The organism is Methylocella sp. (assembly GCF_044226135.1).
Lineage (GTDB): Bacteria > Pseudomonadota > Alphaproteobacteria > Rhizobiales > Beijerinckiaceae > Methylocapsa.
In genome coordinates, this window is the sequence record NZ_JBGAHM010000014.1 from 1 (window position 1) to 55,512 (window position 55,512).

Here is a 55,512-nt window from a genome sequence, read left to right on the forward strand (position 1 = left end):
GACGGCGACGGAGGCGGCGCGCGTTTCGATCGCGCGGAGCGCGGCTTTGGCGACGGCGCGGCCCGACGGGTCGAGGCCGCTCCAGGCCGCCTGGCGCGTGCGCGCGTCCACTTCGGCGACGATGTCGCCTTCGGCGACCTCCGCGCCGTCGCGCGCCACGCCCACCAGAACCCCGTCGATTTCGGCGGCGAGCGGCTCGCGGTCGCGCCCGTCGACCACATGGCCGACGACGAAGCCGCGGAAGGCGCGCGCGCCAAGGTCGACCGCCGTGCGCCAGCGTCCGCGCCGCTGCGCCCGGAGAAAGCGGCCGCCCGAGGCGCCCGCGTCCTCGCCGCCAAGGCGCGCGAGGGCGGCCGGCGGCAAAGCGAGGGCGACGTCGCAGTTCTCCGCGGTCACGAAGCCCGGGCCGACGCCGATCGCGAAGCGGGCGAGGTTGCGGATGTCGGGCCGCTCCCGCGCCGGCTGGAGCCGCGCGTCGACGAGCAGGTCGAGCGGCCGCAGCACGATGAGGTCGAGCAGCCCGAGCGGGGTCGCCACCACGCGGTTCGGCCCGCCGAGCGCCGCGAGCACCTCGAAGCCGGTATCCGCCCGCTCGGCCGAGACTTCGAACAGCGCGGCGCGGTCGCCGAACAGCGCGTCGTCGAAGGCCATGCCGCGGCGCACCACCGGAGGGCTCGGATCGCGCGACAGAACGACGCTCCAGCCGTCGCGGACGAGCGCGACCGCCACCGCCGACGCAATCTCGTTGGCGCCGAGAATAACGGCGAAAGGATCAGTTTTGCGGCGTATGGCCCGAAAGCGCGAAAAATCATTCATGACGAACCCTCCGCCGCGACCAAAAGCAAGAGCGGGGCCATCTCGGCAACCATATGATTTAATTGGAATAGATCAAAAGACATGGTGATTTATGCTATTCTTGTATAGGAACAGCACGAAGGGAGGTCAGAGAATGTTCGTTTCCCGTCAGTGAAGGTCGCGATTGCGACACGGCGTCCGCGCCGCCGAATTGGACTCCTGCGCGGCCGGCGGGCGCCTGGAATCCTTCCAAAATGGCGCATGTAAGCTTTGCAACAAACGGCACATGGCTTGCTAGTCCATGTCAGTTAACTGCCCTCGTTTCATGAGGCCGCGATGATCCACACTTCAACGCTCGTCCCGCGCGATCCGGCGGCGCGTCCCGTCGATCACAGCGAAACGACGCTCGTCGGCGTCTATGAGATTTCAAAGCTGCTCGCGTCCGTGAACCGGCTTGAGGTCTCGCTCGCCGGAGTCCTCGCCCTGCTGTCAAGCTTTCTCGACATGAGGCACGGGCTCATCGCGCTCCTCGACAAGAGCGGCAAGCCGGAGATCGTCGTCGGGTCGGGCTGGTCGGAAGAGAACGCGAAGCTTTATTTCGACCGCCTGCCCGAGCGCGCCATCGGCCAGATCGTCACCACCAAGATGCCGCTCGTGGTCGAGAACGTGAGCGCGTCGCCGCTGTTCCAGGGCTCCAATCTCGCCGGCTGGGGCCCTGGCGACACCGAGGCCTTCTCGCTCATCGGCGTGCCGATCAAGGACGGCGACGAAGTGGTCGGGACGCTGACCGTCGACCGCAATCACATCAATCGCGCCAACGTGCGGTTCGACCACGACGTCCGCTTCCTGACGATGATCGCCAATCTCGTCGGGCAGACGGTGCGGCTGCAGAAGCTCGTCGCCAGGGACCGCGAGCGTCTCATGGAAGAGAACGCGCGGCTTGAGAAGAGCGCCCGTCCGCGTTCGCCGGAGCCGCGCTTCACGGGCATCGAGGGCATCGTCGGCGACAGCCCGGCGGTGCGCGCCGTGGTCAAGAAGATCAAGATCGTCGCCAAGAGCCGCTCGACCGTTCTGCTGCGCGGCGAGTCCGGCACCGGCAAGGAGCTGTTCGCCTCGGCGATCCACAATCTCTCGCCGCGGCACGGCAAGCCGTTCATCAAGCTCAATTGCGCCGCCTTGCCGGAAAGCGTGCTCGAATCCGAGCTGTTCGGCCATGAGCGCGGCGCCTTCACCGGCGCGATGCAGACCCGCAAGGGCCGTTTCGAGCTCGCCGACGGCGGCACGCTGTTCCTCGACGAGATCGGCGACATTTCGCCGGCGTTCCAGGTCAAGCTTCTGCGGGTGCTGCAGGAGGGCGAGTTCGAGCGCGTCGGCGGCGTGCGCCCGCTCAAGGTCGACGTGCGCCTCGTCTGCGCCACCAACAAGAATCTCGAGGAGGCCGTCAAGCGCGGCGAGTTCCGCGCCGACCTCTACTACCGCATCAACGTCGTGCCGATCTTCCTGCCGCCGCTGCGTGAACGCGAGGGCGACTTCCTGCCGCTCGCCAACGAGTTTCTGCGCCGCTTCAACGCCGAGCAGAAATCGGAGCTGATCCTCACGGCCTCGGCCATCGCCGTGCTCGCCCAGTGCAAGTTCCCGGGCAATATCCGCGAGCTTGAAAACTGCGTGCGCCGCACCGCGACCCTGTCGCAGGGCGAGGCGATCGAGGAGGGCGATTTCGCCTGCCGCAACGACGGTTGCCTGTCGTCGATCCTGTGGAAGGGATCGGACATGCCGATCGTCCCGGCCCATGCGCCGCTCGCCAGGGCGCCGCATCCGGCCCCGCCCGTCGAGGCGCCCCGCGTCGACGTCCCGCGATCGCCCGCCGGGCATGACGACGAGGGCGGGCCCGACCTCGCCGAAGGCGCCATCCGGCCGGCCGGCGAGGGGGATTTGCGCACCGACCGCGAGCGGATCATCGACGCCATGGAGCGCGCCGGCTGGGTCAAGGCCAAGGCCGCGCGAATCCTCGGCGTCACGCCGCGCCAGATTGGCTATGCGCTGCGCAAGCACGACATCCGCGTCAAGAAATTCTGAGCCCTTCACGAAATAACGCGAAACGAAAACGAAAAAGGCTCCCGCCGCGGCGGGAGCCTTTCCTGTTCAGGGGCGCGCCGGGCGCGGAGCAGGATCCCGCGCCGCGGCGTCCGGCCCGATCAGACGGGACGATGCTCGTAGCGGTTCTTCACCGGGCCCATCACCTCAAGGCCCTTGGAAAAGGTGATCTCGTCCCATTTCTCGTCGAAATTCATGGCCGCCTCGGCCACCGCGTCGGTCTTGCCGCCGATCGAGAGCTTCTTGAGGTCGTTCTTCTCGATGCGCAGCAGCTCGAGCAGTTCGTTGTAAACGGTCGATTCCTCGAGCGGCAGGATGTAGAAGGGCACGCCGTCGAGCTCCATGCTGTATTTGGCGAGGAGGTCGATGTTGTTGCAGAACATGAAATATTTGCCGGACGGCGAGAGCTTGCCCTTGAGCGTCTCGGCGAGGTCCTTCACATGTTCGAAGGACTGGAAATAGGCGGTCATGAAGGGGATCTCGGCGGAGCCTGCGTCGCCGACGGCGATCACCTGCTCGCAGGCGAGCTCCGGCGGGCGCGCCTCGTCGGCCATCGACTGCTGGAACTTCAGCGCGAGGCCGCCGCGGTATCCGAAGCGGCCGGGCCTGTCGGTGGCGCCCTTGAACACGGCGTTGATGAGACGCTTTTCGGTTTCGAGCGATGCGAACGGCGTTTCAGCGATGTTTGTCATGTGCGTTTTCCGGGTCGTTGCGGAGCCAGTCGGCCAGTTTGGAGAAGGCGCCCTTGAGCCGGTCGCGGAGCTGCGGCTCCGCGGCGACTTCGTCGAGCGCCGCATTCATGCAGGCGAGCCAAGCGTCCCGCTCCCGCGGGCCGATCGAGAACTTCATGTGCCGCATGCGCAGGCGCGGATGCCCGCGCCTCTGGGAATAGGCGGCGGGGCCGCCAAGCCATTCGCCGAGGTAGAGCTTCAGGATCGCCCTGGTCGGGCCAAGGTCCTCCTCATGCATGGCGCGGATCTCCCGCGCCGCCTCGAAAGCGTCCATGTTGCGATAGAAAGCCTCGACCAGCCGGTCGACGGCTTCGGCCCCGCCGAGGCGGTCGTAGTCGGAAACGGTGGTCTGCAACATATCGTCAACCATGGCGGCGCAAGCCCGGGCCGGCCGGGCGAGGAGAAGAAATCAGACTGCGGGGCGATGAGGCGGGAGCCAGGGGCGGCGGAGATCCGCCTGCGCCCTGCATCTTGAGCTTCACGGCGCCAGAGGCCATGAGCTGCGTCAAGTCCGCCGGAAATTCCGTGGCCGGAACTCCGCCCGTCGCGAGCGACCGCGGCGGCCAGGGACTTGCGCCCGCGCTGGCCGCCGCGGGAGCGGAGCGCGACTTCCGCTCCGCTCGAAACATGCGCGCCCAAAGGCGCCGGACGGCCGCAGGCCGCCCGCCGCGGCTAGCGCGCCGCAGTGGAGCGGCGCACCCGCACGATCAGGTCGGCGCTGATGATTTCCATGCCGTCGGGCGCCGGCGGGAGGCCGAGCGCGCCGATCATCTCGGCTGGAATGTCGAGAAGGTCGTCTTCGTTCTCGATATGGAAATGATAATGCGGGCCGGTGTTGGTGTCGTACCAGCTGCGCGAGCCCTGCAGGGCGATCTCGCGCAACAGGCCGGCGTCGGTGAACTGGTTCAGCGCGTTGTAGATCGTCGCGAGCGAGATCGGCGGGCGCGCGGTCTTGGATTCGGCGTAAAGCTTTTCCGCCGTGACATGGCGGTCGCCGTCGGCGAACAGTAGCGCCGCGAGCGCCATGCGCTGGCGGGTCGGACGCAATCCGGCGGCGCGCAGCTTGGCGCGAAGGGCCGCCTGGACGTCGCGTCCGCGGCTGCTTGGCGCGACGGGGCGCGCGGAGCCTGCATGAGTGGATTGCGTGATCATTTCTGCTTTGCTCTGGTTGGGCGCGCAAGGCGGCGCGTCGTGTCGCTCTGTCCTGTGCTTGAGGCGGTCGGCGCGTCGTCGCGGACACGCCCTTGGTCCTGAGCATGGGCCGTGCCAGCCGTCGCGGCGCGCGTCAGGGCGACGGCCGGCTTCAGAAAAGCTCCTTTGTCGTCAGATAATTGTCATGAGCGGCGGCGCGGCGCGGCGAGCCGCAGGCGACCCGCTTGTGGGTCCGGGCCCGCGCAGCGTCGCCTTGGCGACATGGGGTTTGTCGCAAAGACGACACTGGCCATGCGGCGCTATCGGCGGGCGAGCAGGTCGCGGATCTCTTCGAGCAGGATTTCCTGGCGCGGCTTCTCGGCCGGAGCGGCGCCGGCCTTCGGCATGACCCGGTTCACCGCCTTGACGACGAGGAACAGCACGAAGGCGACGATCATGAAATTGATTAGCAGGGTGATGAAATTGCCATAGGCGATGGTCGCGCCGGCCGCGCGCGCCGCCGCGAGCGTCGGCTGCGGCTCGCCGGCGAGCTGGATATAGAGATTGGAGAAATCGACGCCGCCGGTGATTCGGCCGATGATCGGCATGATCAGGTCATTGACGATCGACTGGACGAGCCCCGTGAAGGCCGCGCCGATGATGAAGCCGATGGCGAGGTCGATGAGATTGCCCCTCAGGGCGAATTCCTTGAATTCTTTCAGCATTCGTTTTCCTTCTGTTCTTTTCGCGCGGGCGCTGCCGGGGTTCGCGCCTGCGCGAAGCCGCGGCCGCGCCGAGGCGGCGGGCGGCGTCCGTCAGGATTTGCGCGCGGCCGGGCGGCGCGGCCCCCGCGGCGGCCATGATAGAAAGCGCCTATAAAGCGATGAAACTCGCCCATTGATCTTTCAACGCCCAGAGGCCAGTTTTTAAACTGAGAACAACTAAAATATGTGCAAGGGTGGGATTAATGTCTGAGGCGTCCTCCTGGAACGCTGTCCGGGCTCTGGAAATCATCGACGAGCGCCTTGGCCTTGAGGGGCCGATGCTTCCGATCCTGCATGCGCTCCAGCATGAGTTCGGCTATGTCGACGACGAGGCGGCGCCGATGATCGCCAAGGCGCTGAACGTCAGCCGCGCCGAAGTCCACGGCGTCATCACCTTCTATCATGATTTCCGCCATCATCCCGCCGGCCGCAGCGTGCTGAAGCTGTGCCGGGGCGAATCCTGCCAGAGCATGGGGAGCGAGGCGCTCGCGCGGCGTTTCCTGTCCGATCTCGCGATCGAATGGGGCGGCACGACCGCCGACGGCGCGCTCACCGTCGAACCGATCTACTGCCTCGGCCTTTGCGCCTGCTCGCCCGCCGCCATGCTCGACGGCGAGCTGATGGGCCGCGTCGACGGCGAGGCGCTCGCCGGGGCGGCGGCGCAGGCGCGGGAGGGCTGATCGAGATGACGCGGATTTTCGTTTCGAAGGACGCCGCCGCCCTCGCGCTCGGAGCCGATCGCGTCGCCGCCCGCATCGCCGCCGAGGCCGCCGCGCGGGGCCTGAAGGTCGAGATCGTGCGCACCGGCTCGCGCGGCATGGTCTTTCTCGAACCCCTGGTCGAGGTCGAGACGCCCGCGGGCCGCATCGGCTACGGCCCGGCGCGGCCGGCCGACGTCGCCGGCCTGTTCGACGCCGGCCTGACCTCGGGCGGGGCGCATGCGCTGCGGATCGGCCGCACGGAGGACCACCCGTTCTTCGCGCGCCAGACGCGCCTGACGTTCGCCCGCTGCGGCCTGATCGATCCGCTCTCGCTCGCCGACTATCAGGCGACGGGCGGCTGGCGCGGCCTCGCCCGCGCGCTCGAGATCGGCCCCGCGGCGACGCTCGACGAGGTGCTGAAGTCCGGCCTGCGCGGACGCGGCGGCGCGGGCTTCCCGACCGGAATCAAGTGGAAGACCGTCGCCGACGCCCCGGCCGACCGGCGCTACATCGTCTGCAACGCCGACGAGGGCGACAGCGGCACCTTCGCCGACCGCATGATCATGGAGGGCGATCCCTTCGCCCTGATCGAGGGCATGGCCATCGCCGGCGTCGCCGTCGGCGCCTCCAAGGGCTATGTCTATCTGCGCTCCGAATATCCGCATGCGGCGGTCGCCTTCGACGCGGCGATCGGGCTCGCCCGGGACGCGGGCTATCTCGGGCGCAACGTGATGGGCGCGGACTTCGCCTTCGAGCTCGAGCTGCGCGTCGGCGCCGGCGCCTATGTGTGCGGCGAGGAGACGGCGCTGCTCGACAGCCTCGAGGGCAAGCGCGGCATCGTGCGCGCCAAGCCGCCGCTGCCGGCGCACAAGGGCCTGTTCGGACGCCCCACCGTCATCAACAATGTGCTTTCGCTCGTCGCGGTCCCGACCATTCTGGACAGGGGCGGCGAATTCTACGCGAGCTTCGGCATGGGCCGTTCGCGCGGCACCATGCCGCTGCAGATCGCCGGCAACGTCCGCTTCGGCGGCCTGTTCGAGACCGCCTTCGGCCTCTCCCTCGGCGAAATCGTCGAGGAGATCGGCGGCGGGACGCTGTCGGGGCGCCCGGTGCGCGCCGTGCAGTGCGGCGGCCCGCTCGGCGCCTATGTGCCGGTCGCCGATTTCGACCTTCCCTTCGACTATGAGGCCTTCGCCGCGCGCGACGCGCTGATCGGCCATGGCGGGCTCGTGGTGTTCGACGACACGGTCGACATGGCCCAGATGGCCCGCTTCGCCATGGAGTTCTGCGCCGTCGAGAGCTGCGGCAAATGCACGCCCTGCCGCATCGGCTCGACGCGCGGCGTCGAGATCGTCGACCGCATTCTTTCGGGCGTTCAGGCGAACGAGAACCTCGAACTGCTCGAAGATCTCTGCCAGACGATGAAATTCGGCTCCCTCTGCGCGCTGGGGGGGTTCGCGCCCTATCCGGTGATGAGCGCGCTTCGCCATTTCCCCGAAGATTTCGTTCCGCGCCACGCCGCCGCGGCCGAGTGAGGATAAGCACGATGTCCCTGATCCGAGAGATCGACTACGGCACGCCGGCCCCGAAGTCCGAAAAGCTCGTCACGCTGACCATCGACGGCGTCGAGGTGAGCGTTCCCGAGGGAACGTCGATCATGCGCGCCGCCATGGAGATGGGGACCGAGATCCCCAAGCTCTGCGCGACCGACTCGCTCGACGCCTTCGGCTCCTGCCGCCTCTGCCTCGTCGAGATCGAGGGGCGCAACGGCACGCCCGCCTCCTGCACCACGCCGGTCGCGCCCGGCATCGCGGTCAAGACCCAGACGCCGCGCCTGAAGGCGCTGCGCAAGGGCGTGATGGAGCTCTATATCTCCGACCATCCGCTCGACTGCCTGACCTGCGCCTCGAACGGCGACTGCGAGCTGCAGACCCAGGCCGGCGCCGTCGGCCTGCGCGAAGTGCGCTACGGCTATGAGGGCAAGAACCATTTCGAGTCGAAGAAAGACGTCTCGAACCCCTATTTCGCCTATGATCCCGCAAAGTGCATCGTCTGCAACCGCTGCGTGCGCGCCTGCGAGGAAGTGCAGGGGACCTTCGCCCTGACCATCGACGGGCGCGGCTTCGAGAGCCGCGTCGCCGCCGGCCAGAATGAATCCTTCCTGAACTCCGAATGCGTCTCCTGCGGCGCCTGCGTGCAGGCCTGCCCGACCGCGACGCTGGTCGAGAAATCCGTGCTCGAGATCGGCCAGCCGGAGCATTCGGCGGTCACCACCTGCGCCTATTGCGGCGTCGGCTGCACCTTCAAGGCGGAGATGCGCGGCGAGGAGCTGGTGCGCATGGTCCCCTACAAGGACGGCAAGGCGAACCATGGCCATTCCTGCGTCAAGGGCCGCTTCGCCTATGGCTACGCGACCCACCGCGACCGCATTCTGAAGCCGATGATCCGCGCCACGATCGACGACCCGTGGCGCGAAGTCTCCTGGGAGGAGGCGATCGGCTACGCCGCCGCGCAGTTCAGGCGCATCCAGGCCGAGCACGGCCAGCGCTCGGTCGGCGGCATCACCTCGTCACGCTGCACCAACGAAGAGACCTATCTCGTCCAGAAGCTGATCCGCGCGGGCTTTGGCAACAACAATGTCGACACCTGCGCCAGGGTCTGCCATTCGCCGACGGGCTACGGGCTTTCGACCGCCTATGGCACCTCGGCCGGCACGCAGGACTTCGACTCGATCGAACAGACCGACGTCATGCTGGTCATCGGCGCCAATCCGACCGACGGCCATCCGGTGTTCGGCTCGCGCATGAAGAAGCGGCTGCGCGAGGGCGCGAAGCTGATCGTGATCGACCCGCGCCGCATCGACCTCGTCGAGACGCCGCATGTGAAGGCCGATTATCATCTGCCGCTGCAGCCCGGCTGCAACGTCGCCGTCGTCACCTCGCTCGCCCATGTCATCGTGACCGAGGGGCTCGTCAACGAGGCCTTCGTGCGCGAGCGCTGCGACTGGCAGGAGTTCCAGGACTGGGCCGCCTTCGTCGCCGAGCCGCGCCACAGCCCGGAGGAGGTCGAGAAGATCTCGGGGGTTCCGGCCGAGCTCGTGCGCGGCGCGGCCCGGCTCTACGCCACCGGCGGCGCCGCCTCGATCTTCTACGGCCTCGGCGTCACCGAGCACAGCCAGGGCTCGACCACCGTGCTCGCCATCGCCAATCTCGCCATGGCGACCGGCAATATCGGCCGTCCGGGCGTCGGCGTGAACCCGCTGCGCGGCCAGAACAACGTCCAGGGCGCCTGCGACATGGGCTCCTTCCCGCATGAGTTCTCGGGCTATCGCCATGTCTCGGACGTCGGCGCGCGCGAGATTTTCGAGCGGATCTGGGGCGTCGGCCTCGACCATGAGCCCGGCCTGCGCATCCCGAACATGCTCGACGCGGCGGTCGAAGGAACGTTCCGCGGCATTTATATCCAGGGCGAGGACATCCTCCAGTCCGACCCCGACACCAAGCATGTCGCCGCCGGCCTCGCCGCCATGGAGTGCGTCGTGGTGCAGGACCTGTTCCTGAACGAGACGGCGAATTACGCCCATGTGTTTCTGCCGGGCTCGACCTTCCTCGAGAAGGACGGCACCTTCACCAACGCCGAGCGCCGCATTCAGCGCGTGCGCAAGGTGATGAGCCCCAAGAACGGCTATGGCGACTGGGAGATCACCATGATGCTCTCCAATGCGCTCGGCTATAAGATGTCCTACGCGCACCCTGCCGAGATCATGGACGAGATCGCCCGCACCACGCCGAGCTTCGCCGGCGTGTCCTACGCCAAGCTCGACGCCGACGGCTCGGTGCAGTGGCCCTGCAACGACGACGCCCCGCACGGCACGCCGGTCATGCACATCGACGGCTTCGTGCGCGGCAGGGGCAAGTTCGTCGTGACGGAATATGTCGCGACCGACGAGCGGTCGGGGCCGCGCTTCCCGCTGCTGCTCACGACCGGACGCATCCTGTCGCATTACAACGTGGGCGCGCAGACGCGGCGCACCGCCAACGTCGCCTGGCATCCGGAGGACGTGCTGGAGATCCATCCGCATGACGCGGAGCAGCGCGGAATCCTCGCCGGCGACTGGGTGCGGCTGCACAGCCGCGCCGGCGAGACCACGCTGCGGGCCGTCGTCACCGACCGCGTCGCGGCGGGCGTCGTCTATACGACCTTCCACCATCCGCTGACCCAGGCCAATGTGGTGACGACCGACTTCTCCGATTGGGCGACCAATTGTCCGGAGTTCAAGGTCACCGCCGTGCAGGTCTCGCGCTCGAACGGCCCGACCAGCGAATGGCAGGAGCAGTATCGCGAGCAGGCCGAGCGCAGCCGCCGCATCGCGCGGGACGTGGAGGCCGCCGAATGAACGGACTCGACTGCGACGCCGTTTTCACGGCCGCCGCGCCCGAGCCCGTCGTGGACGCGTCCTGCGTCGCCTATCGCGGCGTCGTCTCGGCCGCCTCCTCGCGCCGGGTGCCGGAGGAGACGGCCGTCGCTTTCACCTTCGGCGGCACGACCCACGCCGTGATGATGGCGACGCCGGCCGATCTCGAAGACTTCGCCCTGGGCTTCGCCTTCACCGAGGGCGTGATCTCAAGTCTTGACGAGGTCGAGAGCCTCGACGTCGTGCCGACGACGCTCGGCGTCGAGCTGCGCATGGCCCTGCCGGCGGGACGCGCCGAGACCTACGCCGCGCGCCGGCGCAGCATGGCCGGACCGACCGGCTGCGGCCTGTGCGGCGTCGAAAGCCTGGGCGAGGCCATGCGCGGCGCGCCCCGCGTGCCGAAGCGCGCCCTTTTCGACCGGCGCGAGATCGTCGACGCAATGGAACGCCTGTCGTCCGGCCAGGCGTTCAACGCCGAGACGCGGGCGGTCCACGCCGCCGGCTTCTGGACGCCGGCGCGCGGACTCGTCGCCGTGCGCGAGGACGTCGGGCGTCATAACGCCCTCGACAAGCTCGCCGGCGCGCTTCTGCGCGAAGGGACGCCCGCCGGGGAGGGGCTCGTGCTGCTGACGAGCCGCGTCTCCGTCGAGCTCATCCAGAAGGCCGCGCGCATGGGCGCGCCGGTCGTCGTCGCGATCTCCGCGCCGACGGCGGCCGCGATCCGCCTCGCCGAAAGCTGCGGCGCGACGCTCGTCGCGGTCGCGCGCGGCCGCGACTTCGAAGTCTTCACCCATGCGGACCGCATCACCGACCGAGCCGCCGCCCATGTCGCATAACGCCTCGCATAGCAACGCCCAACGTCTGATTTATATGGCGAATCAGATCGGCAAATATTTTTCGTCGCAGCGCGGAATCGATCCGGCCGACGGCATCGCCGACCATCTCGCCAAATATTGGGACCCGGCGATGCGCCGCAAGATCGTCGAGCATCTGCGCGACGGCGGCGCAGGGCTCGACCGCGACGTCGCCCGCGCGGTCGGCATCATCGCGGCGGGCCGCAAGCCCGCGCCGCGCCATCCCGCCGGGGCCAACGAAGCCTGAGATTTCCCTGATCCGCTTCGCCGGGCGGTTTCCTGCAGACAGTCGAGAAAGCCGCGTCGCCGGTGGAAAAGCCGCGGGCGACGTTTTGGCGCGCGCGCAGGATTGATTTCGCGCATTGCCTGCGGACTGGAATTCGTCCAAATTCCGCCCATTCCTTCCCGAATGGCGGCCCCGCGTCGCCGGCGAAATCTTCTAATCAAAAACGTCGCCAGAGGGGCGCGCCTTATGTCTCAAACCCTGAATCCCGCCAAGAGCATGAGATTCGGCGAGGTCGGACTTTCGTCCGTCCTCGTCGGCCTCGCGCTGCTCTCAGCCTTTGTCGCCGTCAACGCCTGGACGGCTGGCTACGCCTTCCACATGACGCTGGTGTGCCTTGCGAGCGTCACGGGCGTCTACGCCATCTGGCGGCGCTACCAGAGGCGTGACGCGGCGCCGACGCCGCTCATGATCGACGGTCGTCCGAACTATAATTTCGACCCGATCAAGTTCTGCGTCCTCGCCTCCGTCTTCTGGGGCATAGCGGGATTTCTGGTCGGCGTGATCGCGGCGCTGCAGCTCGCCTATCCGGCGCTGAACCTCGCGCCCTACGCCAATTTCGGACGGCTGCGGCCGCTGCACACCTCGGCGGTGATCTTCGCCTTCGGCGGCAACATCCTGCTCGCGACCTCGCTTTACATCGTGCAGCGCACCTCGCGCGCCCGCATGCCCGGCGAGCTCGCCCCCTGGTTCGTGGCGCTCGGCTACAATCTCTTCATCGTCATCGCCGGCACCGGCTATCTCCTCGGCATCACCCATTCCAAGGAGTACGCCGAGCCCGAATGGTACGCCGACCTGCTGCTGGTCGCCGTGTGGATCACCTATTTCATCCTGTTCGTGGGCACGCTGGCGCGCCGCGCCGAGCCGCACATCTATGTCGCGAACTGGTTCTTCCTCGCCTTTATCGTGACCATCGCCGTCCTGGTGCTGGGCAACAATGCGGCGATCCCGGTCTCGCTCTACTCGCCGAAGTCCTACATCATCTGGTCCGGCGTCCAGGACGCCATGATCCAGTGGTGGTACGGCCATAACGCGGTCGGCTTCTACCTCACGGCCTCGTTCCTCGGCATGATGTATTATTTCGTGCCGAAGCGCGCGCAGCGGCCGGTCTATTCCTACCGCCTGTCGATCATCCACTTCTGGGCCCTGATCTTCATCTATATCTGGGCCGGCCCGCATCATCTGCATTACACGGCGCTGCCCGACTGGACGCAGACGCTCGGCATGACCTTCTCGATCATCCTGTGGATGCCGTCGTGGGGCGGCATGATCAACGGGATGCTCACGCTGTCCGGCGCATGGGACAAGCTGCGCACCGATCCCGTCCTGCGCCTGCTCGTCGTGTCCATCGCCTTTTACGGCATGTCGACCTTCGAGGGGCCGCTGATGTCGATCAGGTCGGTGAACTCGCTCAGCCATTACACCGACTGGACCATCGGCCACGTGCATTCGGGCGCGCTCGGCTGGGTCGGCTATATCTCCTTCGGCGCGCTCTACTGCATCGTGCCGTGGCTGTGGAACCGCAAGGGCCTCTATTCCCTGAAGCTGGTCAACTGGCACTTCTGGATCTCGACCATCGGCATCGTCTTCTACATCACCGCGATGTGGGTGGCGGGCATCATGCAGGGCCTGATGTGGCGGGCGTACACCTCGCTCGGCTTCCTCGAGTACTCCTTCATCGAGACGGTCGAGGCGATGCATCCGATGTATGTGATCCGCGCGCTCGGGGGCTTCCTGTTCCTCGTCGGCGCCCTGATCATGGCCTATAACCTCTACATGACGATCGTCTCGCCCGATGCTGCCGAGGTTCCGGAGGCGCGGCCCGCGCCGCAGCCGCGCCTCGCTCCGGCCGAGTAGGAGACCCGCCCGTGTCATCCATCAACCAGGCTCCTCCCCCGAAGCGCTCGCTGTGGGACTACCACGCGATCTTCGAGAAGAACTCGATCATCCTCGTCCTGGGCATCCTGATCGCCATCTCGATCGGGGGCCTCGTCCAGATCGTGCCCCTGTTCTTCCTCAAGAGCACGATCGAGAAAGTGGACGGCGTGCGTCCCAAGACGCCGCTCGAACTCGCCGGCGCCGACATCTATGTGCGCGAGGGGTGCTACCTCTGCCATTCGCAGATGGTGCGCGCCCTGCGTGACGAGGTCGAGCGCTACGGCCATTATTCCGTCGCCGCCGAAAGCATGTACGACCACCCCTTCCAGTGGGGCTCCAAGCGCAGCGGCCCGGACCTCGCCCGCGTCGGCGGCAAATATTCCGACGACTGGCATCGCGACCACCTGCGCAACCCGCAGGCGGTGGTGCCGGCCTCGATCATGCCGCACTACGCCTTCCTCGAGCAGACGCCGCTCGACGCCAAGCACATCACGGCCAACATGCGCACGCTCCGCCTGACGGGCGTGCCCTACACGGACGACATGATCGCCAAGGCGGCCGACGACATCGCCGCGCAGGCGACGGCCGACGCGCCGGGCTTCGCCGATCTCGAAAAGCGCTATCCGAAGGCCGTGGCGCATGATTTCGGCGCCGACAAGCGCCCGCCGACCGAAGCCGACGCCGTCATCGCCTATCTGCAGATGCTCGGCACCATGGTCGATTTCAAGACCTACGACGACAAAGCCAACATCAGGTGAGGCCGCATCATGTCGACTTATGACGCGCTGCGCGCCCTCGTCGGAACCTGGGGCCTTCTCTACTTCGGCGTGATCTTCATCATCGTCGTCGTCTATGCGCTCTGGCCGTCGAAAAGCGAGACGTTCAATGAGGCCGCACGCATTCCGCTGAGAGAGGACTGATATCGTGGCGCAGGAACATCACGCCGGCGAATATGACGCCGCCACCGGCAAGACCACGACCGGCCACAGCTGGGACGGGATCGCCGAACTCAACACGCCGCTGCCGCGCTGGTGGCTCTACACGTTCTACGGCTGCATCGTCTGGGCGGTCGTCTACTGGGTCCTGTATCCGGCGTGGCCCTGGTTCGGCGGGGCGACCAAGGGGCTGCTCGGCTGGAATGCGCGCTCCGTCGTGACGGTCGAAATGCAGGCGCTGCACGCCGAGCGCGCGGCCATGATGGACAAGCTCGTGGCGACGCCGCTGCAGCAGATCGAGTCGACGCCGGAGCTGCTCAGCTTCGCGCGCGCCGTCGGCGCCTCGGCCTTCGCGCAGAACTGCTCGCCGTGCCACGGCGCGGGCGGGCAGGGCTCGCGCGGCTATCCGAATCTCAACGCCGACCGCTGGCTCTGGGGCGGCACGCTCGACCAGATCTACACGACCATCAGCCACGGCGCGCGCTGGCCAGGCGACCCCGACACGCATGCCGGCGTGATGCCGTCGTTCGGCCGCGACGGGCTCCTCAACGCGCAGGAGATCTCGACCGTCGCCGACTACGTCCGCACGCTGTCAGGCAACGCGCCTGACGCCGGAGCGGACCTCGCCAAGGGCAAGCAGCTGTTCATTGACAACTGCTCCCCCTGTCACGGCGAGGACGGCAAGGGCAACACCGAGGTCGGCGCCGCCAATCTGACGACGCAGGTCTGGCTCTATGGCCCGACCAAGGCCGACATCATGCATCGCGTCGAAGTCGGCGGCGGCGGCGTCATGCCGGCCTGGAAGGGCAAGCTCGACGAGGGGACCATCAAGGCCCTGACCGTGTTCGTCCATACGCTCGGCGGCGGCAAATAGCCGCTTCTCGCGAAGCGGCGCGCGCGCCATGAACGACATATAATGATTCTAAAGCCATCGGCTTGAACAAGGGCATCCGAGCGGGGCGCGTTTGGGGGCGCGCCTCGCTCCTTATCAAAAGCAAAAATCATGACGCAGGCTCAAACGGGCGAATTGGCGGTTGACGACGAACCCCTTTACGCCTCCGCCCCCAAGATTTATCCGCAGAAGGTGCAGGGGACCTACCGAAGCATCAAGACGGCGCTTCTGTTCATCACCCTTGGCATTTATTATTTCCTGCCGTTCGTGCGCTGGGACCGTGGGCCCGACGCGCCGAACCAGGCGGTGTTGATCGATTTCGCGCATCGCAAATTCTACTTCTTCTGGATCGAGATCTGGCCGCAGGAAGTCTATTACCTGACCGGCCTGCTGATCCTCGCCGCCATGACGCTGTTCCTCATGAACGCCCTCGCCGGACGCGTGTGGTGCGGCTATCTCTGCCCGCAGACCGTCTGGACCGACCTCTTCTTCTGGACCGAGCGCATCTTCGAGGGCGACCGGCGCGAGCGCATGCGCAGCGACGCCGGCCCCTGGACCTTGCGCCGCGTGCGCCAGAAGGTCCTGAAGCATTCCGTCTGGCTCGCGGTCGCCTGGTGGACCGGCGGCGCCTGGGTGCTCTATTTCAGCGACGCGCCGACGCTCGTCGGCAAGCTGCTGCGCTTCGAGGCGCCGCCGACCGCGCTGATCTGGATCGCCATCCTGACCACCACGACCTATGTCCTCGCCGGCTTCATGCGCGAGCAGGTCTGCGTCTACATGTGTCCCTGGCCGCGCATCCAGGCCGCGCTCACCGACGAAAACGCGCTCAACGTCACCTATCGCTATGACCGCGGCGAGCCGCGCATGTCGGTCAAGAAGGCGACCCACGCCCGCGCCGCCGGCGACAAGGCCGGCGACTGCGTCGACTGCGGCCAGTGCGTCGCCGTCTGCCCGACCGGCGTCGACATCCGCGAGGGGCCGAATCTCGGCTGCATCCAGTGCGGATTGTGCATCGACGCCTGCGACACGGTCATGCGCAAGATCGACCGTCCGACGCGGCTCATCGCCTATGACACCGACCTCAACGTCGCCCGTCGCCTCGCCGGCGAGCCGGAGCAGTACAAGCTCGTCCGGGCGCGCACCGTTCTTTATGCGGCGGTGATCGCGGCGGTCGGCGGCATCATGCTCGCCACCCTGCTCACCCGCTCCGACATGAGCCTCTCGGTCATGCACGACCGCAATCCGATGTTCGTCAAGACGGCGGACGGGTCGATCCGCAACGGGCTCGTCGTCCACGTCGTCAACCGCAACGCCTCGCAGCGGAGCTTCGCGATCAGCGTCGACGCGCCGAAGGGCGCGCAGCTCTCGGTCATCGGCGCCAGCGAGAAGTCGGGCGACGCGCAGATCGTCGAGGTCGGCCCGGACCAGGTGCTCGATCTTCGCGTCTATGTGCTCGCCCCGCGCGACGACGCCATGGTCTCGAAGCAGCCGCTCGTGCTGCGCGCGACGGACGTCGCGACGGGCAAGGCGAAGACGATCGCCGACACCTTCTACGCGCCCTGACGACGGGCGCCAGGCCGAACACAGAATGCCGCCCGGCCTTCCGGGCGGCGGGAGGCGAAACGGGTCATGGCTCGGCAAAGCATCGAATCTGAAGGCGACGGACGGATCCTGACCGGCCGCAAGGTGTTCCTTATCGCGGCGGCGTCGTTTGGCGTCGTGTTCGGCGTCAACGGCCTCATGGCCTATTACGCCGTCTCGACTTTTAGCGGGCTTTCCGAAGAGAGCCCCTACGAGCACGGGCTCGGCTACCAGCGCGAGATCGACGCCGCCCGCGTTCAGGACAAGCGCGGATGGAACGTCTCCGCGCATGTCGCGCGTGACCAGGCGAGCGGCAAGCGCGCGATCGAGGCCCGTTTCCTCGATCGCGACGGCGCCCCGGTCACGGGCCTCGCGGTCGAGACGACGCTCGAGGCGCCGGCCGACGTGCGGCTCGACGCCAAGCTCGCCATGCGCGAGGTCGAGCCCGGCGTCTATCTCGGCCTCGCCGACGCGCGTCCAGGACAATGGGACCTCGTGATCGAGGCGGATCGCGGCGGAGAGCAGATGTTCCGCACGAAGAACAGGGTCGATCTGCGCTGAGCGGGGCCGGCCGTAAAGACGCCGGAGCGGGCCCTTCGCGCCTTGCGTCCGGGCTTGCGCGCCGCCAGAACTGCGAGAGGCGGTCCAAACGGCGACATGCGCCGCCCGCGGCCCCTGGCGAGGCGTAGATGACTGAAGCGCTCGACCTGTCCGCCTTCGTCCAGCCTCTCGACGAAGGCGCGAGCCGCATCGAATTCGCGGTCGAAGGCGTCGACGATCTCGCCGCCATGCGCGCGATCGAGACGGCGCTCGAGGGCCTCGCTGGCGTCTCTCGCGCGCGCGTCAACGTCACGCAGAAGCGTCTCCTCGTCGAATGGGCCGGCGCGCTCGACCCCGCGCTCATCGCCGGGCGGCTCGCCCAGCGCGGCTTTCGCGCCTATCCCTTCGCGAGGCGCACGCGCGAGGAGGACGTCGAGGCGGCGCAGGAACGCTGGCTGCTGCGCTGCCTCGCGGTCGCGGCCTTCGCGGCGATGAACATCATGCTTCTGTCGGTGTCGGTCTGGGCCGGCAACGTCAGCGACATCACGCCCGAGGCGCGCGACCTGTTCCACTGGATCTCGGCGCTCATCGTGCTGCCGGCCTGCGCCTTCGCCGGCCAGCCTTTCTTCCGCTCGGCCCTCGCCGCGCTCAGGAAGCGCCAGCTCAACATGGACGTGCCGATCTCGCTCGGCGTCCTGCTGGCGCTCGCCATGTCGGTCGCCGAGACGGCGCTGCATTCGCGCCACGCCTATTTCGACAGCGCCATCATGCTGCTCGTCTTCCTGCTCGCCGGCCGCTATCTCGACCAGACGATGCGGCGCCGGACGCGCTCCTACGCCGCCAATCTCTCCGCGATCCGCGCCCCGACGGCCGAGCGCGTCGAGCCCGACGGCGGTCTGAGAAGCGTGCCCGCGGCGGCGCTCAGGCCGGGCGATCTGGTGCAGGTGAAGCCCGGCGCCCGCGTTCCCGTCGACGGCGTCGTGATCGAGGGGCGCTCGGAGGTCGACCTCAGCCTCGTCACCGGCGAAAGCGCCCCGGTCGCGGCGGGGCCCGGGCTTGCGGTCTACGCCGGCGCGCTCAACTACGCCGGCGCGCTGCGCGTGCGCGCCAGCGCCGGCGGCGGCTCGGCCCTGATCGACGAGATCGAGCGCCTGCTCGACGCCGCCGTGACGAGCAAGAGCGCCTATGTGCGCCTCGCCGACCGCGCGGCGCGCCTTTACGCGCCCGTGGTGCACGCCACGGCGTTGCTGACGGTCGCGCTCTGGCTCGCGCTCGGCGCGTCATGGCATTTCGCGCTCGTCACGGCGATTTCGGTTCTCATCATCACCTGTCCCTGCGCCTTGGCGCTTGCCGTGCCCGCGGTGCAGATCGTGGCCTCGGGCGCGTTGCTGCGCGCAAGGATCGTGCTGAGCGCCGGCGACGCCATCGAGCGTTTCGCGGAAGTCGACACGGTCGTCTTCGACAAGACCGGCACGCTGACCCAGCCCGAATTCTCGGTCGAGGCCGACGAGGGGACGCCGCCCCGGCTGGCGGCCTTCGCGGCGCGGCTCGCGCTCGCCTCGCATCATCCGCTCGCCGGCGCGCTCGCGCGCATCTCGCCGGAGGCCGCGCCTTTTCCCGGCGTCGAGGAGCGGCCGGGAGAGGGGGTTCTGGCGCTCGTCGACGGCCGCGAGGCGCGGCTCGGCTCGCCGGCCTTCTGCGGCCTTGAGGCTCTCGCGGCGGAGGCGTCGGCGCGCGACCCGTTCGCCTCGATCATCGCCTTCCGCTGGGGCGACGACCGGGCCGCGTTCCGCATCCGCCAGGAGCTGCGGCCGGACGCGCGCATGGTCTGCGACGAACTGCGCCGGCGCGGGCTCAGACTCGTCATCGCCTCGGGCGACCGCGCCGCGGCGGTGCGGGCCTGCGCCGAAGCGCTCGGCGTGACGGACTGGCGCGCGGGCCTGCGCCCCGGCGAAAAGCTTGCGCTTCTGGACGAGCTCAGGGCGCAGGGGCGCAAGACGCTCATGGCCGGCGACGGCATGAACGACGCGCCCTCGCTCGCCGCGGCGCACGCCTCGATCTCGCCCATCGCCGGCTCGGGGCTCGCGCAGGCTGCGGCCGACGCGGTGTTTTTGGGCGACCGCCTTGAGCCTGTGCTGAGCGCGCTCGACATCTCGCGCCAGGCGCGGCGGCTGATGCGGCAGAATCTTTTTTTCGCCGTCGCCTATAATATGGTCGCCGTGCCGCTCGCCGTCGCCGGCCACGCGACCCCGCTCGTCGCCGCGGCCGCCATGTCCTGCTCCTCCATCGTGGTCACGCTGAACGCGCTGCGGGGCAGGGGGCCGGGCGAAGCGGCGCGGCCGAACCCCTCGACCGCGGCGCGGCCGGGGCGACTGAACGAGGCAGCTCCATGAACATTCTCCTCATTCTCCTCCCGCTCGCCCTTGCGCTCGGTTTCGCCGGGCTCGCCGCCTTCCTTTGGGCGTTGCGCAGCGGCCAGTATGAAGATCTTGACGGCGCGGCCCTGCGCGTCCTGCGCGACGACGATCTGAAGCCATGACCAGCGAACCGCGCCGCACATGGTGAGCCGGGGCCGCGCAGGGCTGCTCGGCTGCTCCTGCGATTTCGATCCGCCCGACGAGGACGCGCCCCCGGCCGGCGAGGCGGGGCTTGGCTTCGTCGCGGCGGGTTTCGCCTTCGCGGTGCTGTCTCAGGCGCTCGCCTTCGCCGCCCTGCCGCTCGCCGGCGCGCCGCTCGCGCCCTCGCGCGCCGCGGCCACGCTGCCGGTCGCGCTGCTGCTCGCGGGCGCGGCGGTCGCGACCTTCCCGGCTTCTTTTCTCACCGGGCTGTTCGGGCGGCGGTCGTCCTTCGCGCTCGGCGCGAGCCTCGGCGTCGCCGGCGCGGCGATCGGCGCCTGGGGCGTGCTCGCCGGCGTGTTCGCGGGGCTGTGCCTTGGCGCCTTCTGGCTCGGCGTCGCGCAGGGCTTTGGCCTGTTCTACCGCCATGCGGCGGGCGGCGGCGGGCGAGGGGCCATGATCGTGCTCGGCGCGGGGAGTCTTGCAGCGCTCGCCGCGCCGTCCATCGCCGGCTTCGCGCGCGAGACGATGGGCCCGCTCGCGGCCGCCGGCGCGCTCATCGGCGCGGGGCTCGCCCAGCTTGTCGTGCTGGCGCTCGCCGCGCCGCTGCCGTCGGGCTTTGAAGACGACGCCGCGGCGGCGCAGCCCGCGCCGCCCGACGCCCGCCTCTACGCCCTCGTCACCGGCGCCGCCGCGCTCGCCTGGTTCGGCATGATGGCGCTGATGGCCGGCGCTCCGCTCGCCATGGTCGATTGCGGCCTTGGCCTCTCGGCGGCGTCGGGAGCCGTCGCCTGGCATCTTGTCGCCATGTATGCGCCGGCGGGGCTCGTCGGCGCGCTGCGGCTGCGCGCGCCGCCGTTGAAGGCGCTCGGCGCGGGCTTATGCCTGCTGGCGTTCGCCGGCCTGCTGCTGCGGGTCCAGATGAGCGCGCAGGGCTTCGATCTCGTGCTTATCGGCGGCGGCCTCGGCTGGTCGCTGGCGACGCTCGGCGCGACGCTCTGGCTCAAGCGGGAAGGGGTCTCCCGGCTGCGCCTCGCCCTGCATGATTTCGCGCTGTTCTGCGGCGCGACGCTCGGCGCGCTGGCCGCCGCCGCCTTCGCCTGAAACGGCGCCATTACGCCGCATTTCCCCAAATGGGGTTTGCGCGCGGCCGCCCGCGCGCCATCGTCAGGCGACAGGGAGAGCGATCCATGCGCCTCTTCACGGCTTTGACGGGCTTGATCCTGTGCCTGGCGCACGGGCCGGCGCCGGCGGCGCCACGGGGCGCGCCGGATCAGGCGCGGGCCTATGACGCGGCGGAGGCCGCCTTTTTGCGCCTTGCCCCGGCCGACCGCCTCGCGTTCAAGGTCCTGTTGACCGGCGCGGGCTATTGGGTGGTGGTGCCGACGCTCGAATTCAGCCCGAAACTGTTCGACGCCGTCGCCCGCTTCCAGAGCGAAAACGGGCTCGCGCCGACGGGCGCCGCCGACCGCGAGACCTTTTCCGCCCTGACCGGCGCAAGCCGCGCCTACTGGCGTCTGTGGGGCTTTCGCGCCGCGCCGCATCCTGCGCGCGGCCGGCCGATCTGGATTCCCTTCGGCCTCGGGCTTTCGCCCGAGCGCAACAAGGACGGACTGCGCTGGAGCGGCGCGAACGGGCGCGTCAGCGTCGCCTACAGCTATCTTGGCGGCATTGATCCGGCCATGGGCCTCAACGCGCTGCTCTCCTTCACCGCGTCGAAGGGCGGGCTCGTCCGCTACCGCGTGCTGAGGCCGGATTTCTTCGCGCTCTCGTCGTCGGTCGGCGGCGACGACAAATATGCGCGCTGCCACCGCGACGGCGGAGGCCTGCTCTGCTTCTTCCTGAGCTGGGCGCCGGACGCGGTCGAACTCCACATGGAGCGCGTCGCGGTGTTGATGTCGGGCTCCTTCGCGGCGGCGATGGACGGCGCGCCTTTCCCGCCCATTCCCGATTTCGCGCCCGCGCCGAAGCGGCCGCCGGAGGTCGCCGTCGCGCGGCCGCCCGAGCCTGCGCCTTCGCCAGAGCCAAAGCGCCCGCGCCGCGGCGTCTCGTCCGGCACGGGCTTTTTCGTCAGCCTCGCGGGCGACGTGCTGACCAACGCCCATGTCGTCGAGGAATGCGCGCGCGTCACGGTCCAGCCCGACGGCGGCGCGACGGAACGGGCCGAAGTCGCGGCGCGGGACGTCGAAAACGATCTCGCCCTTCTGCGCACCGGGCTCAAGCCGAAGGCGATCGCCGCCCTGCGGTCTTCGGCGCGGCTCGGCGAGGGCGTCGAGGCCTTCGGCTTTCCGCTCAACACGACGCTTGCGAGTTCGGGCAATTTCACGCTGGGCAATGTCACGGCGCTCGCCGGACTCTCCGACGACAGCCGCCACCTGCAGATCTCGACCCCGGTCCAGCCCGGCAATTCAGGCGGCCCGCTGCTCGACCAATATGGCAATGTCGTCGGCGTGGTGTCGGCAAAGCTCGACGCGCTGAAGGTCGTCGCGGCGACTGGCGACGTGCCGCAGAACGTCAATTTCGCCATCAAGGGCGCGCTGGCGCAGAGCTTCCTGCAAAGCGCGCGCGTCGATTACGCGGAGGGGACGGCGAGAGAGACGATCGCCTCGCCGGACCTCGCCGACCGCGCCCGCGCCATCTCCGTGTTCATCCGCTGCGAATAGCGCCGCGGGTCGCCGCGTCGGCGTTCGGCGCGCTGCGCCCTTCGGCGCCGGGGCCGAAGCCCGGACGCTTCGCCGGCCGCGGCGCCTGCCGCCGCGCGATTGCGGAGGTCGTCCCGACGCTGCCGCGCCCACGGCCTAAATTATGTTTTAGGCGCCGTCATATTGAGACGGCGCAAGAGAAAGAGCATGTTGTCTCCATGATCGGAACGCGATCAGATGGAGCGACAGAAATGGGCAGAAACAACATCAGGACCAACGGCGGCAAGGCCCTGCGCCTTGTAGTCCTCGCGGCGGCTTTCGCCGCGCCCGCAGGCTACGCCGCCGCCAAGACCCGCCATCACGAGACGCCGGCCGGAGCGCGCGATTATGTCGGCCTCTATCAGGCGCCCCAGCGTTCGCTGACGATGGACCAGCAGGACCAGCGCCTGTTCGACCGCTCCGGCACCGTCGGCCGCGAAGGGCTCGGCGAAAATCCGTCGCACCCGGAAGGCCCCGGCAACGTCTCCGACTGACGCGCCGGCCTTCGCCGCGTCATGGCCGCATCCGCGCCCGGCGCAGGGCGCGGCCGGTTCTCGACCGGAGCGTGATATGACGCCCGTTCTCCCCTATTCCCGCGTGCCCGCGTCCGTCTGCGGAGCGCCGGCCCGTCGCGATCCCGGCTGCGGTCATGGCCCCCGCCGCATGCGCGAGGATCGCGACGCGGCCGCCTGGGGCCCGCCATGAGCGCCCGCCCGACGTCGGCGCGCCGCTTCGCCTGCGCCGCCGTCGCGCTATGGGTCGTGGCCCTGTCGGCGCATCCGCCCACGGCGCCTCTTCCGCCCTGGCTTCGCTGGCTCGAGCCGCTCGACGCCGCGGCGTCGCCGCCCCGCCAGCCCTGCTTTTCGCGCGACGACTGCGACCGGAAGGATTTCGACGAATCCGGCACGCGCGGGCGCATGGGCCTCGGCGCCAGCCCGTTCCACCCTGAAGGGCCGGGCAATTTCTCCGATTGACCGAAAAAGCGGCGTCGACCCCGACGCCGCTTTTTCTTGTCGGTCTTCGCTCCCGCGCGGCGACGAGCGCGGCCGCGCCGTCTCCCGGACATGACGGCCATAAGCTTCAGACTTCATCGGTAAGGTCAGGTTCGTCGCAAAGGCGCGCGGCGCCGCTCGCCGCTGTTCATGAAGGGAGCCGCCCGGCGGGGCGCAAGCGCGCCGCCCCACGATCTCTCCGTCGCGGCCTTCAGGGGATGGCGCCGGCCGCAGGGTTGCGGCCTTCGAGCATCGCGCCGAGGCTTCCGCTCGCGGGGCCGATGACGCACCCATATTGCACGCGCCAGTCGGGTTTCTGCTGCGTAGGCGGCGGGATGGGGCAGCCCGCCTCGGCCTGAGCCGGCGCGTGACGAAGAACATGACGAACGTCATGGCGATATGGATGCGCGGCGCAGACCGTCGTCGGCAGGCAGAACGCGACGCAGAGCAGAAGGGGTGATTTCGACATCGGTCGTGCGCCTTGTTGCTTCGCCTCCGCGAGGCGCGGGCCTGTGCGGCCCGGGCTTCTGAAGCGGCGGCGCAGGGCTTGCGTCAGTTGACGCCCTGAGACGCGCGCCCGGCCTGCGCCGCCGACGCGGTCTCTTCGCCGACGGGACGCACGAGATCGCCCGACGCGAGCGTCTCGGACGGATTGTCGACGACGCGGTCGGCGCGAGAGAGGCCCGACTTGATCTCGACTTCGCTCCCGAGATTGCGGCCGAGCGCCACGGGCGTGATCTTTACGCGGTCGTTCGGACCGACCGCCGCGACGCTCAGCCCCTTGTGGTCGAAGATCAGGGCGGTCGCCGGCAGGCGCAGCGTCCCGGCCTCCGCGGGGATATGAAAATGCGCCTCGACGAAGGCGCCGGGCCAGAGCTTGCCGTCGGGGTTTTGCGCCAGAAGCTCGATGAGCGCGGTGCGCGACGACGCGGCGACGGCGTTCGAGGTCGAAACGAGCTTCGCCTCGAAATGTTCGCGGCGGCCGGGCGTTTCGAGCGTCGCCTTCAGGCCCGGCGCCAGATCGCCCAGATAGGCCTGCGGCGCCCGCACATAAATCCGCATCTGGCTGAGGTCCGACACCTTGAACAGCGGCTTGCCGGATTTCTGTCCTGAGTCGACGAGATCGCCGATCTCGACGTTGCGCTCCGTCACGACGCCGTCGAAGGGCGCTTCGAGTTTTTCAAAGGCGGTCATCGATTCGAGCCGCGCGACGTTCGCGCGCGCCGCGGCGACCGCGGCCTGCTTGGCGGCGAGGTCGCTCGCCTTCTCGTCATTGGCCTGCTGCGAGACGATGGAGCGCTGGACGAGGGAGCTCCAGCGGCGCGCGGTGACGTCGGCGAGACGTTCCGCGGCCTCGGCCCGCGTCAGGTCGGCGCGCGCCTGCGCGAGCTGCTGGTCGAGCTCGGGCGAGTCGATCGTCGCGAGCACGTCGCCTTTCTTCACATGCGCGCCGATGTCCCTGCTCCACGACGCGACATAGCCTGACGCGCGTGCATAGATCGAGCCTGCGTTGTAGGCGGCGACGTCGCCTGGCAGGACGAGCTCGGATTCGCTCGGCGCGTCGGTCGGCCGCACGAGCCGCACGCGCGGCGTCGCAAGGTCGAGCGTCGCGAAGGCGGCCTCCTGCTCGCTTTGCGCGCGGCTGAAAAGGCCTGAGGCGGCGAGGCCTGCGGCCGCGACGAAGACGCCGGCGACGGCGATCGCCGCGCGTCGCGAGGGGAGACGGGTTGCGGGTCGAAGCGGCTCCATGGGGTCTCCGAAGGAGGGAGGAACGGTCGTCCGCGCCTCGCGGGCGCGGCGCAGCAGCGCGAACAGCGCGGGGCTGAGCAGCAGAGTGGCGCAGGTGGCGAAGGCGAGGCCGCCGACGACGGCGCGGCCGAGCGGCATGTTCTGGCCGGGCTCGAGCGCCGTCGGCGCCATGCCGATGATCATCGCGAGCGCCGTCATCGTCACCGGCCTGAAACGGGCCGAGCCGGCGGCGAGCGCGGCCGCCGCGGCGCTCGCCCCGGAGGCGAGTTCGTCGCGCGCGAAATTGACGACGAGAATGCTGTTCGCCGTCGCCACGCCCATGCACATGATCGCGCCGGTGAGCGCCGGGGCCGACAGGGTCGTCCGCGTCAGAAACAGCATCCAGACGATGCCGGCGAGCGCCGCGGGCAGGGCGAGGATGATGATGAGCGGGTCGATCCAGGACTGGAAGTTGACGACCATCAGAAGATAGATCAGCACGATCGAGAAGCCGAGGCCGATCGCGAGCTGGGCGTAGGCGTTCTTCATCGCCGCGGCCTGGCCCCGGATCGCGATGGTCGCGCCTCTTGGCAGCTCCGCCCGCATCGAGTCGATGACGGCGGAGACGTCGTCGACGACGGAGCCGAGCGGCCGGCCGGCCGCGTTCGCATAGATGTCGAGCGTCGGCCTGATGTCGTAATGCGTGACGATCTCGTCCTGGGACTCCGGCGTCACCTTGGCGAGGGCGCCGAGCAGTTGGGTCGAGTCGCCGTTCGAAAGCTGGACGTTGCGCAGCGCCTGCGTCTGATCGATGTCATATTGCGGCGTCTGCACGGAGATCGGATAGGAGACTCCGTTGTCGGGGTTGAGCCAGTAGCTCGGCGCGCTCTGGGCGCTGCCCGAGAGCGTGGTTTGCAGGCTCGTCGCGGCGTCGCGCTCGGTGAGGCCGACGACTCCGGCGAACGCGCGGTCGACGTCGATGCGCAGGGCCGGGGCGCGGAACTCCTGTTGCAGCCGCGCGTCGGCGACGCCAGGAACGCGTCGCAGCGCGGCGAGAAGCTTGCCCGCGAAGGCCCTGTCGGCCGTCGCGTCGAAGCCCGCGATCTGGACGTCGATCGGCGCGGGCTGTCCGAAGCTCAGGATCTGGTTCGCCATGTCCGCCGGCAGAAAGGCGAAGGAGACGCCCGGAAACGCCGCCGCGAGCTTTTCGCGCAACAGCGGCTCATAGCTTTGCGCAGGGGTCTCGCCCTCGTGCAGGCCGACCCATATGTCGGCGTCGCTCACGCCGATGGTGCCTGTCGAGCCGTAGGACAGGTTGATGCCGCTGTTGGGCAGGCCGATGTTGGAGACGACGCTCGAGACGCGCCCGGGCGGCAGGATTTCGCGGATCTTGGCCTCGACCTGATCGACGATCGCCGAGGTCGCCTCGATCCGCGAGCCGGGCCTTGCGCGCATGTGGATCTTGATCGCGCCGGCGTCGACGCGCGGAAAGAAATTCTCGCCGAGCGCCGGAATGAGCGCGAGCGAACCGACGCAAAACGCGAAAAAGACGGCGGCGAACAGCCCGCGCCGCGCGAGAACCGCTTCGAGAAGCCGCGCATAAGCGGCGCGCAGCGCCTCGAAGCGCCTTTCAAAACCCTGCTGCAGCCGCGCGAAAAAACCGCGCTTCGCGTTGGGGTCGAGATGCTGGGGCGCCCGCAGCAGCGCGCGCGCCATGGTCGGCGTGAGAGTGTAGGCGAGCACATAGGAGGCGATCATCGCCGCGACCACGGCCTCGGCGAGCGGGCGGAACAGATAGCCCGCGACGCCCCCGAGCGCCAGCAGCGGCGCGAAGGCGGCGCAGATGCAGAGCAGCGAGATGGTCGCAGGCGGCATGATCTCGCGCGCGCCGGAGACGACGGCGACGTCGACGTCCTCGCCATGTTCAAGATGACGATTGACATTCTCTATGGTCACGGTGGCGTCGTCGACGAGGATGCCGACCGCGAGCGCGAGGCCGCCGAGCGTCATCACGTTGATGGTCTCTCCCCGCAGCGAGAGAAAGATCAGCGCGCTCAGGATGGCGAGAGGAATGGTGGTGGCGATGATCAGAGTCGAGCGCCAGCTGCCGAGGAACAGAAGGATCATCAGCGCGGTGAGGGAGGCGGCGATCGCCCCTTCGCGCAGCACGTTGAAGACGGAGGCCTTGACGAAGCCCGACTGGTCGTTGACGAGCGCGACATGCACGCCGGGCGGCAGGCTCGCCTCAATCGCGGGCAGCGCGTTCTTGACGCCGGCGATGACGTCGAGCGTCGACGCCGCGCCGTTCTTCACCACCGAGACCAGCACGCCCTTGCGCCCGTCCATCTGGGCCACGTTCGTCTGCGGCGGCGAGCCGTCATGCGCATAGGCGACGTCGCGCAGGAACACCACGGCGCCGTTCACCGCCTTGAGCGGCACGTTGTTGAAATCGGCGACGCGCTTTGGCTGGTCGTTGAGGTCGACCGCATATTCGAAGGAGCCGATCTTCTGCGTGCCGACGGGCGTGATCAGGTTCTGGCGCGCCAGCGCCTCGACCACGTCATGCGCCGAAAGCCCATGGGCGCGCAGCGCCTTTTCGTCGAGATCGACCTGCACCTCGCGCGAGGCGCCGCCATAGGGCGAGGGCATCTGCGCGCCCGGGATGTTGGCGAGCTGGGGACGGATGAAATTGGCGGCGAGGTCGTTGAGCCGCGTCTGCGACAGCTTGTCGCTCGACAGGGCGATCTGGATCAGCGGCACGCTCGACGCGTTGTAGACGAGGATCTGCGGCGGATTGATGCCCGCCGGCAGCTGCTTCAGCATCGTCTGCGAGATCGCCGTGACCTGCGACTGGGCGGCGTTGACGTCGACGCCCGGCTGGAACGTGATCTTGACCACGCCATAAGTGGTGAAGGATTGCGACTCGATATGCTCGATGTCGTTGACCGTGGTGGAGAGCGCCCGCTCATAGGGCGCGATGACGCGGCCGGCCATGTCGTCGGGCGGCAGGCCGTTGTAGGTCCACACCACGCTGATCACCGGAATGCCGATGTTGGGAAAGATGTCGGTCGGCGTGCGCAGGACGGCGAGGACGCCGAAGATGACGATCAGGATCGCCATGACCACGAAGGTCAGCGGACGGGAGAGCGACAGGCGTACGATCGAGAGCATGAAGCGCAGACCTTGAGCGCGCGGGCTTGCGCGCGGCCGGATGTCCGTCGGCTTTCGTTCGATACCCCCGTCCCGGGCGCCGGAAAATTATAAATAGTTTTAAGGCGCGCCGCCGCGGCCTCGCGTCGCGGCCGCCTCTTTCACATGACGGCGGCCACATTCATGGCGGCGGCGGCCTATGGCAAAGGCTCGGCCGGGCGCGGCGAGGCGACGAAACGCGCCCCGTGGGGCGGATTGTCGGTCACGGCGACGCAAAGCCCGTGCAGGCGGAAGATCGTCGCGGCGAGATTGAGGCCGAGGCCGGTGCCGGCGACGTCGACGGCGGTCCTGGAGCGGTAGAACCGCTTGAAGATCTGCTCGCGCTCGTCCTCGGCGACGCCGGGCCCGTCGTCGGCGACGACGAGTTCCGGGCCTGCGTCGCAAAGACGCGCGCTCAAGGTCACGGTCCCGTGCTCGGGCGCGAATTTCAACGCGTTGTCGACGAGATTGGCGACCGCCTCGACGAGCAGGTCATGGTCGCCGACGAAAGACACGGGAGCGGGCGCCGTCAGGGCGAAGGCGATCGACCGCACCTCCGCCAGCGGTTCGTAGAGCTCGAACACCGTGGCGCAGACCTGCGCGAGATCGACCTGCGCGAATTCATGACGGCGGCGTCCGAGTTCGAGCTCGGATATTCTGAGCAGGGCCGCGGCGGTCGCGAGCGCGCGGTCGATCTCTCCGATCGCGCGTCCGACCGAAACGCGCGCCTGCTCCCGCTCCGGCGCGGCGAGGCTGCGCTCGAGGCTGAGGCGCGCGACGGTCAGGGGCGCGCGCAGGTCATGGGCGATGTTGTCGTTGACGCTGCGCATCTGGTCGAGCAGGCGGGCGATCTCGTCCAGCATCAGGTTGACGCCGGTGGCGATGTTGTCGACGTCGTCCCTGAGGCGGCTGACCGGCAGGCGGTCGTCGAGATCGCCTTGCATGATGCGTCGAATGGCGGCGTCGACGTCGCGCAGGCGCTTGAGCGTGCGCAGGCTGAAGATCAGGCCGATGGCGAGCGCGAACAGGGCCATCGGCGCGAGGCCGAGCGCGAGGGCGCGCAGCACGAGCTTGCGCAGGGCGTAGACCTCGTAAAGGCTGCGCCCGATCATGACGACGTCGCCGTCGTCGCGCCGCAGGGCGACGAGCAGCGCGGGCTCGCTTCGTGCGTCGCTCTGACGCATCGAGACGTCGGCCTGATGCGCCTCGCCGTCGAGCGGAACGCCGGCCGGCACGGCGGCGACATTGCCGAACAGGGGCGCGCCGTGGGGGTCGAACAGGCCGACATAGTCGAGCCGGCGCAGGTCGCTCGTCAGCCGCAGCGAGAGCTTGCGCCGGAGCTGGTCGTCGGGCTCGGCCGCCGCGCGGGCGACCTCCTCGCGCAGGCGCACCTCGACCCTGCGGACGTCGAAGGTCGCGACATGCCAGTAGATGAACAGGAACACGATGGTCGTCGCGGCGCTGACCGCGAGGGCGAACAGGAGGGCGAGCCGGAACGAGGTGGTGCTGAAAAGATCGCGCATGCGCATGGGCGGCGACGCCTGCCGCCGCGCGCCGCGCTGGGCGACCTCCGCGAAAGCGTTGCGATGGAACACGCGCAGGGTTTGAAGCATGAAGCGAAGACTTTGGCGTGGGGGCGACGCGGCGGCGCCGTTGTGATCAGGCTTTGGCGCGCCGCGCCGCTTTGGCCCGCCCCGGCTTGACGCGTCCGGCTCCGCGTCTCCGGACGCGTCGAGCTTTCCGCCCCGCTCTAGCATCGCGGCGCGCGGGCGAGGAGTAAAATCACCGTCGTCTTCCTAAAACATGTTTTAGGCGCCGCACACGCCTCACGGCGTTTGTGAAAGGTCTTCCAGAACAATAAATTGATGAATAGCCTCCGCGATTTCTGAAGGAGCTGCGGCGCCTCTTCAAGCAATGTTCATCCTTCCGGCCTGAAATTTGGCCGCAAGCGAAGCATTTATGCAAGCGAAGCTTTCCTGAACGAACGCCGCGCGCCGTCGCGGCGCGGAGGTCCAAAGAGCATGCGCATCGACAACGAAGCCGTTTCGCGCCGGGGGCCGATCCTGATCGTCGAGGACGAATTTCATATCGCCAAGGCGATCGGGGATGAATTGAGCGCCGAAGGATATGAGACGGTGACGGCGCGCACCGTTTCGGACGGGGTCGAGGCGGCGCGCGCGCTCGATCCGGCGCTGATCATCGCCGACCGCATGGTCGACGACGTCGACAGCCTGACGATGATCGACCGCTTCGGGCGGGGCGAGGCCCGTCCGCCGGTGCTGTTCGTGAGCGGCCTCGCCTCGGTCGACGAACGCATTCGCGCGCTCAAGGGCGGCGGCGACGATTATCTGACGAAGCCGTTCTCCCTTGGCGAACTTTCGGCTCGCGTCGGCGCGCTGCTGCGCCGGCGTCAGGACGCGGCCGAGACGTCTCTCGCGGTGGGGCCGCTGCGTCTCGACCTTCTCGCGCGCACGGCCGCGCGCGGCGCGCGGGCGATCGAGCTTCTGCCGGCGGAGTTCAAGCTGCTCGAATATCTGATGCGCAACGCCGGCCAGACGGTGACGCGCGCCATGCTGCTCGGGGACGTCTGGGGCTATCGCGCGATGCCGCGGACCAATCTCGTCGACGTGCATATCGGCAAGCTTCGCCGCAAGCTCGAAGCCGACGGCGAGCCGCCGCTGCTCCACAGCGTGCGCGGCGTCGGCTTCACGCTGCGCGTCGATTAATCGACCGTTCGGTCCGAAGTTTTTGACAGGCTGGCGAGGAAGCGCCGCGGGCGAGGTTTCGCGGGCGCGGCAGGGCGGCCGCGAAACCACAGGCCCGGCGCCTCCGGTCAATCGGAGAAATTGCCGGGGCCTTCGGGCGCGCCGGGGCGCGCGCCGTCTTCATGATTGGCGCTCCCGCCATAGGGGGCGCCGAAGCGCGACGGCGCGGCGTCAGGCGCCGCGCCCCTGAAGACGCCGTAATAGTCGCGCGGCGCGTGGTCGCGCGGCGCGGGCGTTTTCGCCATGCTTGCGGCGGATGCGAGAAGGGCGAGGCCGAGACCCAATCCAGTCGCTGTTTTCATCGTCTTTGCTCCGTCTGAGGCCGGCTGCTGGCGCAACCATGAGAAAGACGGGGCGGGACGGCGATTTATTCCGGCGAAATTGTCGTCGCGGCGGTTTTCCATGCGCCGGACACACAGGAAAATCCACAGGAGGCGCTACGGGCGACTCTACAGGGACGCGGCGGACAGCGCCTGCTGGAGCGCGCGCAGCTCCTCCGGCGCGGCGTCGGAGACGGCCCAGAAGACGAGCCCGTCCCGCGTCCACCTCAACAGGTTGAATCCGTCGCGCGTGGCCGCGGCCGGCGCCGTGTCGGCCGCTCCGGGCGCGGCCGGCCAGATCAACAGATTGACGACGTGCCGGCCGTGTTCATACACAAGCGCGGCGACGGTGCGGCCGTCGAGATAATCGACCCTTCCGCCGCGCATCGGAAATCCCTTCGCGGCGAGATCGACGACGGGCGGCGAGAAATCGAGCCGGCCGGCGAACCACGGCTTGACCGTGTGGCGGTCGGAGGAAACGACGTCGGTGAGGTGGTCGGCGAGCAGCGAGCGGACATGGCTCGCGACGATCTCGTCCTGCAGGGGGGCCGCGCGCTGGAGCGGGCCGAAAACGAGCGTCAGGGACGCGGCGAGGAGCGCCGCCGACGCAGGCAGGCTCCAGCGCCCAAGCCGGTCGAGCCGTCTCGCGGCCCGTCCGGACGCCGGGCGCGCCGCACGCGCGGCCTCGTTTTCGATCGCCGCGACGACGCGGGCGCGCAGATCGTCGGGCGCGCGCCAGCGGACGCCGCGCGCGCCGATCAGCACGCCAAGCTCGCGTCGCTCCCGGGCGTAGGCGGCGCAGCCCGGGCACGCGTCGAGATGGCGTTCGATCTCGCTCATGTGCAGGGCGTCGAGCTCGCCGTCGACGAAGGCGTCGAGAGCGAGTTCGCGGCCAGGGCAGGGCGGCTGCCGCGCGCTCATGGCGTCTGTCCTTCCGGGTCGTCGCGCCGCCAGAGCTCGCCGAAAAGCTGGCGGGCGCGGGACAGCCGCGACATGACCGTGCCGACCGGCGCGCCGACGACTTCGGCGATCTCGCGATAGGACAGGTCCTCCATCTCGCGCAGCACGAGAACTTCGCGGAAGGCTTCCGGCAGGCGCATCAGCGTGCGGCGCACGCCGCGCGCGACGCCGTCGCGCAGAAGCGCGACCTCGGGGTCGTCGCTTTCGTCGGCGACGGCCTCGACTTCGAAATCGCCCGGCTGCGACTCGCCGCCGCCGCGCCCGCGCCGCGCGCGCCAGTCGAGGTGGCAGTTGCGGACGATGGCGAAAAGCCAGGGCCGCGCCGCTTCGCCGCGAAACGTCATGAAGCCGCGCAGGGCGCGCAGCATGGCGTCCTGGGTGATGTCCTGCGCCGCGTCGGCGTCGCGCGCGAGATAGCGCGCGAGCGTATAGGCCGCGTCGAGATGCGGCAGCACCTGCCGCCGGAACCGCTCGACGTCGGCGGCGGTCGGCGCCGTTTCGGGTTTTTCGCGCGTGAGGCCGACGATATGGGCGAGCGCCAGAACGCCTTCGGCGAAGGCCGAAACGCCTGCGGCGAGCGGCCGCGGCAGGCTCTTTGGCGCCGCGGCCGCCGGGCGTGGCCAGCCGGCGCGGGCCGGCGCCTGCGGGGCGAACGCGGTCATCGGCGCGCCTTCACGACGACCCTCCCCGTCATGTGCGGATGCAGCGAGCAGATATAGGGATAGTCTCCTTCGGCCGCGAATGTGAAGGAAAACGGGTCGTCCGTGTCGAGCGCTCCCGAGCGCAGGCCGTCGGCCGCGCCGACCACCGTGTGGGGAATGTCGTCATGGTTGACCCATGTCACGCGGTCGCCCGGCGCGACGATAATCTCGGCCGGATTGAAAGAGAAATTGTCGATTTTGACCATCGCCTCCTCCGCGACCGCGGGGCGCGCGGCAAGGAGCGCGGCGAGCGCCGCGGCGCAGGCGCGCCCTAGCCGCGCGCGGCGGCCTCCCGACGCCGCCTTTTCAACGGACAAAGCCATGACCCGTCTCCCTGCGAAGGCTCAGCCGGCGAGCGGCGCGTCGACGATGGCGAGCGGCTCGTCGGCGCGGCTGAAGGTCACGGTCGCGACGCCGAGCGACTTGCGCAGCTCCCCGGCCGGAAGCAGCATCGGCCCCGGCGAGGGCGCGGACCCCGGCGCCGGCTGCGGAAAGGCGGTCGAGCGCGCGGTATGGAAGGCGACCCGGCCTTCGACTTTCTGCATGACCTGGTGGATATGGCCGTTGAGCACGGTCACCGAGCCGAAACGGCCAAGGGCGGCCAGCGCCGCGGCGCCGTCGGCGGTGCCCCAGCCCCAGTCCGGATAGACCGTCCAGAGCGGAATATGGGCGAACACCACGATCGGCGTCGAGGACGGGAGGCCGGCGACGTCGCGCCTCAGCCAGTCGAGCTGCTCCGCGCCGAGCGCGCCGAGCCCGCCGCCCTGAAGGTTCGCGACGTTGACGAGGCCGATGAAATGAAGCCCGCGCGCGTCGAAGCTGCGCCAGCCGAGGCCCGACGAGCCCTCGCCGTAACGGGCGAGAAACAGCCGGCCCGGCTCGTCGTCGATGAAATCATGCTCGCCCGGAACGAAGAAGACGGGAATTCCGGCGGCCTTGATGATCGCGTCGGCGTCGTCGAACTCCTGCGCTCTTGAAAGATGCGTCACGTCGCCGGTGTGGAGCATGAAGTCGGGCTTTTGCGGCAGGGCCCTGATCCTGTCGATCGCCTGCGCCAGCGTGGCGCGCGCGTCGGGATTCGCCGCCTTGGAGAAGCCGATGTGGCTGTCGCTGATCTGCGCGAAGGAGAAGGCGGCGGGCTCGGCGAAAGCGTTCGCGAGCCCGACCGAGCGCGGCAGGCCGCCGCCCGCGGTCCATATCAGTCCGGCGCCGGCCCAGCGCATGCAGTCGAGAAAGCCGCGGCGATCGACGCCGTCTTCGCCCGGGCGGCGGTTTTCGTCGTCGTGCCGCATCGCAGATCCCTCCCGTCCGGGCGCAAAGCGCGTCCCGTTCAAAGGGTCATGACGGCGCAACGTCCGGCCTTATTCCCGGAGGGCGCATATTTTTTGGCGCCCGTCGAAGCCGGCCCGGCGCGCCGTCGCCCGCGGCGTCGTGGTCTTCGACCCTGCGCAGGGTGCGGCGCAGGCTTTGCGGGGACTGGCCGAAGAAGCGCAGAAAGGCCCGACGCATGCGGTCGCGATCGGCGAAGCCGGAGTCGCGGGCGACGACGTCGAGGGAATGCCGTCCGGTTTCGAGCATCGTCCGCGCCGTTTCGAGCCGCAGCCGCTCCACCGCCTTCGCCGGCGACAGGCCGGTCTCCTCGCGGAAGACGCGGCTGAACTGGCGCGGGCTCAGGCTGGCGGCGCCGGCGAGCGCCTCCACCGTCAGCGGATCGCCGAGGCGCTCCTTGGCGTAGGCGAGCGCGCGGCGCACCCGGTCGGAACGCGGGTCGAGCTCGAGCAGGGCCGAGAACTGCGACTGCCCGCCCGGGCGGCGATGATAGACGACGAGCTTGCGGGCGACGGCGCGGGAAAGCTCCGCGCCGTGGTCGTCCTCGATCAGCGCGAGCGTCAGGTCGATCGCCGCGCTCATGCCGGCCGACGTCCAGACGGCGCCGTCGCGGACGAAGATGCGGTCGGCGTCCACGGCGATTTTCGGAAAACGCTCCTGCAGCGCGCGCGCATGCGCCCAATGCGTCGTGGCGGCGCGGCCGTCGAGGAGCCCGGCCTCGGCGAGCGCGAAGGCGCCGGTGCACAGGCCCGCGACGCGGCGGCGTTCCCGCCCGGCCCGGGCGATATAGGCGCGAAGGACCGGCGAAATCGGGCGGGGCGAGAGCGCGCCCGGCACCATCAGCGTGTCGGGCGGCGCTTCGGGCAAGCCGCCGAGCGGCTGCGTCTCGACGCCGATCCCGAGCGAGGAGCGGACGAGGCCGCCCGTCTCGGACATCGCCTTGAGCCTGTAGGCTTCGCGTCCGAGCGCCAGATTGGCGAATTCGAAGGCGCTCAGCGCGGCGACGCCCATGACCTGAAACCCGTCTTCCAGAATGAAGCCGACGCGCCGCATCGCCGTCCCCGGTCATGTCCGTATTCAACGCTTCTATGACATTTGCGACGCGCCTGTCGAGAGCTAGGGTCCGCCCGTCGAAACACGCCAAGGCGATATGCCGAAAGGACAGGACAATGGCCGAAGACAAGGGAACCGCGCTCGTCACGGGCGCATCGTCTGGCATCGGAGCGGTCTACGCCGACCGCCTCGCGGCGCGCGGCTTCGACCTCATTCTGGTCGCGCGCAACGAGGCCCGGCTGGCGGAGGTCGCGGCGCGGGTCGTCGCGCGTCACGGCGTCAAGGTCAGGACCCTGGCGGCCGATCTTGGCGCGGAAGACGGGCTGGCGAAGGTCGAAGCGGTCATCGACGAGGACGACACGATCTCCTGTCTCGTCAACAACGCCGGCTTCGGCAGCGCGGCCCCCATGGCCAGCGCCGACGTCCGCGAGATGCAGGCGATGGTGGCGATCAACATCGTCGCGCCCCTGCGCCTGACCTATGCGGCGGCGCGGACGTTCGTGGCGCGCGGCAGGGGCGCGATCGTCAACATCTCGTCGATCGTGGCGATCGGCCCGGAGCTGCTGAACGGCGTGTACGGCGGCACGAAGTCCTTTATCCTCGCCTTCAGCCATTCGCTCCGCAAGGAGCTTGCGGGCACGGGCGTCTCGGTGCAGGTCGTGCTGCCGGGAGCCACCGGAACCGAGTTCTGGGACACGGCCGGCCTGCCGGCGAGCAACCTGCCGACCGAATGGGTGATGTCGGCCGCCGACCTCGTCGACGCCGCCCTCGTCGGCCTCGAACGCGGCGAGTTCGCGACCATTCCCTCGCTGATGGACGCGTCGGAATGGGACGCCTGGGAAGCGGCGCGGGCGAAGATGCTGCCGCATCTGTCGAACGCCACGCCGGCGGAGCGGTATCGGGAAAAGGCGGAGCCTTAAGGCGCGCGCCGGACGACGCGCGGACGGCGGCCGCGCCCGCGAGGGTCCGCCCGATGGCCAGGGCTTTGTCGCCGCGGCGGAGACGGTCGAGCCAGAGAGCGCGGCGCGTTCGAGCCGCGCTCCGACGCGGCGGCGGGCGGCCAAAGACCGCAAAATCCCGCCGGCGCTCCTGCCCGGCGCGCGGTCGCGGATCGGCTGAAGCCGGCGTCAGCGCCTGCTGAGTTCGCGCTCGAGCCGGGCGATCCCGGGATCGTCCGGCCGCAATCTCGCCAGACTCCCCGCCTGCGCGCGGGCGCTCGCAAAATCGCGATTGCGCAGGGCCTCGTCGAGCGCGAGCGTCAACAGGTCGACATCGTTGGGATTGAGCGTCAGCGCCTGCGCCAGCGCGTCTTTCGCCTCGGACGCGCGGCCGAGCGAGCGCAGCGCGACGGCGTGAACATAGGCGTAGCGCGCCGCGCCGGGCGCGAGGCGGACGGCGGCGGCGAGTTCGGCCAACGCCTCGTCGTAGCGCTTCGCGCGCACGAGCGCGAGGCCATGGGCGTGGCGCAGGCCCGCGGACCCGGGCTGGCGGCTGAGCGCCTTGGCAAGAACCACGTCGGCGTCCGCCTCGCGGCCGAGCGCGCGATAGAGATCGGCGAGATTGATCGAAAGCGCCGCCGCCTCGGGGTTCAGCTTCAGCCCCGCCAGAAGCTCGGCCTCGGCGCCGGCGGGATCGCCGCGCCGCATCAGGAACGACGCGAGGTTCGCGCGGCCTTCGGCGCGGTCGGCGTTGAGGCGTTGCGCCGCCTCGAATTCGGCGAAGGCCGAGAGAAGCCGCGCGCGATCCGCGTCGCCGAGCGCCGCGGGAGGCTGGTCGGCGAGCAGCTCCGCGGCGGCGAGGCGCACGTCGGCGACCGGATCCGACAAGGCGGACGACGCCGCGCGCCAGCGCATGTCGAGCGGCGCGTCGGCGAGGCTGCGCGTCGCCTGCGCCCGCACGATCGGATCGGGATCGGCGAGCGCCTTGCGAACCGCCTCCTGCGTCGCGCGGGACGGGAACTGGCCCAGTTCCTCGAGCGCCGTCGCGCGCGCCAGTCCGGGCGCGGCGCTCGAGCCGGCGAGCGCGATCAGCGTTTCGCGCGCGGCGGGATCGCCGCGGCGGGCGAGGTGGAACGGTTCGGCCCAGCTCTGGAAACCCTTGCGGTCCGGCCCATGCCAGCGCTCGACCGCCTGGGCCGCCCAGCCTGCGCTCTTGTCGGCGTGGCAGTCGTTGCAGGCGTTCGGCGTTTCGAGCGCGACGGAGAGGTCAGGACGCGGAACACGGAAGGAATGGTCGTGGCGCACGTCGACCACCATATAGGTCCGCGCCGGCATGTGGCACGAGACGCAGTCCGGCGCGCCCGGCCCCGGCGCATGGCCGCTGTGCGACGCGCTTTCGAACTTTTCGGGGCTGTGGCAGGCGGAGCAGACGGCCGCGCCCGGCGCCGCGAGCTGCGTCGAATGCGGATCATGGCAGTCCGAACACACGACGCCCTTCGCATACATCAGGCTCTGCTTGAACGCCTGATCGTTGAACACCTCGTCCTTCATCTGCCCGTCGTCCTCGAACAGGCCGTCGGTCAGCAGCGCCTCGCGGTGCGTGTCGGCGAGCGGGCGGCCGGGACGCCAGTCCTCGGAAAAGATCCCGCGTCGCGCATGGCAGCGCGCGCAGGTCTCGACCTCGTCGCCGGCCGGGCGGGCGACGCCATGGGCCGGGCTGCCGGTCGCGGGATCCGGCGAGAAGTCCGGCGCGGGACGGCGCGCGGCGATCGACGCGAAGCCCTTGTGGGCGACGGAAGGGTCGCGGGCGCCCGACGCCCAGTCGACATGGCCCCGCCCCGGTCCGTGGCAGGCTTCGCAGCCGACGCTGATCTCGGAGAAGCGCGTGTCGAACCTGTCGGCGGCCGCGTCGTAATTCTTGGCGAGCGCGGTCGAATGGCATTCCGCGCACATGAAGTTCCAGTTCTGCAGCGGGCGCGTCCAGTGCAGCGGATCGGCGGCCGGAACAGCTTCTCCCGGATGCAGGAAGATCCAGCGCTGGCCGCCGTCCTTGCGCGCGCGCGCGTCCCACGCGAACGGCAGCGCCTGCCGGCGCCCGTCAGGAAAGGAGACGAGATATTGCTGCAGCGGGAAGACGCCGAACGTGTCGGAGATCTCGAACGTGGCGAGCGCGCCGTCGCGCCCCTGGGTCTCGACCATGAAGCGGTCGCCGTCGCGGAAGAACCGCGCGCTCGCGCCCATGTGCTCCGCGCGCTGGTCGTTGAAATTTCCGAGCACGGTCTCAGGCGTCGCGCGGGCCATCGCCTGCGCATGGTGGGAGGACGCCCACGCCCTGAACTGCGGCGCGTGGCAGGCGGCGCAGGCGTTCGAGCCGACATAAGCCGGCGGCGCGTCGGCGGCGCGCACGCCCTGGCCGCCGGCCGTGACGGCGTTCTCCGGGCCGGACGGCGCCTGGGCGTGCGCGCGCAGCGCCAGAACCCCGCCGGCGGCGGCGAGAAAGGCGAGGCTCAGCAGAGCCGCGCCTGCGCCGACGCGCCACTCGCCCGAACGCCGTCCCATGCCTGCCGTCTCCGCCGTCCCACGATCGGGATCCCCAACAGATAGTCCGAACGGCGGCGCAGGTCGACACGGCGAGCGCGTCCGTCGCGACCGGGCGGCGTTCGCCCGTCTCTCCGCGCAGGGGCGCCGGGGAGCCGCTCATCAGAGCGACCGGCGCCTTGTTCCGGAGCTGAAGGCCCAACGCCTTGCGCAGCCGTGGCGCCGGCGCGCAGGGCTCGCAGCCTTTCTGAGGGCGCGTCCTGAAGCATCGCCTTGTCCAGCGACAGGCCGGCGAGGCTCGTCCCCGGCGGGGACGGCGTCGGGTCCGCCCATGAGATGGCCGGCGCGGGCGAGTTCCGCTTCAAGTCGTCCCTCGTCTCACAGGCCGTCGCAGATGAAGGGATGAAAACGGTCACGCCGCGCCGGATCAAGCCGCTCGGCCGGCCGATCAGGCCCGCCGCACGGAGCGGACATGTCGGCCGTGAACGCCGCCGATGATCTCAGCCCCGCAGCCAGCCGATCCAGGCCGCCGCGAGGGCGAGCGCCAGAAGGGCGATCGGAAGGCCGACACGGGTAAACGCCCAGAACCCCACCGAAACGCTGTTCGCGCGGCCCTGCTCGGCGATGATGATCCCGGCCAGGCTGCCGAAAATCACCATGTTTGAGGAGAAGCCCGTTCCGAGCGCGATCGCCGCGCCGAGCGCGTCAGATTGGGGCGCCCCCTGAATAAACGGCGCAACCAGCATCACCGCGGGATTGTTGCCCACGACGTTGCTCAGCACCGACATCACCACCAGCAGGGAGAGCGGCTCGGTCAGGTCGAGGCCGATCCCCTTCAGGCTTTCCAGCACGTTTCCGGGCAAACCGGTCGAGGCGAGCGCCGCGTTGACGACGAAAAGCCCCATGAGCAGGAGCAGGAGATCGCCGTCGACGTGGCGCATCATGTCGGCGGAGGCGATGCGGCGGTTGAGGAGAAGGACGCTAGCGCCCGCCATCGCGATCAACATGTGGGGCCAGGAGCTGCACACGAACGCCGCAACCACGGCGAGGGTGACGAGGCCGGCCTTGACCGTCTCAAGCCGATTGAAAGGGGCGCTCGTCGACGACGCTCCGCCAGCGGACGCCGCCGGCGCCGGCGCCGGCGCGAGCGTCCAATTCCCGCGATAGGCGAACGCCACCACCGCCCAGACGATCGGAAGCGCAATGATCGCCGGCAACGCCGCCGCCCGCATGAAGCCGGTGAACGAAAGATGCAGCGCCTCTGCTGCGATCATGTTCTGCGGACTGCCGATCAGGGTTGCGGCCGAGCCGACGTTGGCGGCAAAACAGAAGCCGAGCATGAACGGCAGCGGGTTGAGCCCACGCGCAAGCGTGATGGCGACCAGCGCCGGCGTCATGGCCACCACCACCACGTCGTTGGTGAGCGCCGCCGACAGCGCGCCCGCCACGGCGATGAAGATGGCGAGCAGAGCCGGAGGCGACGCCTTGAGCTTGCCGACCCGATGCGCCGCCGCCTCGTAAAACCCGGCCGCGACAAAGGCCGACGAGACCACCATCAAGCCGAACAGGAGCCCGATCGCGCGATAGTCGATGGACTGCCATGCGGCGGCGGGCGAAATCGACCCGAGCGAAAGCAGCGCCATCGCGCCGAGGGTTGCGGCGCCTGTCCGGTCGACCTTGAATCCGGGCAGGCGGCCGAATCCCATCGCCACATAGACAAGCAGGAAAACGACGAGAATGATATACATAATGTGGGATCAGGCCCCTTTGGGCGGGGGCGCCTTGTCGGGCGCGGCCGGGTCGGCGCTGGCGGCATGGTAGTCGGCCCTGATCTTGGCGAGGTCGACGGTCGGCTCCGGCAGCTTCATGTGCAAATTTTCAAGAGTTTCAGCAAGGATCTGGGACACGGCGAGATTGCGGAACCATTTGTGATTCGACGGGATGACGTACCAAGGGGCATGGCTCGTCGAGCATTTCTCCAGCATCGCCTCATAGGCGTCGACGTATTCGTCCCACTTGGCGCGCTCGGCATAGTCGCTGTCGCTGATCTTCCACTGGCGCATTGGATCGTCGAGGCGCTCGGCGAAGCGTTTGAGCTGCTCCTCGGGCGAAATCCAGAGGAAAAATTTGAGAATTACGACGCCGTTGTCCACCAGCAGCCGTTCGAAGTCGTTGATCTGGTCGTAGCGCTTCGACCACACCGCCTTCGGCGCGAGGTCATGGACGCGAACCACCAGCACGTCCTCATAATGGGAGCGGTTGAACACTGCGATCCGGCCGAATCCGGGGACATGCGGATGGACGCGCCACAGGAAGTCATGCTCTTTCTCGGTCGTCGTCGGCTGCTTGAAACCGATGACGGAGACGCCTTGAGGGTTCATCGCCTGCATGACGTGCCAGCAGACGCCGTCCTTGCCGGCCGCGTCAATGCCCTGGAGCACGATCAACACCGCATGGCGCTTCTCGCCGTAGAGCAGCCGCTGCACGGTGGTGATGCGCTCAAGGTGGCGCGCCATCTCCCTGGCCGCATCCTTTTTGTTCTCATGCCCGCCATGCCAAGCTGGATCAAAGTCCTTGAGCTTGATCCGGGCGTTCGGTTCAGCGATCAGCTTCTTGCGATAGTCCATTCTCCGCTCCTCTTGCCCGTTTTGCGTCCTTGGCGCTCGTCCACGAGCGAGCTTGCGGATCACCTGCTACGTCAAACGGCGATGGGGGCGTCCCGCCGTGGAAGCAGGAGTGGGACGCAAGGGATCCTTCAGTTGATCGGCAGGGCGGACGCCGTCGCCGGCGCTGGCGACTTCGGGTCCGCAGTCAGCGTGTTGAAGACCATCTTCACGATGTCGGCAAGCACGGTCCAAACGGGCGCATAGGCCCACACGGCGCCGATCGGCGGCCACGGCGGCGCGGGAACGAGCAAACCGAAGGCGCCGGCGCCGCCACGATCCGGGCCGCGACGACGGCGATGAACAGCGGCGCGGACGGCCGGGGCGGCAGAATGTCCAACCGGCGCGCGCATGACGAAGAGCAGCAGATGGCCGCCCGCCAGGAACAGCATGGTCTGCGGAGGGCGCGGATCTATCGGCGTCCAAGCCACGAGCGGCCGGATCCTTCATCCATTCGATGCCGGGCATGACGAGGCCAAGGCTCTGCGCCGTCGCCATCAGGCCCATCAGGACGGAAGATACCAGAATCCGATGCATGTTCCAGCGCGCCGGCGTCGACGCCGTGCGCACGTCGTCAGAGGCGATGGTCATGATCGCCATCGTCATCGCAATGCGACAGCAGCCGTAGCAGCTCATTCGTTCAAGGATCTTTCGGGCTTTCTGGATCGTGTTGACGATGGCGGACGCCGGCGCCGTCATAATGCGCGCTGCGCGCGGCGTGTCCGTCGCGCCGCTGACGGCGACGCCGCAGTCGGCTTGCCTGAGCGCCGGCGCGTCGTTCACATCGGCGCCGGTCAGGTCGACGATGTGTCCGGTCTTCCGCAGGCTTCTGTCGATCTCGACTGTGTGCGCGCGGAAAACGCGCCCGAAGCCGTCCGCCCGTTCGACCGCTTGCGCCGAGCCGGGCGGAAGGTGATCCGGATCGGCGCCTTTGGGGAACATGTCGCCGCCGACGAGCAGATGGGCGCCGCGCCCGAGCTGCTGTTCCATCTGGCGACGGTCTTCTGGTTGATCCCATAGCGTTTGGCCAGCGCCCTGATCCGGGCTTGCCGAAGGGTCCCGCGCCTGTTTTGTGTCGCTCGCCGCGCCGCCTCTGTCGTGAGGCGCTCGCGTGTAGACCCTGGCCCATCGCGCATCCCGTCAATCCGAGAAAAAGATTGCGCCGTCAAAGTTCGGGAAACACATCGGCCGGCACGATGTCGGCGTCGACCGGACACGAGGTGCAAGGCCACATTCGCCCAAAGCGCGGGCGTGCGTCGGCGCCCCACCATGTCCGCAGGTTCACCGGGGAAGGACAGCCGCAGGTCGATGCGGTCCGCCACGGCATATGTCGGCCGGCGCGGACAGGCGGGCCCAAAATGGCGCACGACGGCGCAAGAAAGCCGTTTGATCGCCCGATGGAATCGAGCCGCGCAGAATAGCTTTTCAAAAGGGAAAAGCGGCCGGCTGTAGGCGCCAATCATGCGTCATGGAAAGCGTGGCGACGGATGGGAGCGTCTGACGGGAATCCGTAATGAAAGGTAGTTTTTAGAAATCGAACGCGGCGCTTGGCGCAAAATGAAAAAGCCCGCCAAGGGCGGGCTGTCTCATTGAAATCCATCAAGGATTTTGGTTGCGGGGGCCTGCAACCGCCTCAACTTGCTATTTCGAGCCGCAGCATAGTGATTCCCGCCAAGGCTAGGCAAGGGTCTGAATCACCATATGATTCGACCCTAGGTGTTCAGTCCCGGCATTTGATGGATTGGATTGAGGGTGAATCTTTCGGGTTCGCCTGTCCAGCATTTGCAGACGAACTCGTAGGGGGTGAGGCCCTTGAGGGTCTTGAGGCGCCGGGCGAAATTGTAGATGGCCACGAAGCTCTCGATATGGGCTTTGAGCTGGCCGTGGCCGTCGTAGTGGATGCGCTTGACGGCGGCTTCCTTAATGGTGCGGTTCATCCGCTCGACCTGTCCGTTGGTCTAGGGATGCTTCAGCAGAGCGTGATGGCTCTGTGCCTTCCGACTTGGCCGGCCGATCGGCGTGGCTCCGACCGTTGCCACCGTTTCGATGTCGGAGAGTCGATAGGCGACTTGGCGCATCACCAGTTCTGCTGATGCGCCTCCAAGGCGGTGGAGTTAATCTCCCAGCACTCGGGTCCGCAAAAGGATCATTGGGTGCGGGCTGCGATTTTCGGGGCCCGGGACGTCTCACTGTGAGTGATCCCATGCGAAACACCTTCCGACTGCTTTCCGGCCTGTGGCTCGGCGCGCTGGCGGCGATGCCGGCCTCGGCGATGCCGCTGGCGCCCTCCCCGGTGCCCGACGCCGCCATCGTGACCCCGGTCGCCCAGGGCTGCGGCCCCGGCTGGTGGCGCGGGCCTTGGGGCCATTGCCGTGACACCCCCTATACCGGCCGCGTGCCGGGCGGCGGCTGGGTCTACGATCTGCCCCCCTCCTACGGCTATTTCGGTAATGGCTGCCCGCCCGGCTATTGGCATGGCCCCTGGGGGCATTGCCGCGACACCCCCTATCATGGTCGGCTGCCCGGCGGCGGATGGCAGTGACCGCGCCCGCCGTCCCCTCTCTTTAAATCCAATAATCCGAGAGACCTCGACCATGAACCGCATCCTCATGGCCGCCCTGATGGGCGCGCTCATCATCGCCGCACCCGCCGCGCGGGCCCAGACCACCCCGCCGGCCGGCGCGCCGCCAGAGCCCCCCGCCGTGGAGCTCTACAGCGCGGCGGACGCCCAGGCGGTGCTCGACGCGCGCATTCTCGCGCTGAAGACGGTCATCACCCTGAGCCCCGAGCAGCAGAAGCTCTGGCCGCCGGTGGAGGCCGCCATTCGAGAGGTGGCAAAGCTGTCCGCCGCGCGCCGGGCGGAACGGGCCAAGGCGCCGCCGCCGGCCAATTTCGTTGAGATCCTGGAACGGATCGCCGATGCCGAGGCCGTGCGGGCGAAGGACATCAAGACGGTGACGGAGGCCCTGAAGCCCCTCGTCGCCACCCTCACGCCCGAGCAGCAGCGGCGCATCCCCGCCTTCCTCGGCCTGCGTGAGGGCAACGGACAGCCTCAGCCCACGGGCGAGATCTGGCTGTTCGAGGAAGAGAACTAGAGCGCGATCGAGGCAGTCTCACCCACCTACGCCTCAAGGAGGCTACCGTGCCTATATCCTTCCTGCATTCCAAGGGAGCCGAAGCGCCTATCAAGATCCCCGCCATCGGGCTCGATCTGTTCGTGCGGATGCCGCCGGCGGCGAGTTCCGGCGAATTCTGCTTCATCGAGACCATCAATGCCCCGGGCGCCGGGCCGCCCCGGCATCGACATAGGGAAGCGGAGATCTTCCGCGTCATCGAGGGCCGCTATCTCTATGAGGCTGACGGCCGGCGCTTCTTTGCCGAGGCGGGCGACGTGGTCAGCATTCCCGGTGGCGTGGAGCACGGCTTCTGCAATGTCACCGACAAGCCCGCGCGCCAGTACATCCTGATGGCCCCGGCCCTTGATGCGGCGGCCTTCTTCACCGAGCTGGCCGGGGTGATGCATGACGGCGTCCCCGACCAGGCGGCGCTCAACGCCTTCGGGCTGAAGTGGCACGTGGAATTCCTCGGCCCGCCGGTGAGCAAGAAAGACCAGCCCACGGCCTGAGGCCCCCGTTTTTGGGCCGTCTCCCGCGGCGCCCAGCCGCAATGGCGGTGCCGCGGGCCGGCCCGGCGTCAGCCTATCCATACGCATCAATAGGGGCATCATGACGGATCGCGTTCTCATTGTCGGCGCGGGGCCGGTCGGATTGACCATGGCGCTGGAGCTGGCCCGCTATGGCGTGCCGATCCGCATCATCGACAAGATCCCGGACGCCGAGCACACCTCGCGGGCGGTCGCCGTCTGGCCGCGCACGCTGGAGCTTCTCGACCGCTCCGGAGCGGCAGCCGACCTCATTCCTCTGGGCAACAAGGTCACCGTCGCCAACATCCTGTCGGGCGGGCGGCCCGTTGCCTCCTTGTCGCTCGATCAGGTGCCGTCACACTATCCCTTCGTGCTGATGGTGCCGCAGTACGACACCAAAACCGTAATGCGGAGTCGTCTCGCCGCCCACGGGGTGAAGCCCGACCTCGGCATCGAGCTGCTGGATTTCGAGCAGGATGAGGACGGCGTCTCGGCCCACCTGCGCTGGAGCGACGGCTCCGAGAGCACCGAGCGCTTCGCCTTCCTGGTGGCCTGCGACGGGGCGCACAGCGTGGTGCGCCACCGCCTCGGCCTCGAGTTCAAGGGCGACACCCTGGACCTCGACTGGACTCAGGGGGACTTCCACCTGAGTGGCTATCCCTTCCCCCTCGTCGCAGATGTCGATCTTCGCTCACCCGGACGGACCGATGCTGTTCTTCCCCATGGGGCCCGATCGCGCCCGCATCATCACCAGCCTCGGCCCGACGACCGGAAAGCCCGCGGTGCCGCTGGACCAGGACGCCTTCCAGAAGGTGCTCGATGCGCGCGGCCCAGGGGGCATCACGCTCACCGGGACGGTCTGGATCAGCGCCTTCCGCATTAATGAGCGGCAGGTCGGCGGCTATCGGTCCGGGCGGGTCTTCCTCGCGGGAGACGCGGCTCATATCCACAGCCCGGCCAGTGGGCAAGGCATGAACACCGGCATGCAGGACGCCGTCAATCTCGCCTGGAAGCTGGCGCTGGTGAGCCGCGGCATCGCCGCCGCCCCTGCGCTCCTGGGCAGCTATGACCCCGAGCGCCGCCCGGTGGGCGCGCAGGTGATCGCGGCGTCCGGCCGGATGACGCGGATGGCCACGCTGTCGAACCCGATATTGGAGCATCTGCGCGACGTCGCGATCCATATGCTGCGGGGGCTCACGCCAGTGCAACGGGCCATGACCGGGCAAATGGCGGAGGTCTCCATCGGCTATCCGCACAGCCCGCTCAACGGCCCCTCCCAGGGTGAAGCGAAGGCAGGCTCGCGGGTGCGGCCGGTGGCGGGGGAGGCGCCGTTCGGGGCAGGCGAGACGCCGCTGTTCACCGCGTGCGGCGGTGCCGGCGCGGCCGAACTCGCCGCGCGCTTTCCCCAGCTTGTGGCCGCGGCGTCGCCCCGATCTGACGGCGGAGTAATCCTGTCGCTGGTCCGGCCGGACGGCTACCTTGCTGCCCAGGCGGAGGATGCGGACTGGCAGGCGCTCGTGCCCTATCTCCAGCAGATCGGGGCGGAGCGGTGAACGCCCGTCGCATGAAACCATCCCCAAATGGCCGCGGCGGGCGAAACGACCGCCCGCTTCACAGCTGAAGGACCTGCGATGCCCCGGTTCCTCGATGCGGAAGAGCTTGACCTGCTGGCCATTGGCGCCTGGATTCTCGGGACCGGCGGCGGCGGATCGCCCTATGCCTCCCACCTCGTCGCCCGGCAATTCTATGAAGACGGCGGCCTGATCGCCCTTCTCGATCCCGACGAACTCGCTGACGACGACGTTGTCGCCGTGGTCTCGACCATGGGCGCGCCGCTGGTGTTCCAGGAGCGGATGACCGATGCCGCCTTCGCCTTGAAGCCGGTGCGGGTCATGGAGGCATTCCTCGGCCGGCCGTTCCGGGCGGTGATGACGGTGGAGATCGGCGGCTGCAACGCCTTCCAGCCGCTTCTCGTCGCCGCGGCATCGGGCCTGCCGGTGGTGGATGCGGACGCCATGGGGCGGGCTTACCCGGAGGCCCAGATGCAGACCTTCTCGATCGCCGGACTGGATATGGTCCCGCACGTCGTTTCCGACATCCGCGACAATGACGTCATCATCCCCACCGCGTCCGGCTGGCATGAGATGGAGAGGGTGCGGCGCAGGGTGTGCACGGAATACGGATCGGTCGCGACCACCTGCCAGGCCCCGCGCACCGGGGCGGAGGTGAAGCGTCACGCGGTCCTGCGCAGCCTGTCGCACGCCATCGCTTTGGGACGCGAGGTGCGCCGCGCGAAGACGGCCCATGAGGACCCCGTCGAGGCGACGGTGGCCGCCGCCGGCGGGAAGCGGCTCTTCACCGGCAAGGTGATGGATGTGCAGCGGCGCACGACAGAGGGCTTCCTGCGCGGCTCTCTCAGCCTGGCCGGCCTTGGTGACGATGCCGGCGCATGCTTCGACATCGCGTTCCAGAATGAGTTCACCATCGGCCGGCGCGATGGCGCGGTGATCGTCACCACGCCCGACCTGATCTGCGTGCTGGACAGCATCTCGGGCGAGGCCATCGGCACGGAGAGCCTGCGCTACGGCCAGAGGGTCACGGTCCTCGCCCTGCCGTCGCAGCCGATCCATCGCAGCGCGGAGGGGCTGCGGCATGTCGGCCCGCGCGCCTTCGGCCATGACGTGGACTTCCACAGCGTCTTCGGGGAGGAGCCGGCATGAGCCGCATCGGGATCGACGTCGGCGGCACCAATACGGATGCCGTCCTGTTGGAGGGCGGCAAGGTGCTCGCCGCGCTGAAGCGGCCGACCACCGCCGATGTCGCGGACGGCGTCCGCCGGGCGCTGGTGGATCTGGTCGCCGCAGCCGCCGGCCATCCGGCCCTCGGACGGATCGAAGCGGTGATGATCGGCACCACGCATTTCACCAATGCCGTGGTGGAGCGCCGCCATCTCGACCGCGTGGCGGCGCTGCGCATCGGCCTGCCCGCCAATGCCGGCTTGCCGCCCTTCAGCGGCTGGCCGAAGGACCTCGCGGCGGCCATGCGGGGAAGCATCCACATGGTGGCGGGCGGTCACGAATATGACGGGCGGGTCCTGGCGCCGCTTGATCGCGCGGCCGTGCGGCGCGAGGCGCAGCGCCTCGCGGAGAGCGGCATCAGCTCGATCGCCATCACTAGCGTGTTCTCGCCGCTCACCGATGAATGCGAGCGCGAGGCCGCGGACCTCGTGCGGGAAGTGATGCCCGCGGCGCGCATCACGCTTTCCCATGAAATCGGCCGCATCGGCCTGCTCGAACGGGAGAATGCGGCGCTGCTGAATGCCGGCCTTCAGGGCCTCGCGCAGCGCACCACCGCCGCCTTCGTGCGGGCGCTGCGAGACAGCGGCATCGCGGCGCCGCTGTACCTGACGCAGAATGACGGCACCATCGTGCAGGCGCCGGTGGCGGAGCGCCATCCCGTCTATTGCTTCGCCTCCGGTCCCACCAACAGCATGCGCGGCGCGGCCTTCCTTTCGGGCCTGACCGATGCGCTGGTGGTGGATGTGGGCGGCACGACCACCGATGTGGGCAGTCTCAAGGGCGGGTTTCCGCGCCAGGCCAACGCGATGGTCGAGATCGGCGGGGTGCGCACGCTGTTCCGCATGCCGGACCTCATATCCATCGGCCTCGGCGGCGGCACCGAGATTGCCGATGACGGCCGCCGGATCGGCCCGGGCAGCGTCGGCTTCCGGCTGCTGGAAAAGGCGCTGTGCTTCGGCGGCGACACGCTGACCGCCACGGACATCGCGGTCGCGGCCGGACGGATCGCGCTGGGAGAGCCGGGCCTCGTGGGCAGGCTCCCCGGCCCTCTGGTGGCCGACAGCCTCCTGCACATGGAACGCATGGTTTCCGAGGTGGTGGACCGCATGAAGACGGATGCGGCGCCGGTTCCTCTCATCGCGGTGGGCGGCGGGAGCTTTCTGGTGCCCGATCGCATGGAGGGCGTCTCGCAGGTGGTGCGCATCGAGCACCATGCGGTGGCCAATGCCGTGGGCGCCGCCATCGCCCAGGTGAGCGGCGAGGTGGACCGCATTTTCTCCGGTGTCGAGCGCGACGCGGCGCTCGAGGACGCGCGCCGGGAGGCGACGCGACGGGCCATCGAGGCCGGCGCCGACGCGAATAGCGTGCAGACGCTCGACATGGAAGACATCCCGATCGCCTATCTACCCGGCAATGCGCGCCGCGTGCGCGTGCGCGTCGTCGGGGAGATCGCGCGGCTCGCCGGATAGCGCAGGGGGACGGTTGGCCGGAGAGCGCCGATCGCCCGAGCGGCCCCTTCATTCGTCCAGCATGTTCCGATCTGACCTGAGTACAGGAACCGCAAATGCATAATGATCTCAGGGAAGCGACACCGGATGGGCAGGGCCCGGCTGGCCGGCGCGTGTATCGCGAAGCCTCGCCCACGGAATTGATCTACATCGCCACGCGCATGATCGTCGTGAGCCGCAGCAGAATCTCAGGCACGATCGGCAGGGCGCAGTTCGAGGCGGCCGTTGCGCAGCTGGAGGCCCGCTATGGCATCCTGCGCTCTGTGGTCGAGGACGGGCGTTTCGTGGCCCGGTCCGATGACCGCTCCGCGATCGAGGCCTGGTTGCCCACCGATGGCTGCTCCGCCGAGACCCTGTACGCGCAGTTGCTGAACGCCGACCTCGATACCGGAAAGATGCTCTATGCCATTCACGTCATCGCCGCCGATAACGCGCTCGATGTCTTCATGCTCACGTCCCACGCCATCACTGACGCGACATCGCTGATCGAGCTGCATTCCTGTCTCGCCCACATGTGCGATTGCGTCGTGCGCGGCGAGGCCCCGGCCCTCGGCGTGCAGCCGTTCCCGACCCCGGTCGACGACGCGGTGAGCCGCAGCCTGGCTGCGCTTGGAACGGATGCGCCGCCGTCTTCCTATTCCGGAGCGTTCGCCGAAATTCCCGTGCCCGCGCCCTATGATGGCGGCCCCGTGACCCATCAGCTCGAACGCGTCGTGATCGGGGCGGAGGCGATGCACCGGATCAAGGAGGCGAGCCACGCGACCGGCTCGTCCGTGCATGCGCTGCTGCTGGCCGCGCTCGCGCTCGCCATACGGGACGTGGCGGACGGATATCCGCGTCAGATTCTCATGCGGTCATCGGTCGACATGCGCCGGCGGCTCGAGCCCCGCGTTTCTCCCGAACTGGTCTTCACGGCCATCACCGGACACATCACGCCCGTCCCGGATCTCGACCAGCCCATGACGGAGATCGCCCGCTTTATCTTTGAGGATATCCATCAGGGGCTGGAAAACGGCAGCATCTTTCACGACTACATCAACTATCCGCGGGCATTCGGCAGCCCACAGCAGGCGCCGGTCGCCATTAATGTTTCCGACATCCAGACGGTGCGGTTTCATTGGCCGGTCGAGCGACTGGCCGTGACCGGATTCGAGTATGCCTTGGGCTGGATGAAGAAATTCCCCAACGTCTCCGTGTCGGTCTACGACGGCACACTGATCGCCAACATCGTCTATGTGGAAGAGTTCGCCACTCCGGCGACGATCCGCGCCATCTCGGACGGCTTCGTCCGAAGGCTCGATACGGTCTGAGGACAATAGAAGCCCTCCGCCGCCGAGCGCGGCGCAGGTGCGTGCGATCACGCCCCCTTTGCGGTGAGCGGCAGGTAACGTGGCGTCCAGATCTTGGCGCGGATGCGCGCCTCGATCTGGTCGACGCTCGCGCCGGGAGCGTGGCCTTCCTTAGCGGAAAGATCACCGGCCGATCGTTGCACTCGGCCAAGGCGCGGACGACCGGCTCGCCAAAGGCGCCGGCCTGGCCGGAAACGCCGATGAGCACGGTGGGCCGTGCATTGCGCACGACGTCGAGAAGATCGATCCTGCCGGGATGGTCGAGCGACCAGCCAGCGACCGCCGCCCGCGCCTGCGCGAACGGCGCCTGGAACGGCGCGAGGCCGGGCATGCTTTCGGTCAAAAGCCCATCGCGGTCGACCATGAAGAAGCGCGCCGCCGCTTCGCTTTCCGACAGGCCGACGTCGCACATGGCCGTGCGAATCAGGCTGGCGATGCCGCAGCCGGCGGAGCCTGCGCCGAACACGGCCACACGCTGCTCGGCGAGAGGGACGCCGGTGACATTGATGGCCGCCAGCAAGGTGCCAGTCGCCACCGCCGCCGTGCCCTGCACGTCGTCGTTGAAGGTTAGGAGCCGGTCGCGACAGCGTTCGAGGAGGCGTGTCGCGTTGGCCTTCGCGAAATCCTCCCACTGCAGCAGCACGCGCGGCCAGCGCCGGATGACGGCGGCAACGAAGGCCTCGATGAAGTCGTCATACTGCTGGCCTCGGACGCGCTCGTGGCGCCAGCCCACATAGAGCGGATCGGCGAGGCAGTCGGCATTGTCGGTCCCGACATCGAGCAGGATCGGCAGGGTGGTGGAAGGATGCAGGCCGCCGCAGCCCGAATAGAGCGCAAGCTTGCCGATCGGAATGCCCATGCCGCCCGCGCCCTGGTCTCCGAGGCCCAGGATGCGCTCGCCGTCGGTCACGACGATCGCCTCCACCGCATCGAAGCGCGGGTGGGCAAAGATCTCATCGAACCGCGACATGTGTGGAATGCTCAGGAAGAGCCCGCGCGGCTTGCGATAGAGACGGCTGAATTGCTGGCAGCCGGCGCCGACGGTGGGCGTGTAGACGATCGGCAGCAGCTCCTCCAGGTTCCCGACCGGCGTCGCGCTCGGCTTCCGAGAAGGCAGTGCCCTTGTTGAGCTGCGGATCGGTCAATAGCTCGTATCCGCTGCGCGCGGTTGTCATCGACGGGACGGTCGCCTCAGTCATAAAACATCCCTAAAACATTGCGGTGCGCGCGCCGTTCGCGCCAGGTTCACGTGTCTTTGGGCAGCCATCGGCGGTCGCTCGCGCAGGGCCATGCTTCACCGATCGGCGCCGGAGGCCAACTGTCCCCGCGCGGGCCGGCCGCCGTTCCGGCATGCGAGAGGCGCGGACGCTCCTCGCTTCGCGGCTCATCCGCCGGCCTTCGCCGGGGATGGGGCATGCCGCAGCTCGATGAAGGTGTCCGGCCCGCAATGCAGCGTGTTGCGCGCATAATACGGCGGCACCTGCATGTCGAACTGGGCGTGCCCGTGGCCGACATCGCTGCGCAGCAGGTCGGTGCGGCTGGCGACGTCGAGGCGCAGGCGCTCGCCCGGCTTCAGCACCACGGGCTGCGGCGTGAGGCTGAAGCGCAGCGTCACCGGCACGCCCGGAGTGAGGGGCTCGGGCGTGTCGATGTCGATGGCGATCTCGGTCGCGGTGGAGCGCGCCGCGTCGATCCTGCGGCAGGCGGGACGGATCGCGCCCATGGAAAGGATCTGGTAGGTGCCGTCCACCGCCACGCGGCCGGTGCGGGCCACCACGTAGGAATCGATCTCGTTGGAGCTGAAGGAAAGGCTCAGGGTCACGGGACCGGTCAGCTCCGTCTCCTCGTCGATCGGCATCTCGAACGTGAGTCGCTGGGTCTCCACCTCGTCGAAGCCCGCTGCGACGATGGCGCCGAGGGGCACCGCCGCCCACTGATTGGTCCCGGCTGCGCCCGGGGCACGGTGCAGGCGATGCATGTCCGCGTCCGCGCCGCCGGAGGCCGGGTAGAGGCGCAGCGCCGTGCTGCCGGGAAGCGGCCAGTCCGCGACGTCGCAGAAGTCCTTCGCCCCTTCCCGCCAGTAGCGCACCCGTGGCTGCGCGGCGTAGCCATTATCCGTGCCGTAGACGAGGTGGTCGAAGAAGGCGAGCGCCTCCAGCTGCCAGGCATAGACCGGCAGGTCGTAGGCCGCCGGCCCGATGATCAGCCACCGCTTATCCTTCGGCGTGCCGGCATTCTCGAACAGGTCGTAGGCGCCGAACTGGTGCAGGTTGAGGTAGCCGGGATTCTGCACCACCACGAACGGCACCTTGATGTCGCCCAGCGCGCCCGATGGCCCTTCCGGCAGGATGCTCGCCGCCCGCGTCTTGCCATCGAGCATGAAAGAGGCGAACCGCCGGCGCGTCTCCAGCGTCGGCGTCATCCGCTCGAACCCCTTCATGATCCGCGACATTCGCTTCTTCAGCTGCGGCCACCACAGGTGCTTCAGGGGCGAGTTGGTGATGTGGCTCATCACCGCGCGCAGGAGCGGCGGGACGGCGAGCTTGAACTGGAAGGGCGTGAAGTTCGCCCCCATCCACAGCGCGAAGAAATCGGGCTGGGGGGCGCCGCCGAACATGGCGATGTGGCGGAAATAGTCCGTGCACATCTCGTTGGTGAAGAAACCCTTCAGCGCCGGCGGACGAAGGCGGGCCACCTGGGGCTGGGTAAGCCCGTAATAGGAGGCGCCGAACAGCACCACCTGCCCGTCGCACCAGGGCTGGGCCGCGGCCCATTGGATGACCTTGGCGTGGTCCTCCACGTCGGTGTCGTTGAGATAGACGGCGTCCTCGCCGCCCGAGCGGCCCATGCCGCGGCGGGTGACGATGACGTGGGCATAGCCCCGGTCCGTGAAGACGGACGGGCTGCCGGTCTCGTTGTTGCCCGTGGGCGCGCCCGCGGCCTGCACCTCCTTGGAGTAAGCCGCGAAGGCGATGACCGCCGGATACCGGCCCGGCGCCTTGGGCACATAGACATCGGCCGCCAGCGAGACGGACGGAGCGGCCTCGATCATCTGGTCCGCAAGGATGCGGCAGCCGAGCCCTGACCTCGCAGCAGGACCGGGCGTCCAGCCCGCCAGCTGCGGGCCGAACAGGCCGCCTTTCAGCGGGATGAGATTGTCCCAGAAACCCGGTTTCCCGTTGTCGGCGGTCATGTGCGTTCTCTCCCGTCTCGGGCTCGCCGCGCCAAGTCATGGCGCGGGGCGTCCTACAATTGAGAGATGTCGAGGCCGGTCTTCTTCTGCGCCGCCAGCCGCATCTCCCGTACGACCCATTTCTGCTTGTCATCCGGGATGAAGAAGCCGCCAATGCCGGACGAAAACAGCAGGTCGAAGACCCGCTCCGTCACCTGGGCAAGCGCCTGCCCGATGTCCTGGCCGGCCTCGGGCTTCGGGGGCACCATGATGACGATGGTGTCCTCCAACTGCTCGATGATCTCGATCTTGAAATCCGGGCCCGGCGTGTAGCCGAATTCCGCGCAGACCACACCGACGGGGTCGGCGACGAGCCGCGCGCGATAGTCCGGATCTGTGGCGATGCGCTCGTAATTCTTCTCGACGAAGTCGGCATTGCTCATGATTTTTCCCTTTCCGCGCGGGCGGCATTGCGCAGGGCCAGCAGCTTGAATTTGGCGGCGACCGGGACCAGCCAGATGAAAAGGCCCTGGCTGGACCACAGATCCATCTGGTTGAGCGCCGTAGCCGGCGGCGGCGATTGCGGATCGCGGGCGGGCGGGATGGTGAAGTAAACCCGGTCCCGACGTTGCACCACCACCTTGACCTTGACCCCGGCTGGCACTTCCACGCCCATGGTCTTGAGCGCCGCGACGGGGTCGCTCTCCACCTGCGCGGCGAACGCGTCATCACTCCAGACGCGCCGTGTCAGCTCTCGTTCGAAATCCCCGGACATGGACGTCTCCTCCATCCCGCTTCGGTTGCTCTGCGCCGGAGCGAAGGCGCCCCGACGATGTCTTGGCGACGCTCAAGGCTCGCGATTGATGATGAGGAAGCTCGGGCCCTGATGCGCGAGCGCGCGGGACAGGACATCGCCGACCTCATGAAAATCGGCGATCGTCTCGACGCGCGCGCCGAACCCCTCGGCGATCTTGCGCATGTCCACGTTCGGGTCGGCGAAGTCCAGGCCGACGAAGTGCGTGGTCTCGATGGTCGTG

49 protein-coding genes and 6 pseudogenes (1 of these 55 only partly in view) are annotated in these 55,512 nt (G+C 68.7%); 29 read left to right on the top strand and 26 right to left on the bottom strand.

The genetic code is table 11. The annotated features are described in order from the left end of the window. Positions 1-816 (bottom strand): xanthine dehydrogenase (locus tag ACILRB_RS08220; RefSeq protein WP_395665813.1); only part of this gene is annotated, 816 nt, incomplete at its 3' end. Positions 817-1,131: 315 nt separating this feature from the next. On the opposite strand from ACILRB_RS08220, the gene nifA reads away from it, so the two are divergent. Further along, positions 1,132-2,871 (top strand): nif-specific transcriptional activator NifA, encoded by a 1,740-nt coding sequence (gene nifA / locus ACILRB_RS08225; protein WP_395665814.1) that lies wholly within the window; start codon positions 1,132-1,134, stop codon positions 2,869-2,871. Between the two features lie 119 nt (positions 2,872-2,990). On the opposite strand, the gene ACILRB_RS08230 is transcribed toward nifA, so the two are convergent. The 4 genes from ACILRB_RS08230 to mscL form a co-directional block, all read right to left on the bottom strand. After that, on the bottom strand, positions 2,991-3,581 hold the full coding sequence (locus ACILRB_RS08230) for a hypothetical protein (RefSeq protein WP_395665815.1): 591 nt from the start codon (positions 3,579-3,581) through the stop codon (positions 2,991-2,993). Continuing rightward, positions 3,565-3,990 (bottom strand): group II truncated hemoglobin, encoded by a 426-nt coding sequence (locus tag ACILRB_RS08235; protein ID WP_395665816.1) that lies wholly within the window; start codon positions 3,988-3,990, stop codon positions 3,565-3,567. The genes ACILRB_RS08230 and ACILRB_RS08235 overlap by 17 nt, the downstream gene beginning before the upstream one ends. 302 nt (positions 3,991-4,292) lie before the next feature. After that, complete coding sequence (gene irr / locus ACILRB_RS08240; protein WP_395665817.1) at positions 4,293-4,772, bottom strand: Fur family transcriptional regulator Irr; 480 nt, start codon at positions 4,770-4,772, stop codon at positions 4,293-4,295. 299 nt (positions 4,773-5,071) lie between these two features. Then, positions 5,072-5,476, bottom strand: coding sequence for a large conductance mechanosensitive channel protein MscL (gene mscL, locus ACILRB_RS08245; RefSeq protein ID WP_395665818.1), 405 nt, complete (start codon positions 5,474-5,476; stop codon positions 5,072-5,074). A 242-nt stretch (positions 5,477-5,718) separates the two neighbouring features. Between mscL and ACILRB_RS08250 the strand changes: the two genes are divergently transcribed. The 17 genes from ACILRB_RS08250 (at position 5,719) to ACILRB_RS08330 (ending at position 23,803) form a co-directional block, all read left to right on the top strand. Then, positions 5,719-6,195 carry a formate dehydrogenase subunit gamma gene (locus tag ACILRB_RS08250; RefSeq protein WP_395665819.1) on the top strand — a complete coding sequence of 159 codons (477 nt, stop codon included), beginning with the start codon at positions 5,719-5,721 and terminating at the stop codon, positions 6,193-6,195. A 5-nt stretch (positions 6,196-6,200) separates the two neighbouring features. Further along, positions 6,201-7,751: an NADH-ubiquinone oxidoreductase-F iron-sulfur binding region domain-containing protein gene (locus ACILRB_RS08255; protein WP_395665820.1), complete on the top strand. Its 1,551-nt coding sequence runs from the start codon at positions 6,201-6,203 to the stop codon at positions 7,749-7,751. Between the two features lie 11 nt (positions 7,752-7,762). After that, positions 7,763-10,612, top strand: coding sequence for a formate dehydrogenase subunit alpha (fdhF, locus tag ACILRB_RS08260; protein WP_395665821.1), 2,850 nt, complete (start codon positions 7,763-7,765; stop codon positions 10,610-10,612). Continuing rightward, positions 10,609-11,466 carry a formate dehydrogenase accessory sulfurtransferase FdhD gene (gene fdhD, locus ACILRB_RS08265; RefSeq protein WP_395665822.1) on the top strand — a complete coding sequence of 286 codons (858 nt, stop codon included), beginning with the start codon at positions 10,609-10,611 and terminating at the stop codon, positions 11,464-11,466. The genes fdhF and fdhD overlap by 4 nt, the downstream gene beginning before the upstream one ends. A 34-nt stretch (positions 11,467-11,500) precedes the next feature. Further along, on the top strand, positions 11,501-11,731 hold the full coding sequence (locus ACILRB_RS08270) for a formate dehydrogenase subunit delta (protein WP_395665823.1): 231 nt from the start codon (positions 11,501-11,503) through the stop codon (positions 11,729-11,731). A 225-nt stretch (positions 11,732-11,956) separates the two neighbouring features. Continuing rightward, positions 11,957-13,624, top strand: coding sequence for a cytochrome-c oxidase, cbb3-type subunit I (gene ccoN, locus ACILRB_RS08275; protein WP_395665824.1), 1,668 nt, complete (start codon positions 11,957-11,959; stop codon positions 13,622-13,624). A gap of 11 nt (positions 13,625-13,635) precedes the next feature. Continuing rightward, complete coding sequence (gene ccoO / locus ACILRB_RS08280; RefSeq protein ID WP_395665825.1) at positions 13,636-14,403, top strand: cytochrome-c oxidase, cbb3-type subunit II; 768 nt, start codon at positions 13,636-13,638, stop codon at positions 14,401-14,403. A 9-nt stretch (positions 14,404-14,412) separates the two neighbouring features. Further along, positions 14,413-14,565 carry a cbb3-type cytochrome c oxidase subunit 3 gene (locus ACILRB_RS08285; RefSeq protein WP_395665826.1) on the top strand — a complete coding sequence of 51 codons (153 nt, stop codon included), beginning with the start codon at positions 14,413-14,415 and terminating at the stop codon, positions 14,563-14,565. Positions 14,566-14,569: 4 nt separating this feature from the next. Beyond that, positions 14,570-15,454, top strand: coding sequence for a cytochrome-c oxidase, cbb3-type subunit III (gene ccoP, locus ACILRB_RS08290; RefSeq protein WP_395665827.1), 885 nt, complete (start codon positions 14,570-14,572; stop codon positions 15,452-15,454). Between the two features lie 129 nt (positions 15,455-15,583). Then, positions 15,584-17,035: a cytochrome c oxidase accessory protein CcoG gene (ccoG, locus tag ACILRB_RS08295; protein ID WP_395665828.1), complete on the top strand. Its 1,452-nt coding sequence runs from the start codon at positions 15,584-15,586 to the stop codon at positions 17,033-17,035. 66 nt (positions 17,036-17,101) lie between these two features. Next, complete coding sequence (locus ACILRB_RS08300) at positions 17,102-17,614, top strand: FixH family protein (RefSeq protein WP_395665829.1); 513 nt, start codon at positions 17,102-17,104, stop codon at positions 17,612-17,614. A 128-nt stretch (positions 17,615-17,742) separates the two neighbouring features. Then, a complete protein-coding gene (locus ACILRB_RS08305) occupies positions 17,743-19,986 on the top strand; it encodes a heavy metal translocating P-type ATPase (protein WP_395665830.1) in 2,244 nt (747 codons plus the stop codon). Beyond that, on the top strand, positions 19,983-20,132 hold the full coding sequence (ccoS, locus tag ACILRB_RS08310) for a cbb3-type cytochrome oxidase assembly protein CcoS (protein ID WP_395665831.1): 150 nt from the start codon (positions 19,983-19,985) through the stop codon (positions 20,130-20,132). The genes ACILRB_RS08305 and ccoS overlap by 4 nt, the downstream gene beginning before the upstream one ends. A gap of 19 nt (positions 20,133-20,151) precedes the next feature. Further along, a complete protein-coding gene (locus tag ACILRB_RS08315; RefSeq protein ID WP_395665832.1) occupies positions 20,152-21,252 on the top strand; it encodes a hypothetical protein in 1,101 nt (366 codons plus the stop codon). 86 nt (positions 21,253-21,338) lie between these two features. Next, positions 21,339-22,811: a trypsin-like peptidase domain-containing protein gene (locus ACILRB_RS08320; RefSeq protein WP_395665833.1), complete on the top strand. Its 1,473-nt coding sequence runs from the start codon at positions 21,339-21,341 to the stop codon at positions 22,809-22,811. A 230-nt stretch (positions 22,812-23,041) separates the two neighbouring features. Beyond that, positions 23,042-23,323 carry a hypothetical protein gene (locus ACILRB_RS08325; RefSeq protein ID WP_395665834.1) on the top strand — a complete coding sequence of 94 codons (282 nt, stop codon included), beginning with the start codon at positions 23,042-23,044 and terminating at the stop codon, positions 23,321-23,323. A gap of 207 nt (positions 23,324-23,530) precedes the next feature. Then, positions 23,531-23,803 (top strand): hypothetical protein, encoded by a 273-nt coding sequence (locus tag ACILRB_RS08330; protein ID WP_395665835.1) that lies wholly within the window; start codon positions 23,531-23,533, stop codon positions 23,801-23,803. Between the two features lie 229 nt (positions 23,804-24,032). Here ACILRB_RS08330 and ACILRB_RS08335 read toward each other — a convergent pair whose 3' ends face one another. The 4 genes and pseudogenes from ACILRB_RS08335 to ACILRB_RS08350 form a co-directional block, all read right to left on the bottom strand. After that, positions 24,033-24,290 (bottom strand): hypothetical protein, encoded by a 258-nt coding sequence (locus tag ACILRB_RS08335; RefSeq protein WP_395665836.1) that lies wholly within the window; start codon positions 24,288-24,290, stop codon positions 24,033-24,035. A gap of 83 nt (positions 24,291-24,373) precedes the next feature. Continuing rightward, entirely contained in the window at positions 24,374-25,570 is a 1,197-nt protein-coding gene (locus ACILRB_RS08340) for an efflux RND transporter periplasmic adaptor subunit (RefSeq protein WP_395665888.1), read from the bottom strand. Positions 25,571-25,588: 18 nt separating this feature from the next. Continuing rightward, positions 25,589-28,720: pseudogene (locus ACILRB_RS08345) on the bottom strand (efflux RND transporter permease subunit); the annotation flags it as partial. A 176-nt stretch (positions 28,721-28,896) separates the two neighbouring features. Continuing rightward, entirely contained in the window at positions 28,897-30,351 is a 1,455-nt protein-coding gene (locus tag ACILRB_RS08350; RefSeq protein WP_395665837.1) for an ATP-binding protein, read from the bottom strand. A gap of 408 nt (positions 30,352-30,759) precedes the next feature. Here ACILRB_RS08350 and ACILRB_RS08355 point away from each other — a divergent pair, with 408 nt between their 5' ends. Next, positions 30,760-31,464, top strand: a complete 705-nt coding sequence (locus tag ACILRB_RS08355; protein WP_395665838.1) for a response regulator transcription factor — start codon at positions 30,760-30,762, stop codon at positions 31,462-31,464. 107 nt (positions 31,465-31,571) lie between these two features. Here ACILRB_RS08355 and ACILRB_RS08360 read toward each other — a convergent pair whose 3' ends face one another. The 6 genes and pseudogenes from ACILRB_RS08360 to ACILRB_RS08385 form a co-directional block, all read right to left on the bottom strand. Next, positions 31,572-31,805 (bottom strand): hypothetical protein, encoded by a 234-nt coding sequence (locus ACILRB_RS08360; protein ID WP_395665839.1) that lies wholly within the window; start codon positions 31,803-31,805, stop codon positions 31,572-31,574. A 147-nt stretch (positions 31,806-31,952) separates the two neighbouring features. Beyond that, entirely contained in the window at positions 31,953-32,744 is a 792-nt protein-coding gene (locus ACILRB_RS08365; protein WP_395665840.1) for an anti-sigma factor family protein, read from the bottom strand. Further along, positions 32,741-33,445 (bottom strand): sigma-70 family RNA polymerase sigma factor, encoded by a 705-nt coding sequence (locus ACILRB_RS08370; RefSeq protein WP_395665841.1) that lies wholly within the window; start codon positions 33,443-33,445, stop codon positions 32,741-32,743. Before ACILRB_RS08370 ends, ACILRB_RS08365 begins: the two co-directional genes overlap by 4 nt. Further along, positions 33,442-33,807, bottom strand: coding sequence for a cupredoxin family copper-binding protein (locus ACILRB_RS08375; RefSeq protein ID WP_395665842.1), 366 nt, complete (start codon positions 33,805-33,807; stop codon positions 33,442-33,444). The genes ACILRB_RS08370 and ACILRB_RS08375 overlap by 4 nt, the downstream gene beginning before the upstream one ends. A 21-nt stretch (positions 33,808-33,828) precedes the next feature. Continuing rightward, positions 33,829-34,776, bottom strand: a complete 948-nt coding sequence (locus tag ACILRB_RS08380) for a metallophosphoesterase family protein (RefSeq protein WP_395665843.1) — start codon at positions 34,774-34,776, stop codon at positions 33,829-33,831. A gap of 145 nt (positions 34,777-34,921) precedes the next feature. After that, a pseudogene (locus tag ACILRB_RS08385) lies at positions 34,922-35,866 on the bottom strand (GlxA family transcriptional regulator); the annotation flags it as partial. 116 nt (positions 35,867-35,982) lie between these two features. Between ACILRB_RS08385 and ACILRB_RS08390 the strand changes: the two are divergent. Next, positions 35,983-36,786: an SDR family NAD(P)-dependent oxidoreductase gene (locus ACILRB_RS08390; RefSeq protein ID WP_395665845.1), complete on the top strand. Its 804-nt coding sequence runs from the start codon at positions 35,983-35,985 to the stop codon at positions 36,784-36,786. A 207-nt stretch (positions 36,787-36,993) separates the two neighbouring features. Here ACILRB_RS08390 and ACILRB_RS08395 read toward each other — a convergent pair whose 3' ends face one another. From ACILRB_RS08395 to ACILRB_RS08410, 4 genes are all read right to left on the bottom strand, one after another. Further along, positions 36,994-39,363 (bottom strand): multiheme c-type cytochrome, encoded by a 2,370-nt coding sequence (locus ACILRB_RS08395; RefSeq protein WP_395665846.1) that lies wholly within the window; start codon positions 39,361-39,363, stop codon positions 36,994-36,996. Positions 39,364-39,842: 479 nt separating this feature from the next. Further along, a complete protein-coding gene (locus ACILRB_RS08400) occupies positions 39,843-41,090 on the bottom strand; it encodes an SLC13 family permease (RefSeq protein WP_395665847.1) in 1,248 nt (415 codons plus the stop codon). A gap of 9 nt (positions 41,091-41,099) precedes the next feature. Continuing rightward, complete coding sequence (locus ACILRB_RS08405) at positions 41,100-41,969, bottom strand: polyphosphate kinase 2 family protein (protein WP_395665848.1); 870 nt, start codon at positions 41,967-41,969, stop codon at positions 41,100-41,102. Between the two features lie 128 nt (positions 41,970-42,097). Then, positions 42,098-42,397 carry a hypothetical protein gene (locus ACILRB_RS08410; RefSeq protein WP_395665849.1) on the bottom strand — a complete coding sequence of 100 codons (300 nt, stop codon included), beginning with the start codon at positions 42,395-42,397 and terminating at the stop codon, positions 42,098-42,100. Here ACILRB_RS08410 and ACILRB_RS08415 point away from each other — a divergent pair. After that, positions 42,396-43,025, top strand: coding sequence for a hypothetical protein (locus ACILRB_RS08415; RefSeq protein ID WP_395665891.1), 630 nt, complete (start codon positions 42,396-42,398; stop codon positions 43,023-43,025). The genes ACILRB_RS08410 and ACILRB_RS08415 overlap by 2 nt on opposite strands. Here the strand turns inward: ACILRB_RS08415 and ACILRB_RS08420 are convergent. Together ACILRB_RS08420 and ACILRB_RS08425 are read right to left on the bottom strand one after the other, a co-directional pair. After that, positions 42,929-43,134: pseudogene (locus ACILRB_RS08420) on the bottom strand (hypothetical protein); the annotation flags it as partial. The gene ACILRB_RS08415 and the pseudogene ACILRB_RS08420 overlap by 97 nt on opposite strands. Positions 43,135-43,717: 583 nt before the next feature. Next, a pseudogene (locus tag ACILRB_RS08425) lies at positions 43,718-43,963 on the bottom strand (integrase core domain-containing protein); the annotation flags it as partial. Positions 43,964-44,208: 245 nt separating this feature from the next. On the opposite strand from ACILRB_RS08425, the gene ACILRB_RS08430 reads away from it, so the two are divergent. From ACILRB_RS08430 to ACILRB_RS08465, 8 genes and pseudogenes are all read left to right on the top strand, one after another. After that, a complete protein-coding gene (locus ACILRB_RS08430; RefSeq protein WP_395665850.1) occupies positions 44,209-44,547 on the top strand; it encodes a GCG_CRPN prefix-to-repeats domain-containing protein in 339 nt (112 codons plus the stop codon). 52 nt (positions 44,548-44,599) lie between these two features. Further along, complete coding sequence (locus tag ACILRB_RS08435; RefSeq protein WP_395665851.1) at positions 44,600-45,100, top strand: Spy/CpxP family protein refolding chaperone; 501 nt, start codon at positions 44,600-44,602, stop codon at positions 45,098-45,100. 47 nt (positions 45,101-45,147) lie between these two features. Next, positions 45,148-45,630, top strand: coding sequence for a cupin domain-containing protein (locus tag ACILRB_RS08440; protein WP_395665852.1), 483 nt, complete (start codon positions 45,148-45,150; stop codon positions 45,628-45,630). Positions 45,631-45,778: 148 nt separating this feature from the next. Then, positions 45,779-46,252: pseudogene (locus tag ACILRB_RS08445) on the top strand (FAD-dependent monooxygenase); the annotation flags it as partial. Between the two features lie 103 nt (positions 46,253-46,355). After that, on the top strand, positions 46,356-47,201 hold the full coding sequence (locus ACILRB_RS08450) for an FAD-dependent monooxygenase (RefSeq protein ID WP_395665853.1): 846 nt from the start codon (positions 46,356-46,358) through the stop codon (positions 47,199-47,201). Between the two features lie 78 nt (positions 47,202-47,279). Beyond that, positions 47,280-48,368 (top strand): DUF917 domain-containing protein, encoded by a 1,089-nt coding sequence (locus ACILRB_RS08455; RefSeq protein ID WP_395665854.1) that lies wholly within the window; start codon positions 47,280-47,282, stop codon positions 48,366-48,368. Next, positions 48,365-49,915, top strand: coding sequence for a hydantoinase/oxoprolinase N-terminal domain-containing protein (locus ACILRB_RS08460; RefSeq protein WP_395665855.1), 1,551 nt, complete (start codon positions 48,365-48,367; stop codon positions 49,913-49,915). The genes ACILRB_RS08455 and ACILRB_RS08460 overlap by 4 nt, the downstream gene beginning before the upstream one ends. Positions 49,916-50,010: 95 nt before the next feature. Further along, a complete protein-coding gene (locus ACILRB_RS08465; protein WP_395665856.1) occupies positions 50,011-51,264 on the top strand; it encodes a phthiocerol/phthiodiolone dimycocerosyl transferase family protein in 1,254 nt (417 codons plus the stop codon). Between the two features lie 190 nt (positions 51,265-51,454). Here the strand turns inward: ACILRB_RS08465 and maeA are convergent. The 5 genes and pseudogenes from maeA to ACILRB_RS08490 form a co-directional block, all read right to left on the bottom strand. Next, a pseudogene (gene maeA / locus ACILRB_RS08470) lies at positions 51,455-52,441 on the bottom strand (oxaloacetate-decarboxylating malate dehydrogenase); the annotation flags it as partial. A 246-nt stretch (positions 52,442-52,687) separates the two neighbouring features. Beyond that, on the bottom strand, positions 52,688-54,496 hold the full coding sequence (locus ACILRB_RS08475) for a CocE/NonD family hydrolase (protein WP_395665857.1): 1,809 nt from the start codon (positions 54,494-54,496) through the stop codon (positions 52,688-52,690). Between the two features lie 53 nt (positions 54,497-54,549). Next, positions 54,550-54,918 carry a hypothetical protein gene (locus ACILRB_RS08480; RefSeq protein WP_395665858.1) on the bottom strand — a complete coding sequence of 123 codons (369 nt, stop codon included), beginning with the start codon at positions 54,916-54,918 and terminating at the stop codon, positions 54,550-54,552. Next, positions 54,915-55,250, bottom strand: coding sequence for a hypothetical protein (locus ACILRB_RS08485; RefSeq protein WP_395665859.1), 336 nt, complete (start codon positions 55,248-55,250; stop codon positions 54,915-54,917). The genes ACILRB_RS08480 and ACILRB_RS08485 overlap by 4 nt, the downstream gene beginning before the upstream one ends. Positions 55,251-55,322: 72 nt before the next feature. Continuing rightward, positions 55,323-55,512: the final stretch of a thiamine pyrophosphate-binding protein gene (locus tag ACILRB_RS08490; protein ID WP_395665860.1), read on the bottom strand. Its footprint extends 1,418 nt past the window's final position; the window shows 190 of its 1,608 coding nt (coding positions 1,419-1,608); its start codon lies off the right edge, out of view; it ends in the stop codon at positions 55,323-55,325.

Excerpts from the sequence above, each read along its gene's own strand:
- nifA (WP_395665814.1), top strand. The coding sequence starts at position 1,132 with ATGATCCACACTTCAACGCTCGTCCCGCGCGATCCGGCGGCGCGTCCC.
- ACILRB_RS08230 (WP_395665815.1), bottom strand. The coding sequence starts at position 3,581 with ATGACAAACATCGCTGAAACGCCGTTCGCATCGCTCGAAACCGAAAAG.
- ACILRB_RS08235 (WP_395665816.1), bottom strand. The coding sequence starts at position 3,990 with ATGGTTGACGATATGTTGCAGACCACCGTTTCCGACTACGACCGCCTC.
- irr (WP_395665817.1), bottom strand. The coding sequence starts at position 4,772 with ATGATCACGCAATCCACTCATGCAGGCTCCGCGCGCCCCGTCGCGCCA.
- mscL (WP_395665818.1), bottom strand. The coding sequence starts at position 5,476 with ATGCTGAAAGAATTCAAGGAATTCGCCCTGAGGGGCAATCTCATCGAC.
- ACILRB_RS08250 (WP_395665819.1), top strand. The coding sequence starts at position 5,719 with ATGTCTGAGGCGTCCTCCTGGAACGCTGTCCGGGCTCTGGAAATCATC.
- ACILRB_RS08255 (WP_395665820.1), top strand. The coding sequence starts at position 6,201 with ATGACGCGGATTTTCGTTTCGAAGGACGCCGCCGCCCTCGCGCTCGGA.
- fdhF (WP_395665821.1), top strand. The coding sequence starts at position 7,763 with ATGTCCCTGATCCGAGAGATCGACTACGGCACGCCGGCCCCGAAGTCC.
- fdhD (WP_395665822.1), top strand. The coding sequence starts at position 10,609 with ATGAACGGACTCGACTGCGACGCCGTTTTCACGGCCGCCGCGCCCGAG.
- ACILRB_RS08270 (WP_395665823.1), top strand. The coding sequence starts at position 11,501 with ATGGCGAATCAGATCGGCAAATATTTTTCGTCGCAGCGCGGAATCGAT.
- ccoN (WP_395665824.1), top strand. The coding sequence starts at position 11,957 with ATGTCTCAAACCCTGAATCCCGCCAAGAGCATGAGATTCGGCGAGGTC.
- ACILRB_RS08285 (WP_395665826.1), top strand. The coding sequence starts at position 14,413 with ATGTCGACTTATGACGCGCTGCGCGCCCTCGTCGGAACCTGGGGCCTT.
- ccoG (WP_395665828.1), top strand. The coding sequence starts at position 15,584 with ATGACGCAGGCTCAAACGGGCGAATTGGCGGTTGACGACGAACCCCTT.
- ACILRB_RS08300 (WP_395665829.1), top strand. The coding sequence starts at position 17,102 with ATGGCTCGGCAAAGCATCGAATCTGAAGGCGACGGACGGATCCTGACC.
- ACILRB_RS08305 (WP_395665830.1), top strand. The coding sequence starts at position 17,743 with ATGACTGAAGCGCTCGACCTGTCCGCCTTCGTCCAGCCTCTCGACGAA.
- ccoS (WP_395665831.1), top strand. The coding sequence starts at position 19,983 with ATGAACATTCTCCTCATTCTCCTCCCGCTCGCCCTTGCGCTCGGTTTC.
- ACILRB_RS08315 (WP_395665832.1), top strand. The coding sequence starts at position 20,152 with ATGGTGAGCCGGGGCCGCGCAGGGCTGCTCGGCTGCTCCTGCGATTTC.
- ACILRB_RS08320 (WP_395665833.1), top strand. The coding sequence starts at position 21,339 with ATGCGCCTCTTCACGGCTTTGACGGGCTTGATCCTGTGCCTGGCGCAC.
- ACILRB_RS08325 (WP_395665834.1), top strand. The coding sequence starts at position 23,042 with ATGGGCAGAAACAACATCAGGACCAACGGCGGCAAGGCCCTGCGCCTT.
- ACILRB_RS08330 (WP_395665835.1), top strand. The coding sequence starts at position 23,531 with ATGAGCGCCCGCCCGACGTCGGCGCGCCGCTTCGCCTGCGCCGCCGTC.
- ACILRB_RS08335 (WP_395665836.1), bottom strand. The coding sequence starts at position 24,290 with ATGTCGAAATCACCCCTTCTGCTCTGCGTCGCGTTCTGCCTGCCGACG.
- ACILRB_RS08340 (WP_395665888.1), bottom strand. The coding sequence starts at position 25,570 with ATGGAGCCGCTTCGACCCGCAACCCGTCTCCCCTCGCGACGCGCGGCG.
- ACILRB_RS08350 (WP_395665837.1), bottom strand. The coding sequence starts at position 30,351 with ATGCTTCAAACCCTGCGCGTGTTCCATCGCAACGCTTTCGCGGAGGTC.
- ACILRB_RS08355 (WP_395665838.1), top strand. The coding sequence starts at position 30,760 with ATGCGCATCGACAACGAAGCCGTTTCGCGCCGGGGGCCGATCCTGATC.
- ACILRB_RS08360 (WP_395665839.1), bottom strand. The coding sequence starts at position 31,805 with ATGAAAACAGCGACTGGATTGGGTCTCGGCCTCGCCCTTCTCGCATCC.
- ACILRB_RS08365 (WP_395665840.1), bottom strand. The coding sequence starts at position 32,744 with ATGAGCGCGCGGCAGCCGCCCTGCCCTGGCCGCGAACTCGCTCTCGAC.
- ACILRB_RS08370 (WP_395665841.1), bottom strand. The coding sequence starts at position 33,445 with ATGACCGCGTTCGCCCCGCAGGCGCCGGCCCGCGCCGGCTGGCCACGC.
- ACILRB_RS08375 (WP_395665842.1), bottom strand. The coding sequence starts at position 33,807 with ATGGCTTTGTCCGTTGAAAAGGCGGCGTCGGGAGGCCGCCGCGCGCGG.
- ACILRB_RS08380 (WP_395665843.1), bottom strand. The coding sequence starts at position 34,776 with ATGCGGCACGACGACGAAAACCGCCGCCCGGGCGAAGACGGCGTCGAT.
- ACILRB_RS08390 (WP_395665845.1), top strand. The coding sequence starts at position 35,983 with ATGGCCGAAGACAAGGGAACCGCGCTCGTCACGGGCGCATCGTCTGGC.
- ACILRB_RS08395 (WP_395665846.1), bottom strand. The coding sequence starts at position 39,363 with ATGGGACGGCGTTCGGGCGAGTGGCGCGTCGGCGCAGGCGCGGCTCTG.
- ACILRB_RS08400 (WP_395665847.1), bottom strand. The coding sequence starts at position 41,090 with ATGTATATCATTCTCGTCGTTTTCCTGCTTGTCTATGTGGCGATGGGA.
- ACILRB_RS08405 (WP_395665848.1), bottom strand. The coding sequence starts at position 41,969 with ATGGACTATCGCAAGAAGCTGATCGCTGAACCGAACGCCCGGATCAAG.
- ACILRB_RS08415 (WP_395665891.1), top strand. The coding sequence starts at position 42,396 with ATGGTCTGCGGAGGGCGCGGATCTATCGGCGTCCAAGCCACGAGCGGC.
- ACILRB_RS08410 (WP_395665849.1), bottom strand. The coding sequence starts at position 42,397 with ATGCTGTTCCTGGCGGGCGGCCATCTGCTGCTCTTCGTCATGCGCGCG.
- ACILRB_RS08430 (WP_395665850.1), top strand. The coding sequence starts at position 44,209 with ATGCGAAACACCTTCCGACTGCTTTCCGGCCTGTGGCTCGGCGCGCTG.
- ACILRB_RS08435 (WP_395665851.1), top strand. The coding sequence starts at position 44,600 with ATGAACCGCATCCTCATGGCCGCCCTGATGGGCGCGCTCATCATCGCC.
- ACILRB_RS08450 (WP_395665853.1), top strand. The coding sequence starts at position 46,356 with ATGCTGTTCTTCCCCATGGGGCCCGATCGCGCCCGCATCATCACCAGC.
- ACILRB_RS08455 (WP_395665854.1), top strand. The coding sequence starts at position 47,280 with ATGCCCCGGTTCCTCGATGCGGAAGAGCTTGACCTGCTGGCCATTGGC.
- ACILRB_RS08460 (WP_395665855.1), top strand. The coding sequence starts at position 48,365 with ATGAGCCGCATCGGGATCGACGTCGGCGGCACCAATACGGATGCCGTC.
- ACILRB_RS08465 (WP_395665856.1), top strand. The coding sequence starts at position 50,011 with ATGCATAATGATCTCAGGGAAGCGACACCGGATGGGCAGGGCCCGGCT.
- ACILRB_RS08475 (WP_395665857.1), bottom strand. The coding sequence starts at position 54,496 with ATGACCGCCGACAACGGGAAACCGGGTTTCTGGGACAATCTCATCCCG.
- ACILRB_RS08480 (WP_395665858.1), bottom strand. The coding sequence starts at position 54,918 with ATGAGCAATGCCGACTTCGTCGAGAAGAATTACGAGCGCATCGCCACA.
- ACILRB_RS08485 (WP_395665859.1), bottom strand. The coding sequence starts at position 55,250 with ATGTCCGGGGATTTCGAACGAGAGCTGACACGGCGCGTCTGGAGTGAT.